This is a genomic window from Kribbella sp. NPDC026611 (assembly GCF_040638345.1).
Taxonomy (GTDB): domain Bacteria; phylum Actinomycetota; class Actinomycetes; order Propionibacteriales; family Kribbellaceae; genus Kribbella.
In genome coordinates this window covers 669,466-724,476 of record NZ_JBEZYC010000001.1, presented here as the reverse complement: position 1 = coordinate 724,476, position 55,011 = coordinate 669,466, and the positions used below count along the sequence as shown (strand labels likewise).

63 protein-coding genes and 2 pseudogenes (2 of these 65 cut by a window edge) are annotated in these 55,011 nt (G+C 67.7%); 6 read left to right on the top strand and 59 right to left on the bottom strand.

Annotated features, from left to right (window positions below):
- The 7 genes from AB0E69_RS03690 to AB0E69_RS03660 form a co-directional block, all read right to left on the bottom strand.
- Positions 1 to 916, bottom strand: partial view of a DNA-directed RNA polymerase subunit alpha gene (locus AB0E69_RS03690; RefSeq protein ID WP_360138928.1) — the 5' portion only. The gene continues 110 nt to the left of window position 1, outside the view; 916 of the gene's 1,026 nt are visible here — the first part of the coding sequence; the start codon lies at positions 914 to 916; the stop codon falls past the left edge of the window.
- A 104-nt stretch (positions 917 to 1,020) separates the two neighbouring features.
- The gene (rpsD, locus tag AB0E69_RS03685) at positions 1,021 to 1,629 is read right to left on the bottom strand and encodes a 30S ribosomal protein S4 (protein WP_360138925.1); all 609 of its coding nucleotides are present in this window, start codon (positions 1,627 to 1,629) and stop codon (positions 1,021 to 1,023) included.
- A gap of 26 nt (positions 1,630 to 1,655) precedes the next feature.
- Positions 1,656 to 2,063: a 30S ribosomal protein S11 gene (gene rpsK / locus AB0E69_RS03680; protein WP_131286332.1), complete on the bottom strand. Its 408-nt coding sequence runs from the start codon at positions 2,061 to 2,063 to the stop codon at positions 1,656 to 1,658.
- A gap of 35 nt (positions 2,064 to 2,098) precedes the next feature.
- Positions 2,099 to 2,470 (bottom strand): 30S ribosomal protein S13, encoded by a 372-nt coding sequence (rpsM, locus tag AB0E69_RS03675; RefSeq protein WP_184840609.1) that lies wholly within the window; start codon positions 2,468 to 2,470, stop codon positions 2,099 to 2,101.
- Between the two features lie 181 nt (positions 2,471 to 2,651).
- Positions 2,652 to 2,765, bottom strand: a complete 114-nt coding sequence (gene rpmJ / locus AB0E69_RS03670) for a 50S ribosomal protein L36 (protein ID WP_008361054.1) — start codon at positions 2,763 to 2,765, stop codon at positions 2,652 to 2,654.
- Positions 2,766 to 2,797: 32 nt separating this feature from the next.
- On the bottom strand, positions 2,798 to 3,019 hold the full coding sequence (gene infA, locus AB0E69_RS03665; protein ID WP_012923661.1) for a translation initiation factor IF-1: 222 nt from the start codon (positions 3,017 to 3,019) through the stop codon (positions 2,798 to 2,800).
- Between the two features lie 102 nt (positions 3,020 to 3,121).
- The gene (locus tag AB0E69_RS03660) at positions 3,122 to 3,445 is read right to left on the bottom strand and encodes a helix-turn-helix domain-containing protein (RefSeq protein ID WP_360138922.1); all 324 of its coding nucleotides are present in this window, start codon (positions 3,443 to 3,445) and stop codon (positions 3,122 to 3,124) included.
- Positions 3,446 to 3,521: 76 nt separating this feature from the next.
- Here AB0E69_RS03660 and AB0E69_RS03655 point away from each other — a divergent pair, with 76 nt between their 5' ends.
- Positions 3,522 to 4,277 (top strand): NAD(P)-binding domain-containing protein, encoded by a 756-nt coding sequence (locus AB0E69_RS03655; protein WP_360138919.1) that lies wholly within the window; start codon positions 3,522 to 3,524, stop codon positions 4,275 to 4,277.
- A gap of 81 nt (positions 4,278 to 4,358) precedes the next feature.
- On the opposite strand, the gene AB0E69_RS03650 is transcribed toward AB0E69_RS03655, so the two are convergent.
- The 52 genes and pseudogenes from AB0E69_RS03650 to AB0E69_RS03395 all read right to left on the bottom strand — a co-directional run bounded on the left by AB0E69_RS03650 (position 4,359) and on the right by AB0E69_RS03395 (position 50,040).
- Positions 4,359 to 5,174, bottom strand: a complete 816-nt coding sequence (locus tag AB0E69_RS03650; protein ID WP_360138916.1) for a hypothetical protein — start codon at positions 5,172 to 5,174, stop codon at positions 4,359 to 4,361.
- Positions 5,171 to 5,617 (bottom strand): DUF1707 domain-containing protein, encoded by a 447-nt coding sequence (locus tag AB0E69_RS03645; RefSeq protein WP_360138914.1) that lies wholly within the window; start codon positions 5,615 to 5,617, stop codon positions 5,171 to 5,173. The genes AB0E69_RS03650 and AB0E69_RS03645 overlap by 4 nt, the downstream gene beginning before the upstream one ends.
- Before the next feature lie 83 nt (positions 5,618 to 5,700).
- Complete coding sequence (gene map, locus AB0E69_RS03640) at positions 5,701 to 6,522, bottom strand: type I methionyl aminopeptidase (protein ID WP_360138911.1); 822 nt, start codon at positions 6,520 to 6,522, stop codon at positions 5,701 to 5,703.
- Between the two features lie 10 nt (positions 6,523 to 6,532).
- Positions 6,533 to 7,105, bottom strand: coding sequence for an adenylate kinase (locus AB0E69_RS03635; RefSeq protein WP_360138908.1), 573 nt, complete (start codon positions 7,103 to 7,105; stop codon positions 6,533 to 6,535).
- The gene (gene secY / locus AB0E69_RS03630) at positions 7,105 to 8,406 is read right to left on the bottom strand and encodes a preprotein translocase subunit SecY (protein WP_360138905.1); all 1,302 of its coding nucleotides are present in this window, start codon (positions 8,404 to 8,406) and stop codon (positions 7,105 to 7,107) included. Before secY ends, AB0E69_RS03635 begins: the two co-directional genes overlap by 1 nt.
- Positions 8,407 to 8,542: 136 nt before the next feature.
- A complete protein-coding gene (gene rplO, locus AB0E69_RS03625; protein WP_360138902.1) occupies positions 8,543 to 8,983 on the bottom strand; it encodes a 50S ribosomal protein L15 in 441 nt (146 codons plus the stop codon).
- A 1-nt stretch (position 8,984) separates the two neighbouring features.
- Complete coding sequence (gene rpmD, locus AB0E69_RS03620) at positions 8,985 to 9,167, bottom strand: 50S ribosomal protein L30 (protein WP_360138899.1); 183 nt, start codon at positions 9,165 to 9,167, stop codon at positions 8,985 to 8,987.
- Positions 9,167 to 9,766 carry a 30S ribosomal protein S5 gene (gene rpsE, locus AB0E69_RS03615; protein ID WP_360138896.1) on the bottom strand — a complete coding sequence of 200 codons (600 nt, stop codon included), beginning with the start codon at positions 9,764 to 9,766 and terminating at the stop codon, positions 9,167 to 9,169. The genes rpmD and rpsE overlap by 1 nt, the downstream gene beginning before the upstream one ends.
- Positions 9,767 to 9,796: 30 nt before the next feature.
- Positions 9,797 to 10,180, bottom strand: coding sequence for a 50S ribosomal protein L18 (gene rplR / locus AB0E69_RS03610; protein WP_360138893.1), 384 nt, complete (start codon positions 10,178 to 10,180; stop codon positions 9,797 to 9,799).
- A 2-nt stretch (positions 10,181 to 10,182) separates the two neighbouring features.
- Positions 10,183 to 10,725, bottom strand: a complete 543-nt coding sequence (gene rplF / locus AB0E69_RS03605) for a 50S ribosomal protein L6 (RefSeq protein WP_360138890.1) — start codon at positions 10,723 to 10,725, stop codon at positions 10,183 to 10,185.
- Between the two features lie 27 nt (positions 10,726 to 10,752).
- On the bottom strand, positions 10,753 to 11,160 hold the full coding sequence (gene rpsH / locus AB0E69_RS03600) for a 30S ribosomal protein S8 (RefSeq protein WP_360138887.1): 408 nt from the start codon (positions 11,158 to 11,160) through the stop codon (positions 10,753 to 10,755).
- 91 nt (positions 11,161 to 11,251) lie between these two features.
- The gene (locus AB0E69_RS03595) at positions 11,252 to 11,437 is read right to left on the bottom strand and encodes a type Z 30S ribosomal protein S14 (protein ID WP_012923674.1); all 186 of its coding nucleotides are present in this window, start codon (positions 11,435 to 11,437) and stop codon (positions 11,252 to 11,254) included.
- 1 nt (position 11,438) lies between these two features.
- The gene (gene rplE / locus AB0E69_RS03590; RefSeq protein WP_360138884.1) at positions 11,439 to 12,008 is read right to left on the bottom strand and encodes a 50S ribosomal protein L5; all 570 of its coding nucleotides are present in this window, start codon (positions 12,006 to 12,008) and stop codon (positions 11,439 to 11,441) included.
- A complete protein-coding gene (gene rplX, locus AB0E69_RS03585; protein WP_360138881.1) occupies positions 12,008 to 12,406 on the bottom strand; it encodes a 50S ribosomal protein L24 in 399 nt (132 codons plus the stop codon). The genes rplE and rplX overlap by 1 nt, the downstream gene beginning before the upstream one ends.
- Before the next feature lies 1 nt (position 12,407).
- Positions 12,408 to 12,776 carry a 50S ribosomal protein L14 gene (gene rplN, locus AB0E69_RS03580; protein WP_012923677.1) on the bottom strand — a complete coding sequence of 123 codons (369 nt, stop codon included), beginning with the start codon at positions 12,774 to 12,776 and terminating at the stop codon, positions 12,408 to 12,410.
- A gap of 106 nt (positions 12,777 to 12,882) precedes the next feature.
- Entirely contained in the window at positions 12,883 to 13,176 is a 294-nt protein-coding gene (gene rpsQ, locus AB0E69_RS03575; RefSeq protein ID WP_360138878.1) for a 30S ribosomal protein S17, read from the bottom strand.
- Positions 13,177 to 13,256: 80 nt separating this feature from the next.
- Positions 13,257 to 13,475: pseudogene (gene rpmC / locus AB0E69_RS03570) on the bottom strand (50S ribosomal protein L29); the annotation flags it as partial.
- A complete protein-coding gene (gene rplP, locus AB0E69_RS03565) occupies positions 13,475 to 13,894 on the bottom strand; it encodes a 50S ribosomal protein L16 (protein WP_360138875.1) in 420 nt (139 codons plus the stop codon). The gene rplP and the pseudogene rpmC, both read right to left, overlap by 1 nt.
- A 3-nt stretch (positions 13,895 to 13,897) precedes the next feature.
- Entirely contained in the window at positions 13,898 to 14,764 is an 867-nt protein-coding gene (gene rpsC / locus AB0E69_RS03560; RefSeq protein ID WP_360138872.1) for a 30S ribosomal protein S3, read from the bottom strand.
- A gap of 214 nt (positions 14,765 to 14,978) precedes the next feature.
- Positions 14,979 to 15,368: pseudogene (rplV, locus tag AB0E69_RS03555) on the bottom strand (50S ribosomal protein L22); the annotation flags it as partial.
- Between the two features lie 53 nt (positions 15,369 to 15,421).
- Complete coding sequence (gene rpsS, locus AB0E69_RS03550) at positions 15,422 to 15,703, bottom strand: 30S ribosomal protein S19 (protein ID WP_360138869.1); 282 nt, start codon at positions 15,701 to 15,703, stop codon at positions 15,422 to 15,424.
- A gap of 14 nt (positions 15,704 to 15,717) precedes the next feature.
- Positions 15,718 to 16,551 carry a 50S ribosomal protein L2 gene (gene rplB, locus AB0E69_RS03545; RefSeq protein ID WP_360138867.1) on the bottom strand — a complete coding sequence of 278 codons (834 nt, stop codon included), beginning with the start codon at positions 16,549 to 16,551 and terminating at the stop codon, positions 15,718 to 15,720.
- Entirely contained in the window at positions 16,551 to 16,856 is a 306-nt protein-coding gene (gene rplW, locus AB0E69_RS03540) for a 50S ribosomal protein L23 (RefSeq protein ID WP_329003464.1), read from the bottom strand. Before rplW ends, rplB begins: the two co-directional genes overlap by 1 nt.
- On the bottom strand, positions 16,853 to 17,545 hold the full coding sequence (gene rplD / locus AB0E69_RS03535) for a 50S ribosomal protein L4 (protein WP_360138864.1): 693 nt from the start codon (positions 17,543 to 17,545) through the stop codon (positions 16,853 to 16,855). The genes rplW and rplD overlap by 4 nt, the downstream gene beginning before the upstream one ends.
- Positions 17,542 to 18,198, bottom strand: coding sequence for a 50S ribosomal protein L3 (rplC, locus tag AB0E69_RS03530; protein WP_360138861.1), 657 nt, complete (start codon positions 18,196 to 18,198; stop codon positions 17,542 to 17,544). Before rplC ends, rplD begins: the two co-directional genes overlap by 4 nt.
- A 16-nt stretch (positions 18,199 to 18,214) precedes the next feature.
- A complete protein-coding gene (rpsJ, locus tag AB0E69_RS03525) occupies positions 18,215 to 18,523 on the bottom strand; it encodes a 30S ribosomal protein S10 (RefSeq protein ID WP_012923688.1) in 309 nt (102 codons plus the stop codon).
- A gap of 358 nt (positions 18,524 to 18,881) precedes the next feature.
- Positions 18,882 to 20,075, bottom strand: a complete 1,194-nt coding sequence (gene tuf / locus AB0E69_RS03520) for an elongation factor Tu (protein ID WP_360138858.1) — start codon at positions 20,073 to 20,075, stop codon at positions 18,882 to 18,884.
- A 72-nt stretch (positions 20,076 to 20,147) separates the two neighbouring features.
- Positions 20,148 to 22,259 (bottom strand): elongation factor G, encoded by a 2,112-nt coding sequence (gene fusA / locus AB0E69_RS03515; protein ID WP_360138855.1) that lies wholly within the window; start codon positions 22,257 to 22,259, stop codon positions 20,148 to 20,150.
- A 71-nt stretch (positions 22,260 to 22,330) separates the two neighbouring features.
- Complete coding sequence (rpsG, locus tag AB0E69_RS03510) at positions 22,331 to 22,801, bottom strand: 30S ribosomal protein S7 (protein ID WP_131361025.1); 471 nt, start codon at positions 22,799 to 22,801, stop codon at positions 22,331 to 22,333.
- Positions 22,801 to 23,175, bottom strand: a complete 375-nt coding sequence (gene rpsL, locus AB0E69_RS03505) for a 30S ribosomal protein S12 (protein WP_328526112.1) — start codon at positions 23,173 to 23,175, stop codon at positions 22,801 to 22,803. The genes rpsG and rpsL overlap by 1 nt, the downstream gene beginning before the upstream one ends.
- A 274-nt stretch (positions 23,176 to 23,449) precedes the next feature.
- Positions 23,450 to 24,196, bottom strand: a complete 747-nt coding sequence (locus AB0E69_RS03500) for a maleylpyruvate isomerase family mycothiol-dependent enzyme (RefSeq protein ID WP_360138852.1) — start codon at positions 24,194 to 24,196, stop codon at positions 23,450 to 23,452.
- Complete coding sequence (locus tag AB0E69_RS03495; RefSeq protein ID WP_360138849.1) at positions 24,189 to 25,493, bottom strand: nuclear transport factor 2 family protein; 1,305 nt, start codon at positions 25,491 to 25,493, stop codon at positions 24,189 to 24,191. The genes AB0E69_RS03500 and AB0E69_RS03495 overlap by 8 nt, the downstream gene beginning before the upstream one ends.
- Before the next feature lie 127 nt (positions 25,494 to 25,620).
- The gene (locus AB0E69_RS03490; RefSeq protein ID WP_360138847.1) at positions 25,621 to 29,481 is read right to left on the bottom strand and encodes a DNA-directed RNA polymerase subunit beta'; all 3,861 of its coding nucleotides are present in this window, start codon (positions 29,479 to 29,481) and stop codon (positions 25,621 to 25,623) included.
- 68 nt (positions 29,482 to 29,549) lie between these two features.
- Positions 29,550 to 33,032 (bottom strand): DNA-directed RNA polymerase subunit beta, encoded by a 3,483-nt coding sequence (gene rpoB, locus AB0E69_RS03485; RefSeq protein WP_360138844.1) that lies wholly within the window; start codon positions 33,030 to 33,032, stop codon positions 29,550 to 29,552.
- 264 nt (positions 33,033 to 33,296) lie between these two features.
- A complete protein-coding gene (locus tag AB0E69_RS03480) occupies positions 33,297 to 33,962 on the bottom strand; it encodes a hypothetical protein (protein ID WP_360138841.1) in 666 nt (221 codons plus the stop codon).
- Positions 33,962 to 34,453: a hypothetical protein gene (locus AB0E69_RS03475; RefSeq protein ID WP_360138838.1), complete on the bottom strand. Its 492-nt coding sequence runs from the start codon at positions 34,451 to 34,453 to the stop codon at positions 33,962 to 33,964. Before AB0E69_RS03475 ends, AB0E69_RS03480 begins: the two co-directional genes overlap by 1 nt.
- Complete coding sequence (locus AB0E69_RS03470) at positions 34,450 to 35,742, bottom strand: MlaD family protein (RefSeq protein WP_360138835.1); 1,293 nt, start codon at positions 35,740 to 35,742, stop codon at positions 34,450 to 34,452. The genes AB0E69_RS03475 and AB0E69_RS03470 overlap by 4 nt, the downstream gene beginning before the upstream one ends.
- Positions 35,739 to 36,962, bottom strand: coding sequence for an MCE family protein (locus AB0E69_RS03465; RefSeq protein ID WP_360138832.1), 1,224 nt, complete (start codon positions 36,960 to 36,962; stop codon positions 35,739 to 35,741). Before AB0E69_RS03465 ends, AB0E69_RS03470 begins: the two co-directional genes overlap by 4 nt.
- Positions 36,959 to 38,146 carry an MCE family protein gene (locus AB0E69_RS03460; RefSeq protein WP_360138830.1) on the bottom strand — a complete coding sequence of 396 codons (1,188 nt, stop codon included), beginning with the start codon at positions 38,144 to 38,146 and terminating at the stop codon, positions 36,959 to 36,961. Before AB0E69_RS03460 ends, AB0E69_RS03465 begins: the two co-directional genes overlap by 4 nt.
- A complete protein-coding gene (locus AB0E69_RS03455) occupies positions 38,146 to 39,156 on the bottom strand; it encodes an MCE family protein (RefSeq protein WP_360138827.1) in 1,011 nt (336 codons plus the stop codon). Before AB0E69_RS03455 ends, AB0E69_RS03460 begins: the two co-directional genes overlap by 1 nt.
- 160 nt (positions 39,157 to 39,316) lie before the next feature.
- A complete protein-coding gene (locus tag AB0E69_RS03450) occupies positions 39,317 to 40,348 on the bottom strand; it encodes an MCE family protein (protein ID WP_360138824.1) in 1,032 nt (343 codons plus the stop codon).
- Complete coding sequence (locus tag AB0E69_RS03445; protein WP_360138821.1) at positions 40,345 to 41,673, bottom strand: MCE family protein; 1,329 nt, start codon at positions 41,671 to 41,673, stop codon at positions 40,345 to 40,347. Before AB0E69_RS03445 ends, AB0E69_RS03450 begins: the two co-directional genes overlap by 4 nt.
- Positions 41,673 to 42,491 (bottom strand): ABC transporter permease, encoded by an 819-nt coding sequence (locus tag AB0E69_RS03440; protein ID WP_360140384.1) that lies wholly within the window; start codon positions 42,489 to 42,491, stop codon positions 41,673 to 41,675. Before AB0E69_RS03440 ends, AB0E69_RS03445 begins: the two co-directional genes overlap by 1 nt.
- A 13-nt stretch (positions 42,492 to 42,504) precedes the next feature.
- On the bottom strand, positions 42,505 to 43,278 hold the full coding sequence (locus AB0E69_RS03435) for an ABC transporter permease (protein ID WP_137258634.1): 774 nt from the start codon (positions 43,276 to 43,278) through the stop codon (positions 42,505 to 42,507).
- Positions 43,275 to 44,222 (bottom strand): ABC transporter ATP-binding protein, encoded by a 948-nt coding sequence (locus tag AB0E69_RS03430; protein ID WP_360138818.1) that lies wholly within the window; start codon positions 44,220 to 44,222, stop codon positions 43,275 to 43,277. Before AB0E69_RS03430 ends, AB0E69_RS03435 begins: the two co-directional genes overlap by 4 nt.
- 386 nt (positions 44,223 to 44,608) lie before the next feature.
- Entirely contained in the window at positions 44,609 to 44,998 is a 390-nt protein-coding gene (rplL, locus tag AB0E69_RS03425; RefSeq protein WP_360138815.1) for a 50S ribosomal protein L7/L12, read from the bottom strand.
- A 63-nt stretch (positions 44,999 to 45,061) separates the two neighbouring features.
- Positions 45,062 to 45,649, bottom strand: a complete 588-nt coding sequence (gene rplJ, locus AB0E69_RS03420) for a 50S ribosomal protein L10 (RefSeq protein WP_360138812.1) — start codon at positions 45,647 to 45,649, stop codon at positions 45,062 to 45,064.
- Positions 45,650 to 45,842: 193 nt separating this feature from the next.
- Complete coding sequence (locus AB0E69_RS03415; RefSeq protein WP_360138809.1) at positions 45,843 to 47,030, bottom strand: MFS transporter; 1,188 nt, start codon at positions 47,028 to 47,030, stop codon at positions 45,843 to 45,845.
- Complete coding sequence (locus tag AB0E69_RS03410) at positions 47,030 to 47,842, bottom strand: IclR family transcriptional regulator (protein WP_360138806.1); 813 nt, start codon at positions 47,840 to 47,842, stop codon at positions 47,030 to 47,032. The genes AB0E69_RS03415 and AB0E69_RS03410 overlap by 1 nt, the downstream gene beginning before the upstream one ends.
- A gap of 81 nt (positions 47,843 to 47,923) precedes the next feature.
- Positions 47,924 to 48,328, bottom strand: a complete 405-nt coding sequence (locus AB0E69_RS03405; protein ID WP_360138803.1) for a RidA family protein — start codon at positions 48,326 to 48,328, stop codon at positions 47,924 to 47,926.
- A 15-nt stretch (positions 48,329 to 48,343) separates the two neighbouring features.
- Complete coding sequence (locus tag AB0E69_RS03400) at positions 48,344 to 49,078, bottom strand: IclR family transcriptional regulator (protein ID WP_360138800.1); 735 nt, start codon at positions 49,076 to 49,078, stop codon at positions 48,344 to 48,346.
- On the bottom strand, positions 49,075 to 50,040 hold the full coding sequence (locus tag AB0E69_RS03395) for a sugar kinase (protein ID WP_360138797.1): 966 nt from the start codon (positions 50,038 to 50,040) through the stop codon (positions 49,075 to 49,077). Before AB0E69_RS03395 ends, AB0E69_RS03400 begins: the two co-directional genes overlap by 4 nt.
- Before the next feature lie 140 nt (positions 50,041 to 50,180).
- Here AB0E69_RS03395 and AB0E69_RS03390 point away from each other — a divergent pair, with 140 nt between their 5' ends.
- From AB0E69_RS03390 to AB0E69_RS03370, 5 genes are all read left to right on the top strand, one after another.
- A complete protein-coding gene (locus AB0E69_RS03390; RefSeq protein ID WP_360138794.1) occupies positions 50,181 to 51,482 on the top strand; it encodes an amino acid deaminase in 1,302 nt (433 codons plus the stop codon).
- Between the two features lies 1 nt (position 51,483).
- Positions 51,484 to 53,064: a D-aminoacylase gene (locus AB0E69_RS03385; protein ID WP_360138791.1), complete on the top strand. Its 1,581-nt coding sequence runs from the start codon at positions 51,484 to 51,486 to the stop codon at positions 53,062 to 53,064.
- A 151-nt stretch (positions 53,065 to 53,215) separates the two neighbouring features.
- On the top strand, positions 53,216 to 53,851 hold the full coding sequence (locus AB0E69_RS03380; RefSeq protein WP_360138788.1) for a bifunctional 4-hydroxy-2-oxoglutarate aldolase/2-dehydro-3-deoxy-phosphogluconate aldolase: 636 nt from the start codon (positions 53,216 to 53,218) through the stop codon (positions 53,849 to 53,851).
- Positions 53,852 to 53,943: 92 nt separating this feature from the next.
- The gene (locus AB0E69_RS03375) at positions 53,944 to 54,774 is read left to right on the top strand and encodes an alpha/beta hydrolase (protein ID WP_360138786.1); all 831 of its coding nucleotides are present in this window, start codon (positions 53,944 to 53,946) and stop codon (positions 54,772 to 54,774) included.
- 68 nt (positions 54,775 to 54,842) lie between these two features.
- Positions 54,843 to 55,011 carry the 5' end (the start) of an epoxide hydrolase family protein gene (locus tag AB0E69_RS03370; protein ID WP_360140381.1) on the top strand. 977 nt of this gene lie beyond the right edge of the window, so only the first 169 of its 1,146 coding nucleotides appear in the window; the start codon lies at positions 54,843 to 54,845; its stop codon lies beyond the right edge, outside the window.

Sequence of the window (55,011 nt, the reverse complement as noted above, 5' to 3'; positions counted from 1 at the left end):
GGCCCATCTCGGCCAGCTTCAGCTTGACCTCGTCGATGGACTTGGAACCGAAGTTGCGGATGTCCAGCAGGTCCTGCTCGCTGCGCGAGATCAGCTCACCCACGGTGTGGATGCCCTCACGCTTGAGGCAGTTGTACGACCGGACCGTCAGCTGCAGGTCCTCGACCGGCAGGGCCAGGTCGGCCGCCATCTGCTCGTCCACCGGCGACGGGCCGATGTCGATGCCCTCGGCCTCGACGTTCAGCTCGCGGGCCAGGCCGAACAGCTCGACCAGGGTCTTACCGGCCGACGCGACCGCGTCGCGGGGCAGCATCGACGGCTTGGTCTCGACGTCGACCACCAGGCGGTCGAAGTCGGTGCGCTGCTCGACACGGGTGGCCTCGACCTTGTAGGTCACCTTGAGAACCGGCGAGTAGATCGAGTCGACCGGCATCCGGCCGATCTCGGCGTCCGCCGACTTGTTCTGCACCGAGGAGACGTAGCCACGGCCACGCTCGACGACCAGCTCCATCTCGAGCCGGCCCTTCTCGTTCAGGGTGGCGATCTTCAGGTCCGGGTTGTGCACCTCGACACCGGCCGGCGGCGCGATGTCCGCGGCGGTGACGTCACCGGGGCCCTGCTTGCGCAGGTACATGGTGACCGGCTCGTCGTGCTCGGAGGAGACGACCAGGTCCTTCAGGTTCAGGATCAGCTGGGTGGCGTCTTCCTTGACCCCGGCAACGGTCGAGAACTCGTGCAGGACACCGTCGATCTTGATGCTGGTGACGGCTGCACCGGGGATGGAGGACAGCAGGGTCCGGCGGATCGAGTTGCCGAGGGTGTAACCGAAGCCCGGCTCCAGCGGCTCGATCACGAACCGCGAGCGGTACTCGTCGACGACCTCTTCGGTCAGGGTGGGGCGCTGTGCGATCAGCACTGTGTGTTCCTTCTTTCGTTCGCGACGACCACTATTTGAGGTCGCGAGGGGTGAAGAACGCACCGGACCGGCCGGCAGCCCAGGGGCCACCGGCCGGCACGCGGTCAGTTCTTCGAGTAGAGCTCGACGATCAGGTGCTCGGCGACCTGGGTGTCGATCTGCTGCCGGGTGGGCAGCCCGTGGACGAGGATCCGCAACCGCTCCGGCATCACCTCGAGCCACGCCGGGACCACACGCTCGGCGTGCGTCTCCCGGGCGATGATGAACGGCGTCGTCTCGACCGACTTCGCCTTGACATCGATGATGTCGTGGGCGGCCACGCGGTACGACGGGATGTTCACCTTGACGCCGTTCACGGTGAAGTGACCGTGCACGACGAGCTGACGGGCCTGCCGCCGGGTCCGGGCCAGGCCGGAGCGGTAGACCACGTTGTCCAACCGGGACTCGAGGATCTGCAGCAGGTTGTCACCGGTCTTGCCGGAGCGCCGCGAGGCCTCCTCGTAGTACCGGCGGAACTGCTTCTCCAGGACGCCGTACGAGAAGCGGGCCTTCTGCTTCTCGCGGAGCTGGAGCAGGTACTCGCTCTCCTTCGGGCGGCCGCGGCCGTGCATACCCGGCGGGTACGGACGACGCTCGAACGCCTTGTCGCCACCGACGAGGTCAACCCCGAGACGGCGCGACTTCTTGGTCATAGGTCCGGTGTAACGGGCCATGGTTCGCTACCTTCCTCTCTCTGGGGTCAGACCCGGCGCCGCTTCGGCGGGCGGCATCCGTTGTGGGCGACTGGGGTGACGTCCTGGATGGTGCCGACCTCGAGGCCGACGGCACCCAGCGAACGGATCGCGGTCTCGCGGCCGGAGCCGGGACCCTTGACGAACACGTCGATCTTGCGCATGCCGTGCTCCATCGCCCGGCGTCCGGCGGCCTCGGCGGCCATCTGCGCGGCGAACGGGGTCGACTTGCGCGAACCCTTGAAGCCGACGGTCCCCGCGGAAGCCCACGAGATGACCGCGCCGGTCGGGTCGGTGATCGTCACGATCGTGTTGTTGAACGTGCTCTTGATGTGCGCGTGGCCGGCGGCCACGTTCTTCTTCTCCTTGCGGCGCACCTTCTTCGCGCCGGCCGCGGTGCGGCTCTTGGGAGGCATAGGTCAGTTGCTCCTGGGGTCGACGGTCATCCGGGTCACTTCTTCTTCTTGCCGGCGATCGCCTTACGACGACCCTTACGGCTGCGGGCGTTGGTGCGGGTGCGCTGACCGCGCACCGGCAGTCCGCTGCGGTGCCGGCGACCCTGGTACGACCCGATCTCGATCTTGCGGCGGATGTCCGCGGTCACCTCACGCCGGAGGTCACCTTCGATCTTGTAGTTGCCTTCGATCCAGTCCCGGAGCTTGACCAGCTCGTCGTCGCCCAGCTCGTGGACGCGCTTGTCCGGGGAGACCCCGGTGTTCTTCAGCGTCTCGTGGGCGCGCGTGCGGCCCACACCGAAGATGTACGTCAGAGCGACCTCGATGCGCTTGTCGCGCGGCAGGTCCACTCCTACGAGGCGTGCCATGTGGCGGTGTTCCTTTCGTCGGCAGAGGTGTGGTGGCGCGCTGCGTCCCCGCCCGCCTCGGTGTCTCTGTTGCGATTCACCGGCAGGGCCCCGGCCTCTGTTCCGGGGGCAACATCCACTGTTTCTGGATGAGCATGCGCGCTGTGTGGTGCGAAAGTGCCGTGTACTGCTCGGGGCTTTGTCAGCCCTGCCGCTGCTTGTGCCGCGGGTTCTCGCAGATCACCATGACCCGGCCGTGCCGGCGGATCACCTTGCACTTGTCGCAGATCTTCTTGACGCTCGGGTTGACCTTCATCGAGCTACTTTCTTCGACAGGTGTTGGTGGTGTTACTTGTACCGGTAGACGATGCGACCCCGGGTGAGGTCGTACGGCGACAGCTCCACGACGACCCGGTCCTCGGGGAGGATCCGGATGTAGTGCTGTCTCATCTTGCCGCTGATGTGCGCGAGCACCTTGTGCCCGTTGGACAGCTCAACACGGAACATCGCGTTCGGCAGGGCCTCGACGATGGTGCCCTCGAGTTCGATAACTCCCTCTTTTTTGGGCATGTCCTCGCACTTCTGTAGACGTGACTGACTATGGCTACAAAGAGCCAAGGAAAGAGTCTACGCCACCGACCCACCGGAAACCCAATCGAGACCTCTGCGGCCTCAACGGGTGGCTTCCAGCGTGGTCAGGTGCTCACTTCCCCAAGTATCCAACGGGATCAAAGCCTGATTGAGTGACTGGCCGAGCACGGTGAGTGAGTATTCGACCTTGGGTGGCACCTGGTGGAAGACCTCGCGGTGCACGATGTCGCGCGACTCCAGCTCCCGTAGCTGCTGGATCAGCATCTTCTCGGTGACTCCGTCGACCTCCCGGCGCAGCTCACCGAACCGCTTCGGGCCGTGGTGCAGCGCCCAGAGGATCCGCGGCTTCCACTTCCCGCCGATGACGTCGGCGGCCGCGTCGAGACCGCAGGTGTAGGGGCGCATACGTACCTTTCCGTCAGTACCTGACTATTTAGTCGGTACTTGTCCATCCTAAAGCGTCGCGCCGAGGGTTGACCGTATGAAGTCACCCGTCACCGTCCTCGGTCTCGGCGCCATGGGCACCGCCCTCGCCCGAGCCCTCGTCAACGCCGGTCATCCGACCACCGTCTGGAACCGCACTCCCGGCCGCTCCCCCGAGCTCGGCGTCACCCGCGCCACCACCCCTGAGGAGGCCGCCGCCGCGAGCCCGCTGATCGTGGTCTGCCTGCTGGTCGCCGACACCGTCCGCGAGACCCTCGCCGGCCTCGACCTCACCGACCGCACGATCGTCAACCTGACCAACACCACCCCGGAACAGTCCAGGGCCATCGCGGACGAGGTCTCCCTGGCCGGTGGTTCGTACCTCGACGGCGGCATCATGGCCGTCCCACCCATGATCGCCACCCCAGCCGCCTTCATCTTCTACAGCGGCCCACAGGACGTCTTCGAGAACCACCAGAGCGTGCTGGAGACCATGGCGCGCCCGGAGTACGTCGGCGCCGACCCCGGCTTCGCCTCCCTCCACGACATCGCCCTCCTGTCCGCGATGTACGGCCTGTTCGCCGGCGCCACCCACGCCCTGGCTCTGACCACCAGCGCAGGCCTCCCGGCCGAACCGTTCACCACCAACTACCTGCACCCCTGGCTCACAGCCATGCTCGGCTCTGTCCCTCACATCGCCGCGGAGCTCGACCACGGCCCCGCCGAGCCGTCAGCTTCGAGTCTCTCCATGCAGGCAGCCGCCTACGACAACCTCGTCACCACAGCAACGGCCCAAGGGTCAACCCGCTGCTGATGACTCCTGTCGGTGAGTTGCTGGCGAAGGCGGTCGCGGCCGGCCACGGCGAGCGGGGCCTGTCGGCGTTGGTCGACGTACTCAGGGCTCCTGCTGGGTAGCGGCCCACTGTTCACCCTCGCGCCACAGTTGCTGCGGCATCAGGTCCAGCAGGTCGCAGGCAGCGTCCAGCTGGGCCAGGGCGGTCGTGGTGTCGCGGTACGCCGGGAGGATCGCCACGAATCGCCTGCCCTCGCAGCTGAAGCCGAAGGCCGGCACCTGGGCCAATGCCTCCACAGCCCTGGGATGTAAGACAGCCAACGCGTGGTCTTCCCGTCCGTTGAACAGGCGGTACTGCCCAGGCAGACCGTCGACGACGAGCTTGATCGGCAACAGGCTCGCGGCCGCGACCGGGGCGAGCGAAGCGGGCAGCACCTGCAGCGGCGGCAATGGCCGGTCCACCTGCAGGTCCAGGAAGTCGAAGCCGAGCTCGCGCCGCCGCACCCGGTGCCGGAACCGCCCGGTCGAGAACTCCCGCCCGCGGTGCCGACCCGTGGTCACGTCGACGACCGAGGCCTTCGGGTCCGCGTCGAACGGTGGGAACGGCCAACGATCCAGCAGCTCCGGCTTGGACGCGCTGACCCGCCAGCCGAGCTGACTCGCCGCGTCGGCCCACGCCTTCCGCCGCCGCCCCTCACCGAGCCGGAACGCGAACGTCAGCAGCACCAGCACCAAGAACCACCCCAGCACGAACCAGCCGACCCACCGTGGTTCCAGCAGCAGCCCCACCACCGCCAGCGGTACGGCGACAGCGAACCAGATGACATAGACGACCGCAGACCCTTGGTGCAGCTGCCACGACCAGTCCGGCCGCAACCGTGGGCCGGTGAGACGAGGAGTGACTGGAGCTGCGGTCAACGGCGCCTGCCGAGGCCGCCGAGGGCGATGATCGCCCAGGGGATCAGCAACCAGACCGGCCAGAAGTGCGGCCAGTGGCCACCGTTGCCGAGTCCGATCACGAACCAGATCACGACGTTGAGCAGCACCACACCGGTGAACCCACCGATCGCGCCACCGCGGCGGTGCGGGTGGTTGTCCGGCTTACGCTCCGGGAACTGCCCCGGCGCCGGAGCGGGTTTCGCGTCCTGCACGACCTCCGGCGTTTGGTACGTGCGCACCGGCGGCAGGTCCCGCACCAGCGGCTCGAGCTCGCCGTACGTCTGCACGGCGTACAGCTTGTCGAGCCGGGAGGAGAACTCGGGCTGGTCCAGCCGCCCGTCCGCGAACGCATCCCGCAACCGCCCGGCGATCTTGTCCCGGTCGGCTTCGGTGAAACGCTGGTACGGCTGGTACTGAGGCATGTCTCAAGTGTGCCTCAGCTTCGGTCCCCGTGGCGTCCCCCGACGGGTGGACCCCCGGGGTCCGTCAGTCGGCGGCCGGACCGTCAGTCGGCCAGCGGACCCATCTTCACCCCGAGCGCGGCCAGCTCGGCCTCGCCGCCGTCGAGCGCGGTCAGCACCCACGGACCCTGCGGAGTGAGAGTGAAGGTGTGCTCTGTGTGCGCGGCGGTCCGGCCGTCGTCGGTGACGACCGTCCAGTCGTCCTCGAGCGTGTGGTTGTCCTGCTTGCCGAGCGTGAGCATCGGCTCGACCGCGAGCGCCATCCCCTCGACCAGCTTCGGGCCACGGCCCGGGCGGCCGAAGTTCGGCACGTTCGGTGGCTGGTGCATGGCCGAGCCGATCCCGTGCCCGACGAAGTCCTCGACGATGCCGTACGCCGAGTTCGCCCGCACGTGCGCCTCGACCGCGGCCGAGATGTCGGTCAGCCGGCCGCCGAGCTTCGCCGCCGCGAACCCCCGCCACATCGACTCGGCGCAGATCCGGGCGAGCTCGAGGTACTCCGGGTCCACCTCGCCGACCGGGACGGTGATCGCGGCGTCGCCGTGCCAGCCGTCCACGATCGCACCACAGTCGATCGAGATCAGGTCGCCGTCGGCCAGCACCCGGTCGCCCGGGATGCCGTGCACGATCTCGTCGTTCACCGACGCACAGATCGAGCCGGTGAAGCCGTGGTACCCCTTGAACGACGGGATCGCGCCGGAGGACCGGATGTGGTCCTCGGCGATCGCGTCGAGCTCGCCGGTGCTGATACCGGCCTTGACCTCACCGCGGAGCAGCTCCAGCGTGCGGCCGACCACCAGGCCGGCCTTGCGCATCGCCAGAATCTGCTCGCGGGTCTTGATCTCGATTCCGCGGTCCCTGAACATCTCGCCTTACTTACTCGGTGACGGTCTTGAGAGCGGCGAGCACCCGCTCGCTGACCTCGTCGATCTCGCCGACGCCGTCCACCTCGACCAGCAGGCCGCGCTGCGCGTACACCTGCAGCAGCGGCTTGGTCTCGGCGGTGTAGACGTCCTGCCGGTGCCGGATGACCTCTTCGGAGTCGTCCGCCCGGCCCTCGGTGTGGGACCGCTTGGTCATCCGCTCGACCAGGACCTCGATGTCCGCGACCAGCGCGACCACGGCGTCCAGCTTGTGGCCGTGGTCGGCCAGGATGTCGTCGAGCGTGCCGACCTGGGCCAGGGTCCGGGGATAGCCGTCCAGCAGGAAGCCGTCGCCGGCGTCCGCCTCGGACAGCCGGTCCCGGACCATCGCGTTGGTGACCTCGTCGGGGACGTAGTCACCGGCATCCATGTAGCGCTTCGCCTCGAGCCCGAGCGGCGTCTCGTCCTTGACGTTCGCACGGAAGATGTCGCCGGTGGACACGGCCGGGATCTTCAGGCGTTCCGCAAGCACCTTTGCCTGCGTACCCTTGCCCGCCCCGGGCGGACCCATCAGCAACATTCTCATCAGCGCAGGAACCCTTCGTAGTTTCGCTGCTGCAGCTGAGACTCGATCTGCTTCACCGTGTCCAGACCGACGCCGACCATGATCAGGATCGACGTACCACCGAACGGGAAGTTCTGACTCGCGTTCAGCAGCACCAGCGCGACCAGCGGGATCATCGAGATCGCCGCCAGATAGATCGCGCCGGGCAGCGTGATGCGGGACAGTACGTAGCCCAGGTACTCCTCGGTCGGCCGGCCGGCACGAATGCCGGGGATGAAGCCGCCGTACTTCTTCATGTTGTCCGCGACTTCCTTCGGGTTGAAGGTGATCGAGACGTAGAAGTACGTGAAGAAGATGATCAGGGCGACGTACGTCACCATGTAAATGGGGTGGTCGCCCTTGACCAAGTTGCCCTGGATCCAGTTCGACCAAGGCTTGCCTTGCTGGAACTGACTGACCAGGACGGGGAGATACAGCAGGCTGGAGGCGAAGATCACCGGGATGACCCCGGCCTGGTTCACCTTCAGCGGAATGTACGTCGAGGTGCCGCCGAACATCTTCCGGCCGACCATGCGCTTGGCGTACTGGACCGGGATCCGGCGCTGCGCCTGCTCGATGAAGATGACCGCGGCCATGATGACCAGACCGATCAGGATCACCACGACGAAGGTGGCGACACCCTTCTGCTTGCGGATGCTCCACAGCTGGGTCGGGAAGGTGGCGACGATCTGGGTGAAGATCAGGATCGACATACCGTTACCGACGCCACGGTCGGTGATCAGCTCGCCCAGCCACATGATCACGCCGGTGCCGGCGGTCATCGTCAGCACCATCACCATGACGGTGAACCAGTCGTCCTTGTACAGCAGCGGCTCGCTGCAGCCCTGGAACAGGCGGCCCGGGGTGCGGGCCAGCGCCACGAAGGCGGTGGACTGCAGGATCGCCAGGCCGACGGTCAGGAACCGGGTGTACTGGGTGATCTTGGCCTGTCCCGCCTGACCTTCCTTCTTCAGCGACTCCAGCCGCGGGATCACCACGGTGAGCAGCTGGAGGATGATGCTGGCGGTGATGTACGGCATGATGCCGAGCGCGAAGATCGCGAGCTGCAGCAGCGCCCCGCCGGAGAACAGGTTGATCAAGTTGTACAGATTGGCGTTCGCGCCGTTCTGCGAGGCCTTGATACACGTGTGCAACGACTGGACGTTCACGCCCGGCGCCGGCACGACGGAGCCGATCCGGAAGATCACCACGATGAAGAGCACGAACAAGATCTTCCGGCGCAGGTCCGGAGTCTTGAACGCGTTGGCAAAGGCGCCTAACACCCTGTCCTCCCACAAATGTTCCCTTGCCGCGGGCACGGCAGGGGCCTAGCAAAGCAGCTGGGCAAGAGACGAACCAGGGCTCGTCCGACCGGTGCAGGGTATCAAGCACCGGGCGTTACGAGCCCTGGACCTCGTGTCACACCTCGGTCGTGGTCCCTCCGGCCGCCTGGATCTTCTCCTGGGCGGACTTGGAGAACTTGTTGGCCGAGACCTGCAGTGCCACGGTCAGTTCGCCGTCACCCAGCACCTTGACCGGCTGACCACGGCGGACCGCGCCCTTGGCGACCAGCTCGGCCACGCCGACCTCGCCACCTTCGGGGAACAGTTGTCCGAGCTTCTCCAGGTTAACGACCTGGAACTCCACCCGGTTCCTGCTCTTGAAGCCCTTGAGCTTCGGGAGCCGCATGTGCAGCGGCATCTGGCCACCCTCGAACCACTCGGGGATGTTGTTGCGGGCCTTGCTGCCCTTGGTACCGCGGCCGGCCGTCTTGCCCTTGCTGCCCTCACCGCGACCCACGCGGGTCTTGGCGGTCTTGGCTCCGGGCGCCGGACGCAGGTGATGAACCTTGAGCGCCATGTCAGTCAACCTCTTCAACCGTGATGAGGTGGCGAACCGCACGCACCATGCCGCGCACCTCGGGCTTGTCCTCGTGGACGGCGCTGTCGCCGATCCGCTTGACGCCGAGGGTGCGCAGGGTGTCGCGCTGGTTCTGCTTGCCACCGATTCCGGACTTGACCTGAGTCACCTTGAGGCGGGCCATCAGGAGGCCACCTCCGCCCGGGCCTTCAGCAGGGCCGCCGGAGCGACGTCCTCGACCGGCAGGCCACGGCGCGCGGCCACGGCCTCCGGGGTCTCCAGGCTGCGCAGCGCCGCAACGGTGGCGTGCACCACGTTGATCGCGTTGGACGAGCCCAGCGACTTGCTGAGGATGTCGTGGATCCCGGCGCACTCCAGTACGGCGCGCGCCGAACCGCCCGCGATCACACCGGTACCGGGCGCGGCCGGACGCAGCATGACCACGCCTGCCGCCTTCTCGCCCTGCACCGGGTGCGGGATGGTGCCCTGGATCCGCGGCACCTTGAAGAACGCCTTCTTGGCCTCCTCGACACCCTTGGCGATCGCCGCGGGCACCTCCTTGGCCTTGCCGTAACCCACACCGACGGTGCCTTCACCGTCGCCGACGACCACGAGGGCGGTGAAGCTGAAGCGACGTCCACCCTTCACGACCTTGGCGACCCGGTTGATGGCTACCACGCGCTCGATGTAGGCGGTCTTGTCCGCCTGCTGACCGCGACCACCGTCGCGGCCACGGCGCTCACCACCGGCGCCGCCTCCGCGACGCTGCTGGCCTCCGCTCATGTCGAACTACCCTCTTCCTTTGATCGCCTGTCAGAAGCCGAGGCCGCCCTCACGGGCAGCGTCAGCTAGGGCCGCGATACGGCCGTGGTACTTGTTCCCGGCCCGGTCGAAGACGACCGAGTCGATGCCGGCGGCCTTGGCCCGGTCGGCGATGAGACCGCCGACGGTCTTGGCCTTGTCGGTCTTGTTCGCCTCGGCGCCGCGCAGGTCGCTCTCCATGGTGGAGGCGGAGACCAGCGTCTTGCCGGCGACGTCGTCGATGACCTGCGCGAACAGGTGCCGCGACGACTTGGTGACCACCAGGCGCGGCCGCTCGGCCGTGCCGTTGATCTTCTTCCGGACCCGGATCTGGCGACGCAGCCGGGAGGCCGTCTTCTTGGCGGAGTGCTTGTGCGGACGCAGTCCGATCGCCATGGTTACTTACCAGCCTTTCCGACCTTGCGGCGCACCTGCTCGCCCGCGTACCGCACACCCTTGCCCTTGTACGGCTCGGGCTTGCGCAGCTTGCGGATGTTGGCGGCGACCTCGCCCACCGACTGCTTGTCGATGCCGACCACCGAGAACCGGGTCGGGGCCTCCACGTTGAACGTGATGCCTTCCGGCGCGTCCACCGTGATCGTGTGGCTGTAACCGAGCGAGAACTCCAGCTGGGCCGGGCCCTTGGAGATGACGCGGTAACCGACGCCGACGATCTCGAGCTTCTTCTCGTAGCCGTCCGTGACCCCGGTGACCAGGTTGGCGATCAGGGTGCGGGACAGGCCGTGCAGTTCCTTGCTCTTGCGCTGGTCGTCCGGACGCGTGACGGCGATCGCGCCGTCCTCGTCGCGGGCGACCGCGATGGGCTCAGCGACGACGTGCGACAGCTGACCCTTCGGACCCTTCACGGTGACCGTCTGGCCGTCGATCGTGACGTCGACGCCGGACGGGACCGAGACCGGGAGCTTACCGATGCGAGACATTTCTGTGGTCCTCCTTCCGGTTCTTCGTCACCAGACGTAGGCGAGGACTTCCCCGCCGACGCCCTTGTTCTTGGCCTGGCGGTCGGTCAGCAGTCCCTGGGACGTCGAGATGATCGCGACACCCAGTCCGCCGAGGACCTTGGGCAGGTTGGTCGACTTCGCGTAAACCCGCAGGCCCGGCTTCGAGATCCGGCGGACGCCCGCGATGGAGCGCTCCCGGCTCGGACCGAACTTGAGGTCCACGTGCAGGGTCTTGCCGACCGCCCCTTCCTTGGGGTCCTCCACCTTGTAGGAGGCGATGTAGCCCTCCTGCTGGAGGATGTCGGCGATGCCCTGCTTGATCTTGCTGTACGGCATCGAGGTCGACTCGTGGTACGCCTGATTGGCGTTCCGCAGACGTGTCAACATGTCTGCGATCGGGTCGGTCATCGTCATGGCCTGGGGCCTCTTTCCCGCCGTGGTTTCGCCTCGTGGCGACCTACGGTGACTAGATGGTGAGTAGGGAGAAGTTCGGGGGTGGAGACGGTCACCAGCTGGACTTGGTCACACCGGGCAGCTCGCCCCGGTGCGCCATCTCCCGCAGGCAGATCCGGCACAGGCCGAACTTGCGGAAGACCGCCTTCGGCCGGCCGCAGCGCTGGCAGCGGGTGTAACCGCGCACCGCGAACTTCGGCTTCCGGGCCTGCTTGACCTTGAGTGCTGTCTTCGCCACGTCAGTTCTCCTTGAACGGGAAGCCGAGTGCCCGCAGCAGGGCCCGGCCCTCGTCGTCGTTCTCGGCGGTGGTCACCACGGTGATGTCCATGCCGCGGACCCGGTCGATGCGGTCCTGGTTGATCTCGTGGAACATCACCTGCTCGGTCAGGCCGAAGGTGTAGTTCCCGGTGCCGTCGAACTGCTTGGCGGACAGGCCGCGGAAGTCACGGATCCGGGGCAGCGCGAGCGCCAGCAGCCGGTCCAGGAACTCCCACATCCGGTCGCCGCGCAGCGTCACGTGCGCGCCGATCGGCATCCCCTCGCGCAGCTTGAACTGCGCGATCGACTTGCGGGCCTTGGTCACCTGCGGCTTCTGGCCGGTGATCGCGGCCAGGTCCTTCACCGCGCCCTCGATCAGCTTCGAGTCCCGGGCCGCCTCGCCGACGCCCATGTTCACCACGATCTTGGTGAGGCCGGGCACCTGCATCACGTTGGCGTACTGGAACTGCTCCTGCAGCTTGCCGACGATCTCCTCGCGGTACTTCGTCTTCAGCCGCGGCTGGACCTTTTCGGTCACTGCGGTCGTCATCAGATCTCCTCGCCGGTACGCCGGGCGATCCGGACGCTCCGGAAACCGGTGTACGTCGAACCGTCCGGACGGCGCTTCTGCACCTCGACGCGGTTGTAGCCGACGCGGGTGGTCACCTTCTGCTTCTTGCCGTCCTTCTCGACCTCGACCAGAAGCATCACGTTGGAGACGTGGATCGGGGCTTCCTGGGTGACGATGCCACCCGTGGTGCCGCCGCGCTGGGCCTGCTGCACCTTGGTGTGCTTCTTGACCCGGTTCACGCCCTCGACGATGACCTTCTCGTCGTTCGGGAAGACCTGGATGATCTTCCCCTCGAGGCCCTTGGAGCGACCCGAGATCACGCGGACCTGGTCACCCTTCCGTACGTGCAGTTTGTTCTGTGCCTTTTTTTGGGCCATGTCAGAGCACCTCCGGGGCGAGCGAGATGATCTTCATGAAGCGCTTCTCGCGCAGCTCCCGCCCGACCGGGCCGAAGATACGGGTACCGCGCGGCTCGCCGTCGGCCTTGAGGATCACCGCGGCGTTCTCGTCGAAGCGGATGTAGGAGCCGTCCGGACGCCGGCGCTCCTTCACGGTCCGCACGACGACCGCCTTGACGACGTCACCCTTCTTCACACCGCCACCCGGGATCGCGTCCTTGACGGTGGCGACGATCGTGTCACCGACACCGGCGTAGCGCCGACCGGAGCCACCGAGAACGCGGATGCAGAGAATCTCCTTCGCACCCGTGTTGTCGGCGACCTTCAGTCGCGACTCCTGCTGGATCATCTGTTGATCTCCTGGTTGTCTCGCTGGTTCTCACCGTGGTGAGCCTTGCGGAACGAATAAATTTCGGTTGGTTGCCGACCCGTGCCGTCGAGGCTGGGACCGGGAACTACTTGGCCTTCTCGAGGATCTCGACGACGCGCCAGCGCTTGGTCGCCGACAGCGGCCGGGTCTCCATCAGGAGGACGCGGTCGCCGATGCCGGCGGCGTTCTGCTCGTCGTGCGCCTTGAGCTTGCTGGTGCGCCGGATGACCTTGCCGTACAGGTGGTGCTTCACCCGGTCCTCGACCTCGACCACGACGGTCTTGTCCATCTTGTCGCTCAGCACCAGGCCCTCACGGGTCTTCCGGCGGCCGCGCGTCTCGGTCGTGCTCACGGTCTCGTCCTTCACGTTCTCGGTCATGCCTTGCTCCCAGCCTTCTCACTGTCGTCCGCGGTCTCGACGGCGTCAGCCTCGACGACGTCGGTCGCCTCGGCCGCCGGTGCGTCGACCTCCTCGGTGATCCCGAGCGCGCGCTCGGACATCACCGTGTAGATGCGGGCGATGTCCTTGCGGACGGCGCGCAGCCGGCCGTGGGACTCCAGCTGGCCCGTGGCAGCCTGGAACCGGAGGTTGAACAGCTCCTCCTTGGCTTCGCCGAGCTTGCTCAGCAGCTCGTCCCGGCCCAGGTTCCGCAGCTCGGCGGCGGTCTGGATAGCCATCAGTTCTCACCTGCCTCTCGGGCGATGAAGCGGCACTTCATCGGCAACTTGTGGATCGCGCGGCGCAGCGCCTCGCGAGCGATGTCCTCCGGTACGCCGGAGAGCTCGAACAGCACGCGACCGGCCTTGACGTTGGCGATCCACCACTCCGGCGAACCCTTGCCGGAACCCATCCGGGTCTCGGCCGGCTTCTTGGTCAGCGGGCGGTCCGGGTAGATGTTGATCCACACCTTGCCGCCACGCTTGATGTGCCGGGTCATCGCGATACGCGCGGCCTCGATCTGCCGGTTGGTGACGTAGTGGTTCTCCAGCGCCTGGATACCGAACTCACCGAAGGCCAGCGTGGTGCCACCCTTTGCGGCGCCGGAGCGCCCCGGGTGGTGCTGCTTGCGGTGCTTGACCTTGCGGGGGATGAGCATCGTTCAGCTCTCCGTTCCGGTCGTCTCGGCGGGCTTGTCGGCCGCCGGAGCGGACGCCTCAGCCGGAGCCTGGTTGCGCGCGTTGTCACGGTCGCCGCCACGGTTGTCGCCACGGCCGCCGCGGCCGCCACGGCCACCCCGGTCGTCGCGGTCGCCACCACGGCCACCACGGTCGTCCCGGCGAGCCGGGCGACGCTGCTGGGTCGCGGCCCGCGCGGCGGCCTGCGCCTCGCGCTCGGCCCGGGAGCCGGCCACGTCACCCTTGTAGATCCAGACCTTCACGCCGATCCGGCCGAAGGTCGTGCGGGCCTCGTAGAAGCCGTAGTCGATGTCCGCGCGCAGCGTGTGCAGCGGGACGCGGCCTTCGCGGTAGAACTCCGACCGCGACATCTCCGCGCCACCGAGCCGGCCGGAGCACTGGATCCGGATGCCCAGGGCGCCGCCACGCATGGTGGTCTGCATCGCCTTGCGCATCGCGCGGCGGAACGCCACGCGGCCGGACAGCTGCTCGGCCACACCCTGTGCGACCAGCTGGGCGTCGACCTCGGAGTTCTTCACCTCGAGGATGTTCAGCTGCACCTGCTTGCCGGTGAGCTCCTCCAGGCTGCCCCGGATCCGGTCCGCCTCGGCGCCACGGCGACCGATGACGATGCCCGGACGCGCGGTGTGGATGTCCACCCGGACCCGGTCACGGGTGCGCTCGATCTCCACGCGGGAGATGCCGGCGCGCTCCATGCCCTTGCTCAGCAGGCGACGGATCTTGACGTCCTCGCCCACGTAGTCCTTGTACAGCTTGTCGGCGTACCAACGGCTCTTGTGGTCGGTGCTGATGCCGAGACGGAACCCGTGCGGGTTTACCTTCTGTCCCACGTCAGGACTCCTTCTTCTCAGCGGTGGCCTTCTTGGCGGCCTTCTTGGCAGGCGCCTTCTTGGCCGGCTTGTCCGCAGCGGCTTCGGCCGGCTTGTCGGCGGCCTTCTTGGCCGTCTTCTTGGCCGGGGCCTTCTTCGCCGTCGCCGGCGCGTCCGCGGTCTTCTTGGCAGCCGCCTTCTTGGCCGGTGCCTTCGGAGCCTCCTCCTCGGTGACCCGCGGCTCGACCACGACGGTGATGTGGCTGGTCCGCTTGTCGATCCGGGTGGCCCGGCCCTGGGCGCGGGGGCGGTGACGCTTCAGCGTCGGTCCCTCGTCGACCAGAACCTTGGACACGACCAGGTCGGTCCGGCTCAGGTGCTCGGTGCCCTCGGCGTTCGCCGCGGCGCTGTCGACGACCTTGTACACGGTCGCGGCAGCGGCCTGCGGGGCGAACTTCAGAGTGGCGAGTGCGTCGTCGACGCCGAGGCCGCGCACCAGGTCACCCACGCGGCGCGCCTTCATCGGCGTCACGCGGACGAAGCGCGCGACCGCGAAGGCCCCGGGCTGCTCGCCCAGCAGGCTCTCGCGACGGGCGCTGATCGCCCTACGCTCTTGAACGCTCATGATGTTCGAATCTCTCCGTAGGTTGCTTTCGCTTCGTCACTGTCCCCGGGGGGTCAGCGACGCCGTGACTTCCGGTCGTCCTTCTCGTGACCCTTGAACGTCCGGGTCGGGGCGAACTCGCCGAGCTTGTGCCCGACCATCGCGTCCGTCACGAACACCGGCACGTGCTTGCGGCCGTCGTGCACCGCAAGCGTGTGGCCGATCATGTCCGGCACGATCATGGATCGACGGGACCAGGTCTTGATGACGTTCTTGGTGTTCTTCTCGTTCTGGACCTCCACCTTCTTCATCAGGTGGTGGTCGACGAACGGGCCCTTCTTCAGGCTGCGTGGCATCTGGCCGGCTCCTATCAGCGCTTCTTGCCGGCCTTGCGGCGCCGGACGATCATGCGGTCGCTTTCCTTGCGGGTGCGGGTCCGGCCCTCAGGCTGGCCCCACGGGGACACCGGGTGGCGACCACCCGAGGTCTTACCCTCACCACCACCGTGCGGGTGGTCGACCGGGTTCATCGCGACACCGCGGACGGTCGGGCGCTTGCCCTTCCAGCGCATCCGGCCTGCCTTGCCCCAGTTGATGTTCGACTGCTCGCCGTTGCCGACCTCACCGAGGGTGGCGCGGCAGCGCACGTCGACCATCCGGACCTCGCCGGACGGCATCCGCAGGGTGGCCATCCGGCCTTCCTTCGCGACCAGCTGGATGCTGGCACCGGCGGAGCGGCCCATCTTGGCGCCACCGCCCGGCCGCAGCTCGACCGCGTGGATGGTGGAACCCACCGGGATGTTGCGCAGCGGCAGGTTGTTGCCGATCTTGATGTCGGCGGCCGGACCGTTCTCGACGACCGTGCCCTGCCGCAGGTTGGACGGGGCGAGGATGTAGCGCTTCTCGCCGTCCACGTAGTGCAGCAGCGCGATCCGCGCGGTGCGGTTCGGGTCGTACTCGATGTGCGCGACCTTGGCCGGCACGCCGTCCTTGTCGTAGCGCTTGAAGTCGATCAGCCGGTACGCCCGCTTGTGACCGCCACCGTGGTGCCGGGTGGTGATCTTGCCGCTGTTGTTCCGGCCGCCCTTCTTCGGGAGCGGACGGAGCAGGGACTTCTCCGGGGTCGAACGGGTGAGCTCGACGAAGTCGGCCACGCTCGAGCCACGGCGGCCCGGCGTCGTCGGCTTGTACTTGCGGATTCCCATTACGACTGGCCTCCGAAGATGTCGATGCGGTCGTCGCCCTTGAGGGTCACGATCGCTCGCTTGGTGTCCGGGCGCTTGCCCCAGCCGGCACGAGTGCGGCGGCGCTTGCCCTTGCGGTTGAGGGTGTTGACGTCGTTGACCTTGACCTTGAACACCTTCTCGACCGCGAGCTTGATCTCGGTCTTGTTGGCGTCCGGCGCGACCTCGAACGTGTACTTCTGCTCGTCCAGCAGGCCGTAGCTCTTCTCGCTCACGACCGGCCGGAGCAGCACGTCGCGGGGATCCTTGTTGACTCCGTGGCTCATGCTTCTACCTCCTCGGCTTCAGTCGACGTGGCGACAGCCTTGACGGACTTGCCCTTCGGCGCGCCCGCGACGAACGTGTCGAGGGCGTCCTTGGTGAACACGATCGCGTCGCTGCAGAGAACGTCGTACGCGTTCAGCTGGTCGGCGGCGATCAGGTGCACGTGCTGCACGTTGCGCAGGCTCAGCCAGGTCAGCTCGTCGGCGCGGTCGACGACGACCAGCGCCTTGCCCGGCTCGGTCACCTCGCCCAGCACCTTCAGGGCCGACTTGGTGGAGGGCTTGTCGCCGTCCACGAAGCTCTCGACCACGAAGACCTGGCCGTCGCGGGCCCGGTCGGACAGCGCACCGCGGAGCGCGGCGGCGATCATCTTCTTCGGGGTCCGCTGGCTGTAGTCACGCGGCACCGGGCCGTGGACGACGCCACCACCGGTGAACTGCGGTGCGCGGGTCGAACCCTGACGGGCGCGACCGGTGCCCTTCTGGCGGTACGGCTTGGCGCCACCGCCGGACACCTCGCCCCGGGTCTTGGTCTTGTGCGTGCCCTGGCGGGCCGCGGCCAGCTGGGCCACCACGACCTGGTGGATCAGCGGGATGTTGACCTGGACGTCGAACAGCTCGGCCGGCAGTTCGGCGGAGCCCTTCTTGCTGACCTTGTCGCCCTTGACGACGACGACGTCGACGGTGCTCACTTGGCAGCTCCCTTCGCGGCGTTACGGATCAGCACCAGGCCGCCCTTGGGGCCGGGAACCGCACCCTTCAGCAGGATCAGGCCGCGCTCGGCGTCGATCGCGTGCACGGAGATGTTCTGCGTGGTGACCTGCTCGTTGCCCATCCGGCCGGCCATCCGCAGACCCTTGAAAACCCGGCCCGGGGTCGCGCAGCCGCCGATGGAGCCCGGCGAACGGTGCTTCTTGTGCACACCGTGGGTGGCGCGCAGACCGTGGAAGCCGTGCCGCTTCATCACACCGGCGAAGCCCTTGCCCTTGCTGGTGGCGGAGACGTCGACGCGCTCGCCGGCCTCGAAGGTCTCGGCCTTCAGCTCCTGGCCCAGCGTGTACTCGCTGGCGTCGGCGGTGCGCAGCTCCAGCAGGTGGCGCCGCGGCGTCACGCCGGCCTTGTCGAAGTGGCCGCGCATGGGCTTGGTCACCTTGCGCGGGTCGATGTCACCGAAGGCGATCTGGACACCGTCGTAGCCACTGTCGGCTGCGGTCCGGACACCGGTGACGACGCACGGGCCGGCCTGGATCACGGTGACGGGGACGACGCGGTTGTTCTCGTCCCAGGTCTGGGTCATGCCGAGCTTGGTGCCCAGCAGACCGCGCGTGTTCTTTGAAATGCTCATAGGTCTTTCGCGTCCCTCAGAGCTTGATCTCGATGTCGACACCGGCCGGCAGGTCGAGCCGCATCAGCGAGTCGACGGTCTTCGGCGTGGGGTCGATGATGTCGATGAGCCGCTTGTGGGTGCGCATCTCGAAGTGCTCGCGGCTGTCCTTGTACTTGTGCGGCGAGCGGATGACGCAGAACACGTTCTTTTCCGTCGGCAACGGCACCGGGCCAGCAACCTTCGCACCAGTACGCGTCACCGTGTCGACAATCTTGCGCGCCGAGCTGTCGATGACCTCGTGGTCGTAGGCCTTCAGCCGGATGCGGATCTTCTGTCCCGCCATCGCTTCGCTTCGTCCTTCTCTATCGTCTTTCGGGCGTTGCTCCGACCCCCGCGGTCGGGTGTGTCGCGCGCGCGGCACGCGCGTGACCCACCGCTTCATTGACCCTTGAGGAGATCGGGGCCCGGTCTCGGACCGGAACCTCGGCATGGTCTCCGGTCCGGCGCACCAGCCAGATCAAGAAGATCTGGGGCGCACCCCGGCGGCCTCGCCTGAGCAACCTGAATATTGTGCCATCGATCGGCACCGGAATGCCAATCGGGTGGCTTCACGCCTGATCCGGTCCCACCTGAGCGCCGGATCAGGCGCAAAGCAGAGGTCCGCGGGGCTCAGGGAGCGAGCCCTCGCGGACCTCGTGGTGTCACTTGACGATCTTGGTGACCCGGCCGGCGCCGACGGTACGGCCACCCTCCCGGATCGCGAACTTCAGACCTTCCTCCATGGCGATCGGCTGGATCAGCTCGACCGACATGTCGGTGTTGTCGCCCGGCATGACCATCTCGGTGCCCTCGGGCAGCGTGACGACACCGGTGACGTCGGTGGTGCGGAAGTAGAACTGCGGACGGTAGTTCTGGAAGAACGGCGTGTGCCGGCCGCCCTCCTCCTTCGACAGGATGTAGACCGACGCGTCGAAGTTGGTGTGCGGGGTCGTGGTGCCCGGCTTGATGACGACCATGCCGCGCTCGACGTCCTCGCGCTTCGTACCGCGAAGCAGCAGACCGACGTTCTCACCGGCCTGGCCCTCGTCCAGCAGCTTCCGGAACATCTCGATACCGGTGACCGTGGTGGTCTGCTTGTCCGGACGGATGCCGACGATGTCGACGGTCTCGTTGACCTTGATCACACCGCGCTCGATCCGGCCGGTGATGACCGTGCCACGACCGGTGATGGTGAAGACGTCCTCCACCGGCATCAGGAACGGCTTGTCGATCTCGCGCTCCGGCTGCGGGATGTACTCGTCCACAGCGTTCATGAGCTCGAGGATCGTCTCGCCCCACTTCTCGTCACCCTGCAGCGCCGGGTGCGCGGCGACGCGGACGATCGGCGCGTTGTCGCCGTCGAACTCCTGCTCCGAGAGCAGCTCGCGAACCTCGAGCTCGACGAGCTCCAGGATCTCCTCGTCGTCGACCATGTCGCACTTGTTCAGCGCCACGACCATCGCCGGCACGCCGACCTGGCGGGCGAGCAGCACGTGCTCACGCGTCTGCGGCATCGGGCCGTCGGTGGCGGCGACGACCAGGATCGCGCCGTCCATCTGGGCCGCACCGGTGATCATGTTCTTGATGTAGTCCGCGTGACCCGGGCAGTCGACGTGCGCGTAGTGCCGGGCCTCGGTCTGGTACTCGACGTGCGCGATCGAGATGGTGATACCGCGCTGACGCTCTTCCGGCGCCTTGTCGATCTGGTCGAAGGCCGATGCCTCGTTGAGCGTCGGGTACTTGTCGTGCAGCACCTTGGTGATCGCCGCGGTAAGAGTGGTCTTACCGTGGTCGATGTGACCGATAGTGCCGATGTTGACGTGCGGCTTAGTCCGCTCGAACTTCGCCTTAGCCACTGGGGCCCTCCTGGAAAATGTTGACTTACGCCGTACGCCGACGCGCTGTGGGTTGGTTGGACCGGAGCGAGATTACTCGCCGCGGGCCTTCTTGATGATCTCTTCCGCCACGTTCTTCGGAACCTCGGCGTAGGAATCGAACTGCATCGAGTAGGACGCGCGGCCCTGGGTCTTCGACCGCAGGTCACCGACATACCCGAACATCTCGGACAACGGCACCAGGGCCTTGACCGCCCGGCTGCCGCCGGGACCCTCGTTCATGGACTGGATCTGGCCCCGCCGCGAGTTCAGGTCGCCGATCACTTCACCCATGTAGTCCTCGGGGGTGATCACCTCGACGTCGAACATCGGCTCGAGGATGACCGGGGTCGCCCGGCGGGCGGCGTCCTTGAACGCCATCGAACCGGCGATCTTGAACGCGAGCTCCGACGAGTCGACGTCGTGGTAGGCGCCGTCCTGCAGCGTCACCTTGACGTCCACCATCGGGTAGCCGGCCAGTACGCCGAACTCCATCGCCTCCTGGGCGCCCTCGTCCACCGACGGGATGTACTCCCGGGGGATGCGGCCACCGGTGACGGCGTTGACGAACTCGTAGCCACCCTCGCCACCGGCCTCGACCGAAGTCGGCTCGATGTCGATGATCACGCGCGCGAACTGACCCGAACCACCGGTCTGCTTCTTGTGCGTGTAGTCGACCTTCTCGACCTTCTTCTTGATGGTCTCGCGGTAGGCGACCTGCGGCTTGCCGACGTTGGCCTCGACCCGGAACTCGCGCTTCATCCGGTCGACCAGCACCTCGAGGTGCAGCTCGCCCATGCCGGCGATGATCGTCTGGCCGGTGTCCTCGTCGGTCCGGACCTGGAAGGTCGGGTCCTCCTCGGCGAGCCGCTGGATCGCGACGCCCAGCTTCTCCTGGTCGCCCTTCGACTTCGGCTCGATCGCGACCGAGATCACCGGGGCCGGGAACTGCATCGACTCCAGCACGACCGGGTTGGCCGGGTCGGCCAGCGTCTCACCGGTGGTGGTGTCCTTCAGACCCATCACGGCGACGATGTGGCCGGCGCCGATCGACGCGATCTCCTCACGCTTGTTCGCGTGCATCCGGTAGATCTTGCCGATCCGCTCCTTGCGCCCCTTGGTGGGGTTCAGGACCTGGGTGCCGGTCTCGAGCTTGCCCGAGTACACCCGGATGAAGGTCAGCTTGCCCAGGTGCGGGTCGGCGGCGATCTTGAACGCCAGCGCCGAGAACGGCTCGCTGTCGTCCGGCTTGCGCAGCACGACCTGCTCGCTGTCCTTGACGTCGTGGCCCTCGATGGCCGGAACGTCGAGCGGGCTGGGCAGGAACGCGTTGATCGCGTCGAGCAGCGGCTGGACGCCCTTGTTCTTGAACGCGGTGCCGGTCAGCACCGGGGTCAGCTTGCTCGCGATGGTCGCGCGCCGGATGCCGGCCATGATCTGCGCCTCGGTCGGCTCGTCGCCCTCGAGGTACAGCTCCATGATCTCGTCGTCGGCCTCGGCCAGCGTCTCGATCAGCTTGTCGCGCCACTCGGCGGCGATCTCGGTGTGGCTGGCCGGGATCTCCTCGACGGTGTAGTCCTCACCCATCGTGGTCTCACCGCGCCAGGTCAGCGCGCGCATACCGATCAGGTCGACGACGCCGATGAAGTCGGCCTCGGCCCCGATCGGGAGCTGCAGCACCAGCGGCACCGCGGCCAGCCGGTCGACGATCATGTCGACGCAGCGCATGAACTCCGCGCCGGTCCGGTCCAGCTTGTTGACGAAGCAGATCCGCGGTACGCCGTACCGGTCGGCCTGCCGCCAGACGGTCTCCGACTGCGGCTCGACACCGGCGACACCGTCGAACACCGCGACCGCGCCGTCGAGCACGCGCAGCGAGCGCTCCACCTCGACGGTGAAGTCGACGTGGCCCGGGGTGTCGATGATGTTGATGGTGTGGTCTTTCCAGGTGCAGGTCGTCGCGGCGGACGTGATCGTGATGCCGCGCTCCTGCTCCTGCTCCATCCAGTCCATCGTGGCGGCGCCGTCGTGGACCTCACCGATCTTGTACGTGATACCGGTGTAGAAGAGGATCCGCTCGGTCGTCGTCGTCTTGCCGGCGTCGATGTGGGCCATGATCCCGATGTTGCGGACCTTGGCCAGGTCGGTGGTGATTTGTACGGCCACCTCGGTGGTCTACCTCTCGCTTCTGTGGTGCGTCAAAAGGGGTGAGCTGGGGGTCCGGGAGGACCCCGGGATCACCAGCGGTAGTGGGCGAAAGCCTTGTTGGCTTCGGCCATCTTGTGCGTGTCCTCGCGGCGCTTCACCGAGGCACCCAGACCGTTGGACGCGTCCAGGATCTCGTTCATCAGCCGCTCGGACATGGTCTTCTCGCGACGGGCCCGCGAGTACGTCGTCAGCCAGCGCAGCGCGAGCGTGGTCGACCGGCCCGGCTTGACCTCGATCGGCACCTGGTAGGTGGCGCCACCGACCCGGCGGCTCTTCACCTCGATGCTCGGCTTCACGTTGTCCAGCGCACGCTTCAGCGTGATCACGGGGTCGGTCCCGGTCTTGGTCCGGGTGCCCTCGAGCGCCGTGTAGACGATGCTCTGCGCGATCTGCTTCTTGCCGTCGACCAGGATCTTCGAGATCAACTGGGTGACGAGCGGGGAACTGTAGACCGGGTCGATGATGACCGGGCGCTTCGGGGCGGGGCCCTTGCGCGGCATTAGCTCTTCTCCTTCTTGGCGCCGTAGTGGCTGCGGGCCTGCTTGCGGTTCTTGACACCCTGGGTGTCCAGCGAACCGCGGATGATCTTGTAACGGACACCCGGCAGGTCCTTCACCCGGCCACCACGCACGAGCACGATCGAGTGCTCCTGGAGGTTGTGACCGACGCCCGGAATGTAGGCGGTGACCTCGATGCCGCTGGTCAGGCGGACACGCGCGACCTTGCGAAGCGCCGAGTTCGGCTTCTTCGGCGTGGTCGTGTAGACGCGCGTGCACACACCACGACGCTGAGGAGAACCCTTCAGGGCCGGCGTCTTGTTCTTCGACACCTTGTCCTGGCGGCCCTTGCGGACCAGCTGCTGAATGGTGGGCACCGCGCGAATCTCTTTCTGTCGTCCGGCTGGGTTGTTGCTCGCCTGACCCCCGCGGTCGGGTGTGTCGCGTACGCACGGGCGTACCGAAGCCTTAATCTTCCAGACTGTCGGCAGGAGTCCCGTGCCACGCGGCCCGTCCCGTCTGACGAGGGGCACGCATGACGGCCCAGGATGACCCCGGGCACGATCGTTAAGACTAGCGGCTGCCTCAAGCACGGTCAAAATGAGTAATCGACCGCCTCTGAGGGCCGTCCGCTTTTACAGTGTACAGGGCCTACGGAGTGGTCTTGCCGGCCAGGAATGCCGTCGCCAGCGCGGGGTCTCCCTCGACCGTCAGGACCGTCCCCGGCAAGCGCTTCCAGAGGCACAGGACGAGCTCGGCCGCGGTCCCCGACAGGACTGCTTCACCGGTCGCCTTGCCGTCCTCGACCTCGGGTGGAACCCGTTGTCCTGAAGGGCTCAGCGTCCACTCGTGCCCGGTGTCGGTGGCACGTACGCCGACCTGCCGGGTGACGGCCAGCGCGAACCCGCGGGCCAGCATCCGGGGCAGGAACACCTCGAACACCTCGGCCACTCCGTCGGCCGCCACCGCCGGAGGTATCACGTCCAGACCAGTGACCCCCGGAGCACCAGCCTGGACAGCGTCCACGAGGTGGATAGCCGTCTCATGCAGACGTCGACGGGCCCAGAATCCCGCTCGCTGGTCGACCGGCGCGAAGTTCCAGCACGGCTCGTCCGGGTCGACGGCCCGGATCGCCGCGGCCAGAGCCGCGGAGGTGCCGGCATACCAGTCCGGCCAGGAGATCGTCGTCCGCAGTACCTCCGGCACCTTCTGACCGGTCCCGCTGAGCAGGATCGACGCCGCCCAGCGCTGGCCGGAGCCGACGTGCAGGGCCAGGTCGGCCACGGTCCAGCCGGGACACGCCGGTACTGCGGAGTCCGGGTCGAGGTTGCCGAGGACGGCCGCGAGCTCCGCGGCCGTCCTCTCGAACTCGGCCAGGTGGTCGATCGGTTCAGACACGGAACTCGACGTCGGTGATCAACCCGTCGACGACCCGGTACAGCGCGAGCTGCGGCAGGGCCTCGCCGTCGTCGTACGCCAGCACGTGCTCGACCACCCACTCGCCGAGCATCAGCTTCTGCACGACCTCCGTCTTGCACTGCCCCGCGGCGAACCGGGGGCGGTAGAACTCGCGGAGGAACCGGCGGCCCTTGAGCTCCGAGCCGTCGGCCAGCAGGATGCGCGCGGTCGGCGAGTACATCGCCAAGAAGGCCTCGAGGTCGTGTGCGGCGTAGGCGGCGTGCTCGCGGCCGATGACGCGAGCTGCCGGGGTGTCGGCGGTGACGGTCGCCACCGTCGCGATGCCCAGGTCGGCCAGCGGGGTGGACGCGACCGGGACGACCGGTTCGGCCGGCTTGCTCGCCACCGGCGCGGGCTCCGGCGGCAGGGTCGGCTGACTCGGCGCCGGAGCTGGGGTGGTCGCGACCGGCTTCGGCGTCTCCTTCACCACCGCTGCTGCTGCCTTGGCCGGCGCGCGGCGGGCGGTGGACTTCTTGGTCGGAGGTGGGACGAGGAGCTTGCCGTCGTCGCCAGGCTCCTCGCCGAGGTGGGCGATCGCCCAGTCGAGAGCCTTGGTCACGGCGGCGCGTGATTCTTCGGTGTGGTCGAGCATGTCGAACCCGTGGTGCCCTTTCGGTACGTCGATGATGTCCAGCGCGGCGCCTCCCGCGGAAACGAACTCCGCGACCGGACCGGCGAGCTCCTCACGCTCGAGTCCAGCTCTGGTCAGCAGAACCGGCAGGTCCTTGTGTTTGCCGATCACCTCGGCGGCGGTTACCAAGTCGTCGACACCGGGCGGGGTGGCGAGCAAGGGATAGGTCAGGGCGACGAACCGCAGCCAGTCGGGGCGGCTGTCCAGCCACTCCCCTGCCAGCAGTCCGGCACCGGAGAAGAACCACAGGCCGACCCGATCGGGGTCGACGCGTGGATCGGAACGCAGTACGGCGACCGCAGCCTCCACCTCGTCCGCGGCCACGACCAACTGGTCGAGACCGCGAATCAGGCTGTGGTCGACAACAGCGGCCACCACGCCGCGCCTGGCGGCGGCGGTCGCATAACCCTTGTACACCGGCCAGTCCCGGGGCATCACCTCGAGGTTGGCCGGTCCGGGTCCGCCGTGCACGAACAAGATCGCACCGCCCCGGGCTCTCCCCGGCGGACGGTACAGATCGATCTCCCCCAACCGATCGACGCGCACGTCAGAACCTTCCAGAACCCCCAGGACGAAGGGCCGTAGATAAGCCGGCAGATTCGTCATGCCCCAATCTTGGACCATCGCACCGCTACTTTCAGCCGCCCACCCGAGTGTCTTTCACGCACTCCCGAAATGCCGCGAGGGCGGCACCCCCGAACTGGGGAGTGCCGCCCTCGCGGAGTGACTGCGATCAGTTCTGGTAGGAACCGAGGTCGAAGTCGTCGAGCGGGACCGACTGACCGGTGGACGGGCCGAAGTCGTAGTCGTACGACTCGTAGCCGACCATCGAGTACATCGCGGCCTTCGCCTCCTCGGTGGGCTCCACCCGGATGTTGCGGTAACGGTCCATGCCGGTACCCGCCGGGATCAGCTTTCCGATGATGACGTTCTCCTTCAGACCGACCAGCGAGTCGGACTTGCCGTGGATCGCGGCCTCGGTCAGGACCCGGGTCGTCTCCTGGAAGGAGGCGGCCGAGAGCCACGACTCGGTGGCCAGCGAGGCCTTGGTGATACCCATCAGCACCGGACGACCCGAGGCCGGCGTACCGCCCTCGGCCACCACGCGGCGGTTCTCCGCCTCGAAGAGGATGCGGTCCGCGAGCTCGCCCGGCAGCAGCTGGGCGTCGCCCGACTCGATCACCGTGACCCGGCGCAGCATCTGCCGGACGATGATCTCGATGTGCTTGTCGTGGATGGCCACACCCTGCGACCGGTACACCTCCTGGACCTCGTCCACCAGGTGCTCCTGCGCCTTGCGGACACCCAGGATCCGCAGAACCTCCTGCGGGTCCGGCGTACCCTGCGTCAGCTGCTGGCCGACCTCGACGTGCTGACCCTCCTCGATCAGCAGGCGACCGCGCTTCGACACCGGGTAGGCGACCTCCTCGGAACCGTCGTCCGGGGTGAGCACCAGCTTCCGGGTCTTGTCGGTGTCCTCGATCGAGATCCGGCCGGCCGCCTCCGAGATCGGCGCCTTGCCCTTGGGCTGGCGGGCCTCGAAGAGCTCGACCACACGCGGCAGACCGTGGGTGATGTCATCACCCGCGACACCACCGGTGTGGAAGGTCCGCATCGTCAGCTGCGTCCCCGGCTCACCGATGGACTGGGCCGCGATGATGCCGACCGCCTCGCCGATGTCGACCGGCTTGCCGGTCGCCAGCGAACGCCCGTAGCACTTCGCGCAGGTACCGGTCTTGGCGTCACAGGTGAGCACCGACCGGACCTTGACCTCCTCGACCCCGGCCGCGACCAGCTTGGCGATCGAGACGTCGCCCAGGTCGCTGCCGGCCGCCAGCACGAGGTTGCCCTCCGGACCGAACGCATCGGTCGCCAGGGTCCGCGCGTAGGCGCTGGTCTCCACGTTCTCGGCGTGCACGACCTTGCCGCTCGGGTCCTTCTCGCCGATCTTCTTCGGCAGACCCCGCTCGGTCCCGCAGTCCTCCTCGCGGATGATCACGTCCTGCGACACGTCCACCAGACGCCGGGTCAGGTACCCCGAGTCGGCGGTCCGCAGCGCGGTGTCGGCCAGACCCTTCCGGGCACCGTGGGTGGCGATGAAGTACTCGACCACCGACAGACCCTCGCGGAAGTTCGCCTTGATCGGCCGGGCGATGATCTCACCCTTCGGGTTGGCCACCAGCCCACGCATACCGGCGATCTGCCGGATCTGCATCATGTTGCCGCGGGCACCCGAGTGGACCATCATCCAGATCGGGTTGGCCTTCTCGAAGTTCTCCTCCATCGCCTTGCCGACCTCGGCGTTGGCGCCGGTCCAGATCTCGATCAGCTCCTGACGCCGCTCGGACGAGGTGATCAGACCCCGCTCGAACTGCTTCTGGACCTTCTCGGCCTGGGCCTCGTAGCGGGCCATGATCTCCGGCTTGGACGGCGGCGTGCTGAAGTCGTTGATCGACACCGTGACACCCGAGCGGGTGGCCCAGCGGAAACCGAGGTCCTTCAGGTTGTCGAGGGCGTTGGCGACCTCGACCTTGGTGTACCGCTCGGCCAGGTCGTTGACGATCCCGCCCAACTGCTTCTTGCCGACCTCGAGGTCCACGAACGGGTAGTCGTGCGGCAGGGCCTCGTTGAACAGGGCCCGGCCGAGCGTCGTCTCCAGCGCGAAGCCACCGCTCGCGAGCTCGGTCGCACCGGCCGGTACGCCGGACTCGTCCAGCCGCAGCGTGATCTTCGCCTGCAGCGAGAGCTCGTTGCGGTCGAAGGCCATGATCGCCTCGGCGACCGAGCTGAACGCCCGGCCCTCGCCCTTGGCGCCGTCCTTGAGCATGGTCAGGAAGTAGATGCCGATGATCATGTCCTGCGTCGGCATCGTCACCGGCCGGCCGTCGGCCGGCTTCAGGATGTTGTTCGTCGACAGCATCAGGATCCGGGCCTCGGCCTGCGCCTCGGCCGACAGCGGCAGGTGCACCGCCATCTGGTCACCGTCGAAGTCCGCGTTGAACGCGGAGCAGACGAGCGGGTGGATCTGGATCGCCTTGCCCTCGATCAGCTGCGGCTCGAACGCCTGGATGCCGAGCCGGTGCAGGGTTGGTGCACGGTTCAGCAGGACCGGGTGCTCGGTGATGACCTCTTCCAGCACGTCCCAGACCTGGGCGCGCTGGCGCTCGACCATCCGCTTGGCGGACTTGATGTTCTGCGCGTGGTTGAGGTCGACCAGCCGCTTCATCACGAACGGCTTGAACAGCTCCAGCGCCATCGCCTTCGGCAGACCGCACTGGTGCAGCTTCAGCTGCGGGCCGACCACGATGACCGAGCGGCCCGAGTAGTCGACGCGCTTGCCCAGCAGGTTCTGCCGGAAACGACCCTGCTTGCCCTTGAGCATGTCGGACAGCGACTTCAGCGGCCGGTTGCCCGGGCCGGTGACCGGACGGCCACGGCGGCCGTTGTCGAACAGCGCGTCGACGGCCTCCTGCAGCATCCGCTTCTCGTTGTTGACGATGATCTCCGGCGCGCCCAGGTCGAGCAGCCGCTTGAGCCGGTTGTTCCGGTTGATCACCCGGCGGTACAGGTCGTTCAGGTCCGAGGTGGCGAACCGGCCACCGTCGAGCTGGACCATCGGACGCAGGTCCGGCGGGATCACCGGGACGCAGTCCAGCACCATGCCCATCGGGCTGTTGTTGGTCTGCAGGAACGCGGTGACGACCTTGAGCCGCTTCAGGGCGCGGGTCTTGCGCTGGCCCTTGCCGGTCTTGATCGTCTCGCGCAGGTTGTCCGCCTCGGCCTTCAGGTCGAAGGTCTCCAGCCGGCGCTGGATCGCGGCGGCACCCATGGCGCCCTCGAAGTACTTGCCGAACCGCTCCTTCATGGCGCGGTAGAGGATCTCGTCGCCCTCGAGGTCCTGGACCTTCAGGTTCTTGAACCGGGTCCAGACCTCGTCGAGGCGGTCGATCTCGCGCTGCGCACGGTCGCGCAGCTGCTTGACCTCACGCTCGGCGCCTTCCTTGACCTTGCGCCGTACGTCGGCCTTGGCGCCCTCGGCCTCGAGCTGCGCCAAGTCCTCCTCGAGCTTCTTCATCCGCTGCTCGATGTCGTTGTCACGACGGTTCTCGAGCTGCTTGCGCTCCACGTCCACCCGGCCCTCGAGCGAGGACAGGTCGCGGTGCCGGGCCTCGTCGTCGACGTCGGTGATCATGTACGCCGCGAAGTAGATGACCTTCTCCAGGTCCTTCGGGGCGAGGTCGAGCAGGTAGCCGAGTCGCGACGGGACACCCTTGAAGTACCAGATGTGGGTGACCGGCGCGGCCAGCTCGATGTGGCCCATCCGCTCGCGGCGCACCTTGGAGCGGGTGACCTCGACGCCACACCGCTCGCAGATGATGCCCTTGAAGCGGACACGCTTGTACTTGCCGCAGTAGCACTCCCAGTCCCGGGTGGGGCCGAAGATCTTCTCGCAGAAGAGGCCGTCACGCTCGGGCTTGAGGGTCCGGTAGTTGATGGTTTCGGGCTTCTTCACCTCGCCGTGCGACCACTGGCGGATCTCGTCCGCCGTGGCCAGGCCGATGCGAAGCTCGTCGAAGAAGTTCACGTCGAGCACGATGTGTTAACTCCCGTTGCTAGAGATGGTCTGAGTGAGTTGTGTGTTGATGTCGAACGGCAACCCGCTCAGACCTCCTCGACACTGTTCGGCTCGCGCCGGGACAGGTCGATGCCCAGTTCCTCCGCCGCCCGGAAGACGTCCTCCTCGCTGTCGCGCATCTCGACCCGGCTTCCGTCGGACGAGAGCACCTCGACATTGAGGCAGAGGGACTGCATTTCCTTGACCAGAACCTTGAACGACTCCGGGATACCCGGCTCGGGGATGTTCTCGCCCTTGACGATCGCCTCGTACACCTTGACCCGCCCGACGACGTCGTCGGACTTGATCGTCAGCAGCTCCTGCAGCGCGAAGGCGGCACCGTAGGCCTCGAGGGCCCACACCTCCATCTCGCCGAACCGCTGACCACCGAACTGCGCCTTACCACCCAGCGGCTGCTGGGTGATCATCGAGTACGGACCGGTCGACCGGGCGTGGATCTTGTCGTCGACCAGGTGGTGCAGCTTCAGCATGTACATGTAGCCGACGCCCACCGGCTCCGGGAACGGCTCGCCGGAACGGCCGTCGAACAGCCGCGCCTTGCCCTGGCCGTTGACCATCCGGACCCCGTCCCGGTTCGGCGTCGTGGAGCTGAGCAGGCCGATGACCTCCTCCTCCTTGGCGCCGTCGAAGACCGGGGTGGCGACGTTCGTCATCGGCTCGGCCGAGCCGGCGCCGATCTTGATCAGCCGCTGCGCCCACTCCTCCTGGTTCTCCGGGTCGATCTCCCAGCCGCGGCTGGCGATCCAGCCGAGGTGGGTCTCGAGCACCTGACCGACGTTCATCCGGCCGGGCACGCCCAGCGGGTTCAGGATGATGTCGACCTGGGTCCCGTCCTCGAGGAACGGCATGTCCTCGACCGGCAGGATCTTCGAGATGACGCCCTTGTTGCCGTGCCGCCCGGCCAGCTTGTCGCCGACCGAGATCTTCCGCTTCTGGGCGACGTACACCCGGACCAGCTGGTTGACGCCCGGCGGGAGCTCGTCGCCGTTGTCCCGGTCGAAGACCCGGACGCCGATGACGGTGCCCTCCTCGCCGTGCGGCACCTTCAGCGAGGTGTCGCGGACCTCGCGCGCCTTCTCACCGAAGATCGCGCGCAGCAGCCGCTCCTCCGGGGTCAGCTCGGTCTCGCCCTTCGGCGTCACCTTGCCGACCAGGATGTCACCGGTGGTGACCTCGGCGCCGATCCGGATGATGCCGCGCTCGTCCAGGTCGGCCAGCATCTCGTCGGAGACGTTCGGGATGTCCCGGGTGATCTCCTCCGGGCCCAGCTTGGTGTCGCGGGCGTCGACCTCGTGCTCCTCGATGTGGATCGAGGTCAGCAGGTCCTGCTGCACGACGCGCTGGGAGAGGATGATCGCGTCCTCGTAGTTGTGGCCTTCCCACGGCATGAACGCGACCAGCATGTTCCGGCCGAGGGCCATCTCGCCCTCGTCGGTGCACGGACCGTCGGCCAGCGGCGAGCCGATCTCGACCCGCTGCCCGGCGTCGACCAGCGGGCGCTGGTTGATGCAGGTGCCCTGGTTCGAGCGGCGGAACTTCGCCAGCCGGTAGGTCTGGTACGTGCCGTCGTCGGCGGCGATCTCGATCAGGTCGGCCGAGACCTCCTTGACCACACCCGCCTTGTCGGACACGACCACGTCGCCGGCGTCGACCGCACCGCGGAACTCCATGCCGGTACCGACCAGCGGGGCGTCCGAGGTGATCAGCGGCACCGCCTGGCGCTGCATGTTCGAACCCATCAGCGCGCGGTTGGCGTCGTCGTGCTCGAGGAACGGGATCAGGGCGGTCGCCACCGACACCATCTGGCGCGGCGAGACGTCCATGTAGTCCACGTCGTCGACCGGAACCAGCTCGACCTCACCGTGGCGCCGGCGAACCAGCACGCGCTCCTCGGCGAACCGGTTCTCGTCGGTCAGCGCGGCGTTCGCCTGCGCGATGACGAACCGGTCCTCCTCGTCCGCGGTCAGGTAGTCGACGTCGTCGGTGACCTGGCCGTTGACGACCCGGCGGTACGGCGTCTCGACGAAGCCGAACGCGTTCACCCGGCCGTACGACGCGAGCGAACCGATCAGGCCGATGTTCGGGCCTTCCGGGGTCTCGATCGGGCACATCCGGCCGTAGTGGGACGGGTGCACGTCGCGGACCTCGAAGCCGGCCCGCTCGCGGCTCAGACCACCCGGGCCGAGCGCGTTCAGCCGGCGCTTGTGGGTCAGGCCCGCGACCGGGTTGGTCTGGTCCATGAACTGCGACAGCTGGGACGTGCCGAAGAACTCCTTCAGCGCCGCCACCACCGGACGGATGTTGATCAGGGTCTGCGGCGTGATCGCCTCGACGTCCTGGGTCGTCATCCGCTCCCGGACCACGCGCTCCATCCGGGCCAGGCCGGTGCGCAGCTGGTTCTGGATCAGCTCGCCGACCGTGCGCAGCCGCCGGTTGCCGAAGTGGTCGATGTCGTCCTCTTCGACGACGATCTCACCGCGCGGCGCCGGCAGCTCGGTCTTGCCCTCGTGCAGCGCGACCAGGTACTTGATCGTGGCGACGATGTCGTCGACGGTCAGCACCGCCTGGTCGTGCGCCTCGTCCCGGCCGAGCTTCTTGTTGATCTTGTAGCGACCGACCTTGGCCAGGTCGTAGCGCTTGCCGTTGAAGTAGTAGTTCTCCAGCAGCGCCTGCGCGGCCTCGCGGGTCGGCGGCTCGCCCGGACGCAGCTTGCGGTAGATGTCGAGCAGCGCGTCGTCCTGGCCGGACGTGTGGTCCTTCTCCAGGGTGAGCCGGATCGACTCGTAGTCGCCGAACTCCTCCAGGATCTGGGCGTCGGTCCAGCCGAGCGCCTTCAGCAGGACGGTGACGTTCTGCTTGCGCTTGCGGTCGAGGCGGACGCCGACCATGTCGCGCTTGTCCACCTCGAACTCCAGCCACGCGCCGCGCGACGGGATGATCTTGGCGGTGAAGATGTCCTTGTCGGACGTCTTGTCCGGCGTGCGCTCGAAGTACACACCGGGCGAGCGGACGAGCTGGGACACGACGACCCGCTCGGTCCCGTTGATGACGAAGGTGCCCTTCCGCGTCATCAGCGGGAAGTCACCCATGAAGACGGTCTGGCTCTTGATCTCACCGGTCTCGTTGTTCATGAACTCGGCCGTGACGAACAGCGGCGCGGAGTAGGTGACGTCCCGCTCCTTGCACTCGTCGACCGTGTTCTTCGGCGGCTCGAATCGGTGGTCGCGGAACGACAGCGACATGGTGCCGCTGAAGTCCTCGATCGGGGAGATCTCCTCGAAAATCTCTTCCAGGCCGCTGGGGCCGGACAGGTCCGACCGCCCCTCGGCCTCGGCGGCGGCCACCCGGGCCTGCCACGTTTCGTTTCCGACCAGCCAGTCGAAACTGTCCACCTGCAACGCGAGCAGATCCGGAACCTGGAGAGGTTCGGCGATCTTGGCGAAGGAGATACGGCGGGGGCCGGAGACGTTGGAAATGCTGTCGGACTGGGGGTTGCGCGAGGCGACCAAGGGGCGTCCTTCCACGGGCTCGCAAAGAATCACTTCGGTGCTGGGAGCGCACGCCAAGCCGCCCCAGTCAAGTCGAGACCCGAGCCGAGGCGAGGAGAAAGGCAGCGCAAAGCAATAGGCTACACGGTTCAGGCAAGCCTGTCCAATGGGGTCCAACAGTTTGCCTGTGGACCACCCTCTCCGTCAAGGACCGACCCGGGGTCTCCAGCAGGTAGATCACCTGCGAGACATCCGGCGTCCCTCTGGTGCGGAGTCACCTAGAGGTTACAGTCCGGCGATCTCCTGGACCAGCCATTGGTGGCCGTTTCGGACCATCGTGAATCGGGTCCGGTTCTGATCCACCCGGGGTTTACCCTGCGTGATCGTGCTGGTGGTCGTCTGGTTCACGAAGATGATCAGCGTGACCCGGTTCGCGTCGCCGTCGCGGACCCCGACCTCGCGGACGTCGGCCTTCACCGTGGCCTTGGTCTTGGTCGCCAGCTCGCCGGCCACCTTGGCGGTGTCGTTGAACTTGGCGGCGAAGTCCGGCGTCATCGTCGCCCGCGCCGCAGCGAAGCTTTTGTCCAGGTCACGGTAGTCGTAGCTGAGCGCGGTCTCGGCCGCCTTCCGCCCGGCGGCGGCCGCCTGGTCCCGAGCATCCTCGGCCTGCTTCCCGTGCCACGCCTTGACCCCCAGCACCGCCGTCACCGTCAACGTGAGCACCACGACGACCGCGAGTACGACGGAGAGGACAGTGCTCAGATTTCGGTCACTCTGCGTAGGTGTAACGCCGTACGACGTGGGTTCCTCAGGAGTCTCAGGAGCCTCTGGTGTGGCTGGGGTCACATCTGGCCTGGTCTCGGCGGCCGCGGCTTCCGGGGTCTTCGGCGCCTCCGGGGTGGCGGTACGGCGCTGGCCGGCGATGCGCGGGCGGCTGCGGCGGTCGCTCATCAGCCCACCGTCTGCAGGTCGGCGGTCAGCCAGTGGTCGTTTTCCTTGACCATGTCCAGCTTGATCCGGTAGCGGCGCTCGACCCCGTCGGTCGAGGCGGTGTTGGTGATCACCGCGTTCACGATCACCAGCACCTGGGCCGAGTCCTTGTCGTTCGAGACCACCGCGGCCTCCATCACGTCACCCTTCGAGGTCGCCTTGTTCGCCACCACGTCGGTCTTCACCGCGTTCATCCCGGCCTGGAACTCCTGCTTGAACTGCCCGGTCGAGTCGTCGACCACGCGCTTCGAGTCCGCGTCCCAGGTCTGGTAGTCGTACGTCGTGAAGTCCAGCGCCAGCTGCCGGCCCGCCTTCAGCGCACCCTCGCGCTGCGCGGCGGTGGCGTCCTGCTTGCGCAGCGCGACCACGGACAGGGTGAGGCCGGCCAGCGCCACCACGAGCAGCACGCTGAGCGCCCAGGCCAGCACCAGCCGGCCGTTCCGAAGAGTCACTTGCTGGTCACCGGTCCGAGGATAAGCGCCTTCCACGAGTCGCTGCCGAGCAGCTCCTGCTGACCGCCGGTCGAGCCGAGGATCATCGACGGCATGCCGCCGCTCCCGCCCGCCTGGCCGGTGGCCGGGTCGTACCCGATCCCGTAGCCGGTCCGGTTCAGGTCCGCGCGCGAGGTCGGGGTCGGCTTGTTCTGCGAGCCGCGGACGTTGATCCCGGTCGACGGGCTCGCCGTACAGCTCGCGTTGACGTTGGCCTTGGTGTTCGAGGTGTCCTGCGGGACCCGCTTGTTCGTCCCGCCGTACCCGGGCCGGCATGCGGGCGGGCTGATCCCGAGGACCAGGCCGAAGTGCGCGTCGTAGTGCCCGGTGCCCGGGTCCTTGGCCGGTACGACGTACCCGCCCATCGACACCGCCGGGTACACCACCAGCAGCTGCTCGACGGCGTCCAGCCGGACCGCGGTCAGTTGGCTCATCGTCAGCAGGTTACCGAGCAGCACCGCGATGTCCGCGCGGTTGTCCTGGATCAGGCCGGTCAGCTGGGTCGAGGCGAGCGAGCCCTGGTCGATCACCTGGCGCAGGTTCGTGTCCGAGCTGACCAGGGTGTCGGACAGCAGCGCGAGGTTCTTCGCCCAGGTCTTGATCGCGTCGCCGCTGGCCACCTGGGTGGCGAGCACGGTGTCGCCGTCGTTGATCAGCTTGATCGTCTGCAGCACGTTCGCGTCCGCGTCGTCGATCAGCTTGCCGGAGCTGTCGATGATCTTCTGCAGGTCGGTGCCCTTGCCCTTGAGCGCCGCGCCGAGCTCCCGGACCGTGGTCCGCAGGCTGTCCTTGTCGACCGAGTTCACCAGCTGGTCCAGGTTCAGCAGCAGCTCGGTGGTGTCTATAGGTACAGCAGTATTTTCCCGGGCGATTGTCGAGTGGTCCTGCAGGTACGGCGCTCCGTCGCGGCGCGGCTGCAGGTCGACGTACTGCTCGCCGATCGCCGAGCGGTTCGCGACCACCGCGAGCAGGTCGTTCGGGATCTTGAACTTCTTGTCGATGTCCAGGTTCACGTCGACGCCGTCGGAGAGCAGCTTGAGCTGACCGACCCGGCCGACCGGCTGGCCGCGGTACGTCACCTCGGCGCCGGAGAAGATGCCGCCGGACTCGGCGAAGCTGGCGCTGACGGTGTAGTCGTCGTCGATGATCAGCTTGTCGACCTGCGCGTACTTCGCGCCGACGAAGGCCACCCCGACGACGGTGATCAGCAGGAACACCATCAGCTGGATCCGGACCGCTCTGGTGATCACTTGGCCACCCCCGGCATCAGCACCTTGGCGAGTGCGGGGTCGAACCCGGAGCGGTTCAGCGTCGGCGTACACACCGGCAGACCGAGCAGCGTGATGCAGCTCGTCGCCGTACCGGTCGGGACCGGCAGGGACGGCAGGGTGCCGCCGGTGGACCGGCCGGTCGGGAGGTGCACCGGGAGGCTGATCCGCCCGGTCGGCAGCGCGGTCGGGCCGATCGTCGGCAGGTTGAGCCCGATGATGCCCTGGAGTGCCTTCTGCGTGTTCACGTCGAGGGTGATCCCCAGGTTGGTGTAGTCGCCCTTCGCGGCCTTCGCCGCGTTGTCCGGGAACGGGTAGGTGAGCAGCAGCTCGAGCGACTTCGGCAGGTTCGCCCCGGCCTTGGCCAGGTTGGTCAGGATCGGGTACAGCGACTGCAGGTTGGCCACCAGGTCCTTCTGCGCCGAGGTGATCACCCGGGTCGCCGTGCTGCCCAGCGTCGCCAGGGCCTGCAGCGTCTTGACCAGCGCGGCCCGCTGCTGGTCGAGGGTCTTGATCGACTTCGGCAGCGAGTCGATCGCCGTCGCCAGCGTCGCCTTCTGCGCGTTGAGCTGCTTGGCGAGCTTGTCCACCGCGGTGATCGCGGTGATGATCCGCTGCTTGTTCTGGTCCAGGGTGCCGACGAAGACGTTCAGCTGGGTGAGCACGCTCCGGATGGCCGGCTCGTTCCCGGTCAGGGCCTTGTTCAGCTCCTGGGTGATGATCTGCAGCTGGGCCACGCCACCACCGTTGAGCAGCAGCGACAGCGCCGACAGGACCTCTTCGACCTCGACGTTGCTGGTGGTCCGGGACAGCGGGATGACCTCGCCGTTGGTGAGCTTGCCGCGCGGCTGCTCGGACCCGGCCGGCCCGGTCAGCGACACGAACTTCTCGCCGAGCAGGCTGGTCTGCCGGATCGTCGCGTGCTCGTTGTCCGGCAGCTCAAGGCTCTGCGGCAGCTTGATCCTGACCTTGGCGACGTACCCGTCGAGCCAAACCTTCTGGACCGTGCCGACGGTGACGTCGTCGACCTTCACCGACGACTTCGGCACCAGGTCGAGGACGTCGGCGAACTCGACGGTGACGGTGTACGACGGTCCCTTGATCTTCGCGCCACCGGGCAGCGGCAGCGAGTAGACGCTGAAGTCGCACCCGGTCAGCAGCATGGCCAGCGCGAGCGCTCCGGCGACGATTCGGGTCTTCATCTGACCAGCCCCCCGAGCGTCGGATCCACCGGGTCGGGGCTGTTCAGCGGGGCCTTCGGCGTCGGCGCCCACGGGGTACCGGCCGGGCCGCCGCTCGCCGGGGCGTTGCCGGTCAGCGAGCTCAGCAGCGGCAGCTTGGCGACGGCGTCGAGGACCGGCTTGAGGGCCGAGCACAGCTTCATCGACTGGTTGGCCTGCAGCAGCAGCGAGCAGACGAACGTGGCCGGGTCGTCGAGCTGGGCCAGGTTGATGCGCTGGTCGAGCGTGCCGAACTGCGGGTTGTAGATCCGGGCCAGGTTGCCGAGGCCGAGCGGCGCGGTGTCCAGCACCTCGGCGATCGCGGCCTTCTCCTTCACCAGGATCCCGGACAGCTCGCTGGCGCTGGAGACCGTGCTCTTCACCAGCGTCCGGTTGTCTTTTACGAACGTCGCGACCTCGCCGAGCGCGGTCGCCAGCAGCGACAGCGCGGCAGCCAGGTCCTGTCGCTCCCCCGCCAGCGTCGTCGAGACGCCCGCGAGGTTGGTGTTGAACTGCCGGACCAGGCCGTCGTTCGCGGCCAGCGCGGACACGAACGTCTGTAGCTGCCGGATCGTGTTGAACAGCGCGGACGAGTTGCCCGACAGCGTGCTGGTGAGTTTGGAGACGTCGGTGATGGTCTGGTTCAGCTTCGCGCCCTGCCCGTTCAGGTTCTTCGCCGAGACGTCGAGCAGCCGCGACAGCGCGCCCTGGTCGTTCGCGCCCTTCGGACCGAGCGCGACGGACAGATCGTTCAGGCTCTGGTAGATCTGGTCCAGCTCCAGCGGTACGGCGGTCCGGTCGAGCGGGATCTCGGCGCCGTTCGCCATCACGTCACCGGTGGAGTACGCCGGGGTGAGCTGGAGGTACCGGTCCGCGACGATCGACGGCGCGGCGATCACGGCCTTGGCGGTGGCCGGCACCTTGTGCTTGGCCTCCCACCAGAACTTCACCCGCACGGTCCGCCCGGCCGGGGTCACACTCTCGACCTCTCCGACCTTGATCCCGAGGATCCGCACGTCGGAGCCCGGGTACACCGACACCGCCCGTGGGAAGTACGCCGTCGCCGTCACCCGCTCGGGCTTCGGCCACAGCGTGACCACGCTGACGGCGAGGATCACCACCACGACACCGATCGCGATCAGCCGGGAGAGCGCGTTGACCCGCATCAGCGACCTCCCAGGATCGGCGGCAGGCCGGACGGCAGCACGTTCGGCAGCGGGATCTCCGGGACCGGCACCAGGTTCTGCACGTAGGTGTCGAACCACGGCCCGGTGCCGAGCGTGTTGGTGAAGACGCGGACGAACGGCGCCAGCCCGCGGATGCTCGCGTCCAGGTCGTTCTGGTTCTTCAGCAGGACGGCGAGGACTGCGTTCACCTTGGTCAGCGTCGGGCCGAGGTCCTTGCGGTTCTCCCGGACCAGCGCGGTGATCTGCGCGGCCAGCTTCTGCGTCGACACCAGCAGCTGGTGGATCAGCGCCCGCCTGGCCTGCACGGCCTGGAAGACGGTGTTGCCGTCCTTCATCAGCTTGATCAGCTCTTGGTTGCGGTCGGCAAGGACCTTGGTGACGACATTGGAGTGCTGGAGCAACAATTTGAGCTGTTCGTCGCGCTTGGCAACGTTCCGGGACAGCCGGGACAGGCCGGTCAGCGAGGCCCGGACCTCCTCGGGCGTGTTCTGGAACGTGGCCGACAGCGTGTCCAGGGCCTTGGCGAGCTGCGCGGTGTTGATCCGGTCGGTCGTGTTGGCCAGATCGCTGAACGCGTCGACCACGTCGTACGCCGAGATCGTGCGCGCCAGCGGGATCTCGGAACCGGGCTTGAGCTTGCCGGAGCCGGCCGGGTCCAGCTTCAGGTACTTCTGCCCGAGCAGCGTCTTGATCTTCATCTCCGCGCCGGTCTGGTCGCCGAGCTTCACGCCCTTGTCGACCACGAAGTCGACCCGGACGTGGGTGCCCTCGAGCTCCACCTTGCGGACCTGCCCGACCCGGACACCGGCGACCCGGATCTCGTCGTTCGGCTTCAGCCCGCCGGCCTCGGAGAACTGGGCGGAGTACTTCGTCCCGCCGCCGATCAGCGGCAGGTCCTGGGCCTTGAACGCGGCCAGCATGATCAGCCCGATCACGGTCAGCCCGATCACGCCGATCGTCACCTGATTCTGCTCCCGGAACGGCTTCACGAAGTGGCCCCCCTCGGCTGTTGGTGCGCAGCTCCGGTGTCCAGGTGGGTGCATCGCAAGGCGGAGGAGGTGCTCGATGCGGGTTTCATCGTGCGCCGACGACAACGCAGCGAGGTGCCCGCCTGGGCGCCGGAGATGCGTGCCGAACAGTCGAGGGGGGTCACTTTTGGCACCTCGCCGAGTTCAGGTCGTACGCGACGGGGACGCGGGTGCCCGTCGGGAGTGTGACGTTGCCGTCGAAGTTGCACAGGTAGAAGTTGAACCAGGAGCCGTACGTCGCGGTCCTCGTCATCGTGTTCAGCTTCTCCGGCATGTTCTGCAGGGTCTTCACCCAGATCGCCTGGGTGTCGTCGAGCGTGCTGGCGACCGCGCGCAGCTTGTCCAGGTCGGCCTTCAGCGGCACCCGGGTCTGCTGCAACAGGCCGGCGGTCTTGGTGTTCAGCGAGTTGATCGAGCCGAGCGAGTTCAGGATCGGGGTGACGTCCTTGCTCAGGCCGGTGATGAACTGCTGCAGGTTGACGAGCAGCTGGGAGAAGTTCGCCTGCCGCTGCGAGACGATCTGCAGCGTCGACGTCAGGTTCGTGATCAGGTCACCGATCACCTGGTCGGCATCGGCCAGCGTGGTGGTCAGCGACGCGGTCTTGGCGAGCAGCGACTCGATCGTGCCGCCCTCGCCCTGCAGGACCTTGATCACCTCGAACGCGAACTGATTCACGTCCGCCGGGGTGAGCGCGGTGAACAGCGGCTTGAACCCGTTGAACAGCACGGACAGGTCCAGCGCGGGCGTGGTCCGCTCCTTCGGGATCAGGCCGTTCTTCTTCAGCCGCTGGCCACCGCCGACGCCGTCGGTAAGCGCGACGTACCGGTTGCCGACCAGGTTGCGGTACCGGAGCGTGGCGTGCGTCGAGGTGTCGACGACCTGGTCCGAGTCGACGCTGAACGTCACCAGCGCGTACTTGTCCTGGTAGAGCGCGATCTTGTCGACCTGCCCGACCTTCACGCCGGCGATCCGGATGTCGTCGCCCTGGTTCAGCCCGACCGCGTCGGTGAACACCGCGCGGTACTTCGTGGTCGAGTTGAACGTGATGTTCCCGATCGTCACCGCGAGCAGCGCGGTCGCGACCGTCGTCACCACGACGAAGATCGCCAGCCGAACGGTGTCGAACGTGGTCTTCCGGTCGAAGAAGCTCATTTCAGGTTCACCTGGCCTCCCCGGAGGAGAGGCCCGACCATCAGCGTGGTCAGGTCCGGTACGTCGCCGGGCGCGACACCCATCTCCGGGCCGACGACGGAGTCGATCACCTTCTGCTCGGCCGGCGTACCGACGCCCTGGGTGTCCATGGCGAACCCAGGCATCGCGCGGTTCAGCTGCAGGTTGATCGGGAAGCGCTGGTTCTTGTTGTGGTCGCCGATCACGCCGTCGTCACCGGTGATGTACGGCGCCGGGTTCTGCTGCGTGTACGGGCCCGGCTTCGAACCCGGGTGGCTGTAGTTCCGGCCGACGCAGGTCGGGCCGCGGTGGTCCTTGTACACCGGGAGCTCGTTCGGCTGGTACGGCGTCGGCTGGTTGGTGATCAGCTCGAGGTTGATGTTCAGCCGGCCGTCGCGGAACGTGTCGTTCAGGATCGGGGCGGTCTCGGCCATCACCTGCAGGAAGCACGGCACCTCGGGCGAGTACCTCTCGAGCAGGTCGAGGACCGGCCGGCTGACCTCACCGAGCCGGATCACGCGGTCCTCGTTCTCCTTCAGGAACGAGTTCCCGGTGGTGGAGAGGGTCTGCACGTCGACGAAGAACTTCTGCAGCTGGACCTGTTTCTCCACCACGGTGTTGCCGGTGATGGTCAGGTTGCGCAGCGCGCGGACGAGGTCGGGCGTGGCATCGCCGTACAGGTTGGCGACCTGGGTGAGCTTGGCGAGCGCATCCATCAGCTTCGGGACGCTCGGGTTCAGCTTCTTCAGGTACCCGTCGAGCTGGGTCAGGGTGCCGGCGATCTCGGCGCCGCGGCCCTCGAGCGCGGTGGCCAGCGTGTTCAGGGTCGCGTTCAGGTCGGCCGGGTCGACCGCCTGGAGCAGCGGGAGCGCGTCGTTCAGCACCTTCTCGATCTCGATGCCGACCGCGGTCTTGTCCCGGCTGATCACGTCGCCGGCTTTGATGTGGCGGCCTTCGGCACCGACCGGCGGCACCAGCGCGACGTACTTCTCGCCGAACAGCGTCTTCGGCAGGATCCGGGCGCTGACCGCGCTGGAGATCTCGTCGACCTGGTCGGGCTTCAGCGAGAGCTTGACGGTCGCCTCGTCGCCGTCGGTGGAGACCCCGCGGACCTCGCCGACGATGATCCCGCGCAGCTTCACGTCCGCATGGTCGTTGAGCTGCAGGCCGATGTGGCTGGTCTTCAGCTCGACGTCGACGGTCTTGGTGAAGACCTTCGCGTAGAACGCGTAGGTCAGCCAGAGGAGGAAGCACAGCACGCCGATGAAGGCGACGCCGAGGATCTTGTGCGAGATGAGTCTGGTCATCACCCGGCCAGCCTCACCGTGGTCGTCGTACCCCAGATGGCCATCGACAGCAGCAGGTCGACGACGTTGATGACGACGATCGACGTCCGAACGGCGCGACCGACCGCGACGCCCACGCCCGCGGGACCACCGGTCGCGTGGTAGCCGTGGTAGCAGTGCACGAGGATCACCAGGACCGAGAACACCAGCACCTTGCCGAACGACCAGAGCACGTCTCCGGGCGGCAGGAACAGGTGGAAGTAGTGGTCGTACGTGCCGGTGCTCTGGCCGTAGAAGGTGGTGACGGTCAGGCGGGTGGCGAAGTACGACGAGAGCAGGCCGACGACGTACAGCGGGACGACCGCGACCAGGCCGGCGATGATCCGGGTGGTGACCAGGAACGGCAGCGACGGGATCGCCATCACCTCGAGGGCGTCGATCTCCTCGCTGATCCGCATCGCGCCGAGCTGTGCGGTGAAGCCGCAGCCGACGGTCGCGGCCAGCGCGATACCGGCGATCAGCGGGCCGATCTCGCGGGTGTTGATGTACGCGCTGACGAAGCCGGCGAAGGCCGACGTACCGATCTGGTTCAGCGCCGAGTAGCCCTGCAGGCCGACCTCGGTGCCGGTGAAGAAGGCCAGGAACGTGATCACGCCGACGGTGCCGCCGATCACCGCGAGCGCGCCGGTGCCGAGCGTCACCTCGGCCAGCAGCCGGAGGATCTCCTTGCGGTACCGGGTCAGCGACTTGCCGGACCAGGCCAGCGCCTTGATGTAGAACGCGAGCTGCTCGCCGAGGTGGTCGAGCGAGTTCAGCGGCTTCTTGACCAGGGTGTCCATCAGGGCCGACACGTCACGCCCCCTTCGGCGGGACGAGCTGGAAGTAGATCGCGGTCATCGAGAAGTTCGCGACGAACAGCAGCATGAACGTGATCACCACGGACTGGTTCACGGCGTCGCCGACGCCCTTCGGACCGCCGCCCGCGTTGACGCCCTTGTACGCCGCGACGACCGCCGCGATGAAGCCGAACACCAGCGCCTTCGCCTGACCCTGCCAGAGGTCCGGGAGATGGGCGAGCGCGGTGAAGCTCGCGATGTAACTGCCCGGAGTGCCGTCCTGGAGGACGACGTTGAAGACGTAACCGCCCATCACGCCGACCACGCTGACGAAGCCGTTCAGGAAGAACGCCACCAGCATCGTCGCGAGCACCCGCGGTACGACGAGGCGCTGAATCGGGTCGATCCCGAGCACCATCATCGCGTCGAGCTCCTCGCGGATCTTCCGCGAACCGAGGTCGGCGCAGATCGCGGACCCGCCGGCGCCGGCGATCAGCAGCGCGGTCGCGATCGGCGACGCCTCCCGGACCACGGCCAGCACCGCGGCCGACCCGGTGAACGCCTGCGCACCGAACTGCTTGATCAGGCCGCCGACCTGCAGCGCGATCACCGCGCCGAACGGGATCGCGACCAGCGCGGTCGGGATGATCGTCACGCTCGCCACGAACCAGGCCTGCTGGAGGAACTCCTTCACCTGGAACGGCCGGCGGAAGGTGGCTCGGCCGGTGTCGAGTGCGAAGGCGAACAGCGATCCTGCGTGCTTCAGCGGGGCGGTTGCAGACACTGTCACCTGGCGCCCACCACGTTCGACTCGAAGGATCCCGGCGGCGGGGTGACGCCGTTCTCCCGGCACCAGGCGCCCGGCTCGCGCTGGGTCGGCCGGAGCATGCCGCTGCTGGGCAGCTGCTGGATCGGGATCGGCGGCAGCGGCGGCAGCTCCTGGCCGGCCTCGGCGGCGAGCTCCTCGGCGTCCTTCTCCTCGGACATGCCGATCGGGCCGACCATCTGCGCGTTCAGGAACTGCCGGACGACCGGCTCCTCGCTGGACAGCAGCATCTCCCGCGGACCGAACATGGCCAGGTGCCGGTGGTACAGCATGCCGATGTTGTCCGGGACCGTGCGCGCGGTGTTCACGTCGTGGGTGACGATCAGGAAGGTCGGGCTGAACGCCTCGTTGAGGTCGATCATCACCTGGTTGAGGAACGACGTACGGACCGGGTCCAGACCGGAGTCCGGCTCGTCGACGAGCAGGATCTCGGGGTCCAGGACCAGCGCCCGGGCCAGGCCGGCGCGTTTCCGCATCCCGCCGGAGATCTCGCCGGGAAGCTTGCGCTCGGCACCGACCAGGCCGACCATCTCCATCTTCTCCATCACGATGGCGCGGATGTCGGACTCGGACTTCTTGGTGTGCTCGCGGAGCGGGAACGCGACGTTGTCGTAGAGGTTCATCGAGCCGAACATCGCGCCGTCCTGGAACAGCACGCCGAACAGCCGGCGGATGTCGTAGAGCTCGCGCTCGCTGCAGGTGGCGATGTCGGTGCCTTCGATCCAGACATGCCCCTTGTCGGGCTTGAGCAGCCCGATCAGCGTCTTCAGGAACACGGACTTCCCGGTGCCGGACGGGCCGAGCATGACGCAGATCTCACCGGCCGGCAGGGTCAGGGAGACGTCGCCCCAGATCAGCTGGCTACCGAAGGACTTGGTGAGACCCTCGACGCGGACTTCTACGCCCACCGGTCCTCCTCACGGGATCTGTACGGCTGCCCCGAACCGATGATTACGCCGGTCCAACGAGGGAGCAGTGGCCTAGGTTACGCACGAGTACGTTTTTTCGTAACCCCTGGCTGTCAAGCGATTGCGATCCTAACCATCTGCAAATGCGAGAAGGGCGGTCCCCTTGCGAGGACCGCCCTTCTCTACACATTCGTTACGTCCTTTGACGGAACGTAACCGAGGGTGTCCGGGAACTCCGCGCCGTAGCGAGCAGGTGCTCGGTGCGGTGCATCGGCGTGCGGGGGCGAAGGGTTAGATGCGGAGCATCTTGCCCTTTGCACCCGTGCGGCGAGGTGCCGTGCCGAGTGCCGCGCAGTAGGCGGGGAGTTTCCGGACGCCCTCCTAGGTCACTTCAGGGTGACGGTGGCGCCGGCGCCCTCGAGGGCCTCCTTGGCCTTCTCCGCGGACGCCTTGTCGACCTTCTCGAGGACGGCCTTCGGGGCCGCCTCGACGAGGTCCTTGGCCTCCTTCAGCCCAAGGCTGGTGAGACCGCGCACCTCCTTGATGACCTGGATCTTCTTGTCGCCGGCGCTCTCCAGAACGACGTCGAACTCGTCCTGCTCCGCGGCCTCTTCGGCCGGGGCGCCGGCAGCCGGGGCACCCGGAGCGGCAATGGCGACCGGGGCGGCGGCGGTGACGCCGAACTCCTCCTCGAACGCCTTAACGAACTCCGAGAGCTCGAGCAGGGTCAGATCCTTGAACTGACCGAGCAGCTCCTCGGTGGACAGCTTCGCCATGGTGGCGGTCCTTCCTAACGGTGGTACTTCGTGATCACTGACAGGGTGTTGCGTGAGACGGCCTCAGCTGTCGGCTGCGACCGGCTCCTCGTTGCTCGCCTCGGCAGGTGCGTCGGCCGGCGCCGGGGCGCCACCCTCTGCCTGCAGCTTGTCCTGCAACGCCGCGAACAGGCGGGCAGCCTGCGACAGCGGAGCAGCGAAGAGGGACACCGCTTGCTGCGGCGCCGCCTTCATCGCACCTGCGAGCTTCGCGAGGAGGACCTCACGCGACTCCAGGTCAGCGAGCTTGGTGATCTCGTCCGAGCCGAGTGCCTTGCCTTCCAGCACTCCACCCTTGATGACGAGCAGGGGGTTCGCCTTGGCGAAGTCCCGCAGACCCTTGGCCGCAACCACCGGGTCGCCCTTGATGAAGGCGATTGCCGAGGGGCCTTCGAGCAGCGCGTCGAACGAGTCGACACCTGCGTCCTTGGCCGCGATCTTGGTCAGCGTGTTCTTCACCACGGCGTAGTTCACGTCGTCACCGAGCGCAACTCGCAACTGCTTGAGCTGTGCGACGGTGAGACCGCGGTACTCGGTCAGCACGGCGCCGTTCGAGCTACGGAACTCGTCCGTCAGCTCGGCAACAGCGGCTGCCTTGTCCGGCCTCGCCATGGGATCTCCTTCATTCGGCTTCCACGCCTAGACCCCCGGACAAAGAAAAACGCCCCTGCGCAAGTGGCAAGGGCGTGAACAGACACACTTCACTATCCAAGTCACCTGCGCGGGCCGCCCACCTGAGTGGGACCTTCAGCTACCTAGGGCAGCAACCAGCGGTCTTCGGCAAGCTCCAGAGTAGACGCTGAACTCACTCCGGCAAAATCGGTTGTGGATGCGGGGGGATCCAGCGGTGCATGGCGGTCGCCGCAGCCCAGCCGGTGGCGGCCATCACCACTATCGCCGGCCCGAGGCCGAGCAGCGCGGTCGCACCGGCCAGCAGTAGTGGACCGGCGCCGTTGCCAGTGTCCGCGAAGAGCCGGAAGGCGCCAAGGAACTGGGCTCTGCCGACCGGTGGCGACGCGTCAGCGCCAAGTGTCATGATCACGCCCGCGCCGAGGCCGTTGCCGATTCCCATCAGGAGTGCGACCGCGGTCAGCGTGGCTGTCGTATGCGTGAGCGGGAGCAGGAGATGTGCGAGGCCCAGCACCAGCATGGACGGTACTGCGACCCACTTGCGGCCCAGGCGGTCCATGACAGACCCGGCTGGATAGAACAGCAGCATGTCGACCGCACCGGACAGTCCGAAGATGATGCTGGTCGTCTGCGCGTCCAGACCGATGTGCAGGGCCCACAGGGGTACGACGACCTGCCGCGACGCCCGCACCGCGCCGACGAGGAGCGCTCCGACGCCGAGGGTTCGCAGTACCGGGAAGTGTTCGCGGATGACGCCCCAGGTCGACTCGGCGGCCACCGGGCGGCTGCCGCGCGTGCGGCCTTCGACGTCCGGCAGGCTCAGCAGGACGCCACACGCCAGCAGCGCGGCGACCAGGTGCACCCAGTAGGCGCCGTCGGTACCCAGGAACTTCATCGCACCGGCACCGAGGAACGGGCCGATGAAGGAGCCGATGCGCTGGACACCGCCCAGCGTCGACAGCGCCCGAGCACGCAGCTCGAGCGGCACTGCCTCGCTCAGGTAGGCCTGCCGGGCCAGGCCCCACACCGCACCGGCCAGTCCGGTGCAGCCGATGGCGATAGCGAGGCCCCAGACGTTGGTGACGAGCAGGCAGGCCGCCAGCGCGGCTGATACCAGTCCGGTAGCGCCCAGCATCGCGTGGCGCTCACCGATGCGGTTCGTCAGTGCACCAGCGGGGATGTCACCGATCACCTGGCCCAGTCCGGCTGCAGCAACGACGAGGCCAGCCGCCGCAACGGAGGCACCGAGGTGGGTCGCGGACAGCGCGACCACTGGCGCAATGGCGCCCTGGCCGATTCCGTAGAGCAGGGCGGGCAGGTAGATCGCAGGGGCGATCCTCAGCAGGCTCCGGGCTTGGGACATCACCGGCCGCCGGCCAGCGCCGTACTGCGGTCCCGGCCGGCCAGGGTGGCCCCCAGGAGCTCCGACACCATCCAGGCACCAGCAGCGACCCTCATCCCGAATTCCTCCATCCGCTCGATCGGCATCCGCTGCTCCGGACCCGACACGCTGAGACATCCGGCAACCTGACCCGAGTAGCCGAACACCGGTGCCGCGACGCTGTGGATCCCCGGCGTCCGCTCGGTCAGGGACAGCGCAAAACCCCGCCGGCGGATCTCCGCGAACTGAGCGGCCAGCACGTCCGGGTCAGTGATGGTCGCCGGCAGCACCTGCTCCAGCGGACTCTTCAGCACCTCTTGCTGCTGCTCGAACGGCAGGAACGCCAGCAACGCCTTCCCCGGCGCACCCAGCGGCAACGCGACCGGTATGCCGAACTCCGTGTAGGTACGCCGCAGCTGGTGGTGGCTCTCGACCTGGTCGAGGACGGCGCGCTGGCCGGACGGCAGCAGCTCGTGCACCGCCGCGGTCTCCCCTGTGTCGTCGCGGAGGGCACGGAGCACCGGCAGAGCAGCGTCCCAGAGTCCGGCCGGGATCCCACCGCTGTGTGCGAGCTGCACGACCAGCGGACCGATCGCGTACCGCCGGTGGGCCGTCTGCCGGACCAGGCCGTTCTCCTGCATCGCCAGCAGCAGGCGGTGCACGGTGCTCGTCGACAGCCCGGTCGCCCGGGCCAGGTCGCTGATCCCGAGGTCCGGCGTACGGGCGTCGAAGCAGCGCAGGATCGCCACCGCCCGGTCGATCGACTGGACCGTCCCTCGGCCTTGTTCCTGCATGGTGAGAGGTTATCCCGCTGTACGGGAAAGCGCTGAGGCATATCAAAGCCCGGACCACCTTCGGTCCGGGCTTCGGCCGGGTCAGCCGATGACGGCGAGCGCGTCGATCTCGACCAGCATGTCCGGCAGCGGCAGACCGGTGAAGACGGTGGTCCGCGACGGCAGTACACCGCTCGGGGTGCGCTCGGTCACGAACTCGGCGTACGCCTCGTTCATCGGGGCGAAGTCGTCGCGCGTGGTCAGGTAGACGCGCAGCATCACCACGTCGTCCATGCTCGCGCCGCCGGCCTTCAGGATCGCCTCGATGTTCTGCAGCACCCGGGTGGTCTGCGCCTTCACGTCGCCGACGTTGACGAACTCACCGGTCGCCGGGTCGACCGAGCCCTGGCCGGACACCTGCAGGATGTTGCCCTTGCGAACGCCCTGCGAGAACACCGGCAGCGGAGCGGGCGCGTCGGGGGTGGAGACAGCGGTCTTGTCGGACATCAGGTCTGACCTCTCTCAGTTGTAGTCGGCACTGATCGCCTGCGTGGTGGCGAGCAGGTCGGGCAGGAGCTCGAGCACCTGCTCATAGTTCAGCAGTACGTCGGGGACCGACAACGAGACGGCCCCGACGATGCGGCCGTCGCGGTCCTTCACCGGTGCGCCGATGCAGTTGATGAACGACTCGTGCTCGGCCTTGTCCTGCGCCCAGCCATGCTCTCTGACGGTGACGAGCTCGTCCCGGAGCCGGTCCGCATCGGTGATCGTATTCGGCGTGTAGGCGTGGTAGTCCAGCGTCTGCAGCACGGCCTCCCGCTGCCGCTTCGGCTGCGCGGCCAGCAGCACCTTGCCTACCGCGGTGCAGTGCAGAGCCGCTGGTATGCCGACCTGGGAGTACATGCGCACCGAGCGCACACTGTCGAGCTTGTCGACGTAGATGACCTCACCGTTCTCCCACGCGGCCAGGTGGACGGTCTGTCCGGTCTTGTGGTTCAGCTGGCGAAGATGTGGTGCTGCTACCTCGCGTACGACGTATTGCTCGCGCGCCAGGTCCGCCAGCGCGAACAGACGCGAACCTAGGCGGTACCGGTGCGCGGAGTCCCGGCGTACGAATCGCTCGGCCTCCATGGTGCGCAGCAACCGCAGTACGGTCGTTTTGTGCACGCCTAGCTCGGCGGCGAGCTGGTCGAGCGACCGCTCGCCCTCACCGAGACTGGTGAGGATCTGCAGCGCCCGACCCAGGCTCTGGCTCATGCTGACACCTTGGTGGCTGCCCACTCCGCAGCTGTCGCATTCAGCAGCCGCTCGCGTTGTTCTCTTGGCGGCGGCGGTGCGTGGTCCTCCGGCTTGGTCAGTACTGCGGCCGCAGTCAGGTGCCCCAGCCTCAGCCGCTGCTCCATCGGCAGCTCGCTCAGCGTGCCGGCAAGGAACCCGGCCGCAAACGCATCCCCCGCCCCCACCGTCTCGACCACCTCAACAGACAGTGCTGGGACCTCAGTGCGTCCTTCTGAAGTCACCACCATCGCGGTGTGCGCGTCGTCCTTCACCACGAGCGTCTCAGCACCGACCCGCTCGTACAGCTCATCCACATCCCGCGTCCCCGCAAACACCTCAGCCTCGTCCGCCCCGATCAGCACGATGTCGGCAGCGCCCAGCAACCGCCACAGCGCCGCAGGATCCTTGTCCCGCCACAGCATCGGCCGCCAGTTGAGGTCCACGCTCAGCAGGAAGTCTCGCGGCTGGGTCGCGAGCCGCTCCAGCATCGCCGCACTGCTCGAACTGATAGCCGCAGTGATACCAGTGGTGTGCACGAGCCGCGCTCCAGCCAGCCTTGCCTGCACCTCAGCCCTTTGGAGGAACTCCGGGGACATAGCAGCCGCCGCCGAACCAGTCCGGTAGTAGTGCATCCGCGACCGCGCGCCGTCCGACTCCTTCACGTAGAGCGCGGTCGGCCGCTGCTGGTCGAGCTCGACGCCACCGACGTCGACACCCCGCTGCTGCAGGTCCCGCAGTACGTGCTGACCGAAGCCGTCATCACCCAGCCGCGAGACCCAGGTCGTCGGCACCCCCAGCGCCGCCAGCCCGCCGGCCACGTTGCACTCGGCTCCACCGACCGACCGCCTGAACACCTCGACGTCCCGGAGCGGCCCCGGCCCGCCGGCCAGCATGATCATCGCCTCGCCGATGCAGACAGCAGCGGAGGTGGGGTCGGACATCGGCACTCCCCGGCGGCGAAAGTGATGGGATAGGTGTGAAACACCCGTCGTTGACGCAACTTTGGGCGTGATGCTACAACCGTTAGGTCGGGATGCGCAACGAACGTTGCGTATTCTGCAACCACAACCCAGGGGATCAGATGCCTGCTTACGATGCCGCCGCCGTCGCCGCTCTCGCCGACCAGCAGGTCAGCTGGCAGGACAAGGCCTTGCCGCCCACCTTCTGGGGCCGGACCGTCGCCGACGTGCTGGCCGGTAAACCGCGGCTCTCCCAGCTCCCCACGCCGCTGATGACGCTGTCCGCACCCGGTCTGCGGCACAACGTGGACACGCTGGCCACCTGGTGCGTCCGGCACGGCGTCGAGCTCGCTCCGCACGGCAAGACCACGATGGCTCCGGCGCTCTGGGCAATGCAGCTCGACGCGGGTGCCTGGGGCATCACACTGGCCAACGGGTTCCAGCTCGGCGTTGCGCGCGCGTACGGCGTACAGCGGGTGCTGATCGCCAACGCGGTGGTCTCGCCGCTGCAGCTGCGGTGGATCGCGGACGAGCTCGCTGCTGACCCCGGCTTCGAGGTGATGGTGTGGGCCGACTCGGTGCGGACCGTCGAGATCATGGAGGAGGCCCGGTCGGCGCACGTCGGTCCGGACGCTCGGCCGCTGGATGTGATGGTCGAGGTCGGTGGGATCGGTGGGCGCACCGGGGCGCGCGATCCGGAGACCGCACTGGCTGTCGGGGAGGCGATCGCCGCTGCGTCGACGCTGCGGCTTGCCGGCGTGGCCGGATACGAGGGCGCGATCGGGCATGGGGTGGACGAGGCCAACCTGGAGGAGGTCCGCGCGTACCTGCGGGACCTGGTCGCGGTGCACCACCGGTTGCGGGAGCTCTACCCGTCGGACGTGGTGCCCGTGGTGAGTGCGGGCGGCAGTCAGTACTTCGAGCAGGTGGCCAAGGTGCTCGCGTCGCTCGTCGGCGAGGGTGCGCGGGTGGTACTGCGGTCCGGTGCGTACATCACGCACGACGACGGGCTGTACCGGCGGGTGTCGCCGCTCGGGGAGAACCCGCGGACCGACGGCGAGCAGCTCGTCGCGGCGATGCACGGGTGGATGCGGATCACGTCGCAGCCCGAGCCGGGGCTGGCGATCTTCGACGCGGGCCGGCGCGACTTCCCGTTCGACCAGGACTGGCCGGAGCCGCAGCTGATCCGGCCGCGCTCGGCTGGCTCGCCGGTCCTGGAGGCGTCGGGGATGACCGTCACGAACCTGAACGATCAGCACGGGTTCCTGCGATTCGAAGACGTGCCGGTCGTGATCGGCGACGAGCTCCGGGTCGGGCTGTCGCATCCGTGCACCGCCTTCGACAAGTGGGGATTGATCCCAGTCATCGACGATCCCGATGCGGACGATCCGGTAGTGACCGATCTGGTACGGACGTTCTTCTGACATGCTGCTGATCACGAACGCGCTGGTGGTCGACGGATCGGGCGCGCCGGGCTTCCACGCCGACGTGGCGGTCGACGACGGGCGGATCGTGGCGATCGGCAACGATCTGCCGGCTGCCTCGCGGACCATCGACGCGGACGGATTGGTGCTGTCGCCGGGGTTCATCGACATGCACTCGCACTCGGACCTGCAGATCCTGGTGAACCCGGATCACATGGCAAAGGTGAGTCAGGGCGTCACGCTCGAGGTGCTCGGTCAGGACGGCCTGTCGTTCGCGCCGATCGACAATCCGACGCGGGCTGCTGTCCGCCGGCAGATCGCCGGGTGGAACGGGGAGCCGGACGACTTCGACTTCAGCTGGTCGACGGTCGGCGGGTACCTGGACCGGCTCGACCGGGGGATCGCGTGCAACGCGGCGTACCTGGTCCCGCAGGGCACGCTGCGGATGATGGTCGTTGGCACGTCCAACCGTCCGGCGACTGCCGACGAGCTGGCGCGGATGCGTTCGTTACTGGCCGACGGGCTGCGCGAGGGCGCGGTCGGGATGAGCAGCGGGCTGACGTACACGCCGGGGATGTTCGCGTCGACCGACGAGCTCGTCGAGCTGTGCGAGGTGGTGACGGCGTACGGCGGGTACTACGCGCCGCACCAGCGCTCGTACGGGAAGGGCGCGCTGGAGGCGTACGGCGAGATGATCGAGGTGGCGCGGCGGGCCGGCTGCGCGCTGCACCTGACCCACGCGGTGATGAACTTCGCCCCGAACGCGGGCCGAGGAGCCGACCTGGTCGAGCTGATCGACAAGGGGCTGGCGTCCGGGATCGACATCACCACCGACACCTACCCGTACTTGCCAGGGGCAACGACTCTGTCGGCGATCCTGCCGAGCTGGGCCGCCGAGGGCGGACCGGACGCGCTGCTCGCCCGGCTGCGGGACCCGGTGGCGCGGGAGCGGATCACCTACGAGCTCGAACAGGTCGGCACGGACGGCTGCCACGGCTGCGTCGTCGAGTGGGAGACGATCGAGATCGGCGGTGTCCGCAATCCGTCGCTGTCCGCCGCTGTGGGCAGCACGGTCGCCGCACTGGCCCAGCGAGCCGGCACTGCACCCGCTGACGTCTTCTACGACCTGCTGCTGCAGGACGACCTCGCCACGTCGATCCTCCAGCACGTCGGGCACGAGGAGAACGTCCGCACGATCATGCAGCACCGCAGCCACACCGGCGGCTCCGACGGCATCCTCGTCGGCGGCAAACCGCATCCGCGCGCGTGGGGCACCTTCCCGCGCTACCTGGCCCACTACGTCCGCGAGCTGGGGGTCCTGGACCTCCCCGACTGCATCCACCACCTCACCGGCCGCCCGGCCCGCCGCCTCCGCCTCCCCGACCGCGGCCTGATCCGCGAGGGCTACGCCGCCGACCTGGTCCTCTTCGACCCCACCACCATCCAGGACACGGCCACGTTCGAGGACCCCCGCCAGCAGCCGACCGGCATCCCCTACGTCCTGGTCAACGGCACCCTTGTCATAGACGACACCCACCGAACCAACACCCTCCCCGGCCACTCCATCCGCCGCAGCCCGTAACGCCACCACAACCCGCATGCCATCCACCTCCCCCGACCGCCGCCGACCGCCCGCTCGCCACGCACCACCCTCCCCGGCACCACCGCACCACCTGCCTGCTACGGCTTCGGCCGTACCGTTTGAGCTGCTGTCTCCTTGAGAGGAACTGTTGATGACCACCCTGGAGCTGCTGCGCGCGGATCGCGTGCTGACCGTCGTCCGGGCGCCGGAGATCGCCGACGCACGTGACCTGTGCGCCGCGCTGGTGGCCGGCGGTATCCACGTCGTGGAGCTCACCTACACGACCCCCGACCTCCCCCGCCACCTCGAACGCGCCGCCTCCACCGCCTCCGAGACCGGCGCGGTAGTGGGCGCCGGCACCGTCCAAACCGCCGACCAGGCCCAGCAGGCCATCGACGCCGGCGCCCAGTTCCTCGTCACCCCCGGCCAGGGTCCCGAGGCCGCCGCGATCGCCGCCGCCGCGCTGGCCGCCAACGTCCCCGTCGTCCTCGGCGCCTTCACTCCGTCCGAGGTCATGACCGCGCTGGCCCTCGGCTCGACCGCGGTCAAGATCTTCCCCGCGCACCACCTAGGCCCCAAGTACTTCAAGGACCTCAACGGCCCCTTCCCCGGCGTCCCCCTCATCCCCTCCGGCGGGGTCAACGCCGCCAACGCCCGCGACTTCCTCGCCGCCGGCGCCCTGGCCGTCTCCGCGGGCACCGACGTCGTCTCCCCCGCCGACGTAGCCGCCGCCAACTGGGACACCATCACCACCAAGGCCAAGTCCTTCTGCGCCGCCCTGACCTGACCGACGGCGCGTTTGGCACGAAATGTAGAGGACAACGCCCTGCCTCCGACGTGCCGTTCGACAGCGAAAACGGAACGCCCCAGGAGACTGACATGCTCGAGCAGGACCTACGACTGACGGACGGCCGCACCCTCCACACCTACGACACCGGTGGCAGCGGCTTCCCAGTCATCTGGAACCACGGCACCCCCAACGTCGGCGCGCCACCCGAGCCCCTGTTCGCCGCAGCCGACGAGCTCGGCCTGCGCTGGGTGTCGTTCGACCGACCTGGGTACGGCGGCTCGACCCTCCACCGCGGCCGCACGGTCGCCTCGGTAGCCAACGACACGGCCGCGGTCGCGGACGCGCTCGGGATCGACCAGTTCGCGCTCGCCGGGTACTCCGGTGGCGGCACGTTCGCACTCGGTACGGCGGCCGTGCTGGGCAACCGCGTCCGCGCGGCCCTCACGCTGGCGGCGATCGCGCCGTACGGCGTCGACGGCCTGAACTGGTTCGACGGAATGGTGCCGTCCTCGATCGCCGCGCTGGGCTGTGCCGCGGCCGGCGCCGACGTACGCGAGGCACTGCACCGCTCCGGCTTCGACTACGACGCCGGCTTCACGCCGAACGACCTGGCAATGTTCGACGGGCCCTGGGGCTGGCTGGGCAAGGTCGCCGGCCCTGGCCTGGACGCCGGCCCCTACGGCCAGATCGACGACGACTCCTCGTACACTCGGCCGTGGGGCTGCGACCCAAGCGCAATCACCGCCCCGACTCTGCTGCTCCACGGCACCGCCGACGGCATCATCCCGTCGGCCCACGGCACCTGGCTGGCGACCCACTGCCCCACCGCCACCGTCCAACTGCACGAAGGCGCCACCCACTTCACCATCGTCGAACACGCCCAGCCCGCCCTGGCCTGGCTGGCCGAGGCCATCCGATGACCCCCGCCCCGACACCCAGCCGACCAACCACCCCAAGCCCGACTACTCCCGCGCCCTCGAGTGCACCCATCGCCTCCGGCGATCCGGCGGCTGCCGAGGTCCGGGCGTTCAGGATCGAGGTGCCGGAGGACGAGCTCGACGACCTGCGGTATCGGTTGGCGCACACCCGTTGGGCGTCCGAGCCGGCCGGTGACCTGTCCGAGTACGGCGTACCCAGGAGGTGGGTCGAGGACCTCG

Coding starts and splice junctions, on each gene's coding strand:
- rplB (WP_360138867.1), bottom strand. CDS start 16,551: ATGGGAATCCGCAAGTACAAGCCGACGACGCCGGGCCGCCGTGGCTCG.
- AB0E69_RS03395 (WP_360138797.1), bottom strand. CDS start 50,040: ATGTCCGACCCCACCTCCGCTGCTGTCTGCATCGGCGAGGCGATGATC.
- rpsH (WP_360138887.1), bottom strand. CDS start 11,160: ATGACGATGACCGACCCGATCGCAGACATGTTGACACGTCTGCGGAAC.
- rpsM (WP_184840609.1), bottom strand. CDS start 2,470: ATGGCACGCCTCGTAGGAGTGGACCTGCCGCGCGACAAGCGCATCGAG.
- rpsK (WP_131286332.1), bottom strand. CDS start 2,063: ATGCCTCCCAAGAGCCGCACCGCGGCCGGCGCGAAGAAGGTGCGCCGC.
- AB0E69_RS03645 (WP_360138914.1), bottom strand. CDS start 5,617: ATGCCTCAGTACCAGCCGTACCAGCGTTTCACCGAAGCCGACCGGGAC.
- AB0E69_RS03460 (WP_360138830.1), bottom strand. CDS start 38,146: ATGCGGGTCAACGCGCTCTCCCGGCTGATCGCGATCGGTGTCGTGGTG.
- rplW (WP_329003464.1), bottom strand. CDS start 16,856: ATGAGCCACGGAGTCAACAAGGATCCCCGCGACGTGCTGCTCCGGCCG.
- rpsD (WP_360138925.1), bottom strand. CDS start 1,629: ATGGCCCGTTACACCGGACCTATGACCAAGAAGTCGCGCCGTCTCGGG.
- AB0E69_RS03375 (WP_360138786.1), top strand. CDS start 53,944: ATGCTCGAGCAGGACCTACGACTGACGGACGGCCGCACCCTCCACACC.
- AB0E69_RS03465 (WP_360138832.1), bottom strand. CDS start 36,962: ATGAAGACCCGAATCGTCGCCGGAGCGCTCGCGCTGGCCATGCTGCTG.
- rpsE (WP_360138896.1), bottom strand. CDS start 9,766: ATGAGCGGAGGCCAGCAGCGTCGCGGAGGCGGCGCCGGTGGTGAGCGC.
- rplO (WP_360138902.1), bottom strand. CDS start 8,983: ATGGCGCTCAAGGTTCATCACCTGCGTCCGGCGCCCGGAGCCAAGACC.
- rpsQ (WP_360138878.1), bottom strand. CDS start 13,176: ATGACCGAGAACGTGAAGGACGAGACCGTGAGCACGACCGAGACGCGC.
- AB0E69_RS03450 (WP_360138824.1), bottom strand. CDS start 40,348: ATGAGCTTCTTCGACCGGAAGACCACGTTCGACACCGTTCGGCTGGCG.
- AB0E69_RS03655 (WP_360138919.1), top strand. CDS start 3,522: ATGAAGTCACCCGTCACCGTCCTCGGTCTCGGCGCCATGGGCACCGCC.
- map (WP_360138911.1), bottom strand. CDS start 6,522: ATGTTCAGGGACCGCGGAATCGAGATCAAGACCCGCGAGCAGATTCTG.
- rplP (WP_360138875.1), bottom strand. CDS start 13,894: ATGCTCATCCCCCGCAAGGTCAAGCACCGCAAGCAGCACCACCCGGGG.
- rpmJ (WP_008361054.1), bottom strand. CDS start 2,765: ATGAAGGTCAACCCGAGCGTCAAGAAGATCTGCGACAAGTGCAAGGTG.
- rplJ (WP_360138812.1), bottom strand. CDS start 45,649: ATGGCGAGGCCGGACAAGGCAGCCGCTGTTGCCGAGCTGACGGACGAG.
- rplC (WP_360138861.1), bottom strand. CDS start 18,198: ATGAGCATTTCAAAGAACACGCGCGGTCTGCTGGGCACCAAGCTCGGC.
- rplF (WP_360138890.1), bottom strand. CDS start 10,725: ATGTCTCGCATCGGTAAGCTCCCGGTCTCGGTCCCGTCCGGCGTCGAC.
- AB0E69_RS03410 (WP_360138806.1), bottom strand. CDS start 47,842: ATGCAGGAACAAGGCCGAGGGACGGTCCAGTCGATCGACCGGGCGGTG.
- AB0E69_RS03400 (WP_360138800.1), bottom strand. CDS start 49,078: ATGAGCCAGAGCCTGGGTCGGGCGCTGCAGATCCTCACCAGTCTCGGT.
- rplR (WP_360138893.1), bottom strand. CDS start 10,180: ATGGCGATCGGACTGCGTCCGCACAAGCACTCCGCCAAGAAGACGGCC.
- rpsG (WP_131361025.1), bottom strand. CDS start 22,801: ATGCCGCGCAAGGGCCCCGCCCCGAAGCGCCCGGTCATCATCGACCCG.
- rplE (WP_360138884.1), bottom strand. CDS start 12,008: ATGACGACCGCAGTGACCGAAAAGGTCCAGCCGCGGCTGAAGACGAAG.
- AB0E69_RS03385 (WP_360138791.1), top strand. CDS start 51,484: ATGCTGCTGATCACGAACGCGCTGGTGGTCGACGGATCGGGCGCGCCG.
- AB0E69_RS03405 (WP_360138803.1), bottom strand. CDS start 48,328: ATGTCCGACAAGACCGCTGTCTCCACCCCCGACGCGCCCGCTCCGCTG.
- AB0E69_RS03390 (WP_360138794.1), top strand. CDS start 50,181: ATGCCTGCTTACGATGCCGCCGCCGTCGCCGCTCTCGCCGACCAGCAG.
- AB0E69_RS03660 (WP_360138922.1), bottom strand. CDS start 3,445: ATGCGCCCCTACACCTGCGGTCTCGACGCGGCCGCCGACGTCATCGGC.
- rpmD (WP_360138899.1), bottom strand. CDS start 9,167: ATGGCCCGCCTCAAGGTGACTCAGGTCAAGTCCGGAATCGGTGGCAAG.
- AB0E69_RS03495 (WP_360138849.1), bottom strand. CDS start 25,493: ATGACGAATCTGCCGGCTTATCTACGGCCCTTCGTCCTGGGGGTTCTG.
- AB0E69_RS03415 (WP_360138809.1), bottom strand. CDS start 47,030: ATGTCCCAAGCCCGGAGCCTGCTGAGGATCGCCCCTGCGATCTACCTG.
- rpsS (WP_360138869.1), bottom strand. CDS start 15,703: ATGCCACGCAGCCTGAAGAAGGGCCCGTTCGTCGACCACCACCTGATG.
- AB0E69_RS03480 (WP_360138841.1), bottom strand. CDS start 33,962: ATGAGCGACCGCCGCAGCCGCCCGCGCATCGCCGGCCAGCGCCGTACC.
- AB0E69_RS03635 (WP_360138908.1), bottom strand. CDS start 7,105: ATGAGAATGTTGCTGATGGGTCCGCCCGGGGCGGGCAAGGGTACGCAG.
- rpsJ (WP_012923688.1), bottom strand. CDS start 18,523: ATGGCGGGACAGAAGATCCGCATCCGGCTGAAGGCCTACGACCACGAG.
- rplL (WP_360138815.1), bottom strand. CDS start 44,998: ATGGCGAAGCTGTCCACCGAGGAGCTGCTCGGTCAGTTCAAGGATCTG.
- AB0E69_RS03445 (WP_360138821.1), bottom strand. CDS start 41,673: ATGACCAGACTCATCTCGCACAAGATCCTCGGCGTCGCCTTCATCGGC.
- infA (WP_012923661.1), bottom strand. CDS start 3,019: ATGCCCAAAAAAGAGGGAGTTATCGAACTCGAGGGCACCATCGTCGAG.
- rplX (WP_360138881.1), bottom strand. CDS start 12,406: ATGGCCCAAAAAAAGGCACAGAACAAACTGCACGTACGGAAGGGTGAC.
- AB0E69_RS03380 (WP_360138788.1), top strand. CDS start 53,216: ATGACCACCCTGGAGCTGCTGCGCGCGGATCGCGTGCTGACCGTCGTC.
- AB0E69_RS03440 (WP_360140384.1), bottom strand. CDS start 42,491: ATGGACACCCTGGTCAAGAAGCCGCTGAACTCGCTCGACCACCTCGGC.
- rplN (WP_012923677.1), bottom strand. CDS start 12,776: ATGATCCAGCAGGAGTCGCGACTGAAGGTCGCCGACAACACGGGTGCG.